Source organism: Pseudomonas sp. LBUM1651, from assembly GCF_059716135.1.
Map to the genome: position 1 here is coordinate 4,110,630 of NZ_CP166805.1, position 57,671 is coordinate 4,168,300.

Annotated in this window: 38 protein-coding genes, 4 tRNA genes and 1 pseudogene (1 of these 43 only partly in view); 20 read left to right on the top strand and 23 right to left on the bottom strand. The window is 59.8% G+C overall.

Going from position 1 to position 57,671, the window contains the following annotated elements; genetic code table 11:
- Positions 1 to 73 precede the first annotated feature (73 nt).
- The 5 genes from ACA066_RS19315 (at position 74) to ACA066_RS19335 (ending at position 6,512) form a co-directional block, all read left to right on the top strand.
- On the top strand, positions 74 to 1,429 hold the full coding sequence (locus ACA066_RS19315; protein ID WP_497696223.1) for an FAD/NAD(P)-dependent oxidoreductase: 1,356 nt from the start codon (positions 74 to 76) through the stop codon (positions 1,427 to 1,429).
- Entirely contained in the window at positions 1,426 to 2,541 is a 1,116-nt protein-coding gene (locus tag ACA066_RS19320) for an NAD(P)/FAD-dependent oxidoreductase (protein WP_497696224.1), read from the top strand. The genes ACA066_RS19315 and ACA066_RS19320 overlap by 4 nt, the downstream gene beginning before the upstream one ends.
- Before the next feature lie 18 nt (positions 2,542 to 2,559).
- Positions 2,560 to 3,612 carry an ABC transporter substrate-binding protein gene (locus tag ACA066_RS19325; RefSeq protein ID WP_497696225.1) on the top strand — a complete coding sequence of 351 codons (1,053 nt, stop codon included), beginning with the start codon at positions 2,560 to 2,562 and terminating at the stop codon, positions 3,610 to 3,612.
- Between the two features lie 271 nt (positions 3,613 to 3,883).
- Positions 3,884 to 5,014, top strand: coding sequence for a cell division protein ZapE (gene zapE / locus ACA066_RS19330; RefSeq protein ID WP_497696226.1), 1,131 nt, complete (start codon positions 3,884 to 3,886; stop codon positions 5,012 to 5,014).
- A 193-nt stretch (positions 5,015 to 5,207) separates the two neighbouring features.
- The gene (locus tag ACA066_RS19335) at positions 5,208 to 6,512 is read left to right on the top strand and encodes a protein kinase (RefSeq protein WP_497696227.1); all 1,305 of its coding nucleotides are present in this window, start codon (positions 5,208 to 5,210) and stop codon (positions 6,510 to 6,512) included.
- Positions 6,513 to 6,663: 151 nt separating this feature from the next.
- Here ACA066_RS19335 and ACA066_RS19340 read toward each other — a convergent pair whose 3' ends face one another.
- Entirely contained in the window at positions 6,664 to 7,368 is a 705-nt protein-coding gene (locus tag ACA066_RS19340; protein WP_008029612.1) for a YebC/PmpR family DNA-binding transcriptional regulator, read from the bottom strand.
- 220 nt (positions 7,369 to 7,588) lie between these two features.
- Here ACA066_RS19340 and ACA066_RS19345 point away from each other — a divergent pair, with 220 nt between their 5' ends.
- Both ACA066_RS19345 and ACA066_RS19350 read left to right on the top strand, forming a co-directional pair.
- Positions 7,589 to 8,917, top strand: coding sequence for a type VI secretion system Vgr family protein (locus tag ACA066_RS19345; RefSeq protein ID WP_497696228.1), 1,329 nt, complete (start codon positions 7,589 to 7,591; stop codon positions 8,915 to 8,917).
- Positions 8,918 to 8,931: 14 nt separating this feature from the next.
- Positions 8,932 to 9,123: pseudogene (locus tag ACA066_RS19350) on the top strand (LysR family transcriptional regulator); the annotation flags it as partial.
- A gap of 111 nt (positions 9,124 to 9,234) precedes the next feature.
- Here the strand turns inward: ACA066_RS19350 and ACA066_RS19355 are convergent.
- The gene (locus ACA066_RS19355) at positions 9,235 to 10,098 is read right to left on the bottom strand and encodes a LysR substrate-binding domain-containing protein (protein WP_497696229.1); all 864 of its coding nucleotides are present in this window, start codon (positions 10,096 to 10,098) and stop codon (positions 9,235 to 9,237) included.
- 109 nt (positions 10,099 to 10,207) lie between these two features.
- On the opposite strand from ACA066_RS19355, the gene ACA066_RS19360 reads away from it, so the two are divergent.
- The 3 genes from ACA066_RS19360 to ACA066_RS19370 all read left to right on the top strand — a co-directional run bounded on the left by ACA066_RS19360 (position 10,208) and on the right by ACA066_RS19370 (position 13,084).
- Positions 10,208 to 11,317, top strand: a complete 1,110-nt coding sequence (locus ACA066_RS19360; RefSeq protein ID WP_497696230.1) for a 2-aminoethylphosphonate--pyruvate transaminase — start codon at positions 10,208 to 10,210, stop codon at positions 11,315 to 11,317.
- A gap of 158 nt (positions 11,318 to 11,475) precedes the next feature.
- Positions 11,476 to 12,303, top strand: coding sequence for a phosphonoacetaldehyde hydrolase (gene phnX / locus ACA066_RS19365; protein WP_497696231.1), 828 nt, complete (start codon positions 11,476 to 11,478; stop codon positions 12,301 to 12,303).
- A gap of 232 nt (positions 12,304 to 12,535) precedes the next feature.
- The gene (locus tag ACA066_RS19370; protein WP_497696232.1) at positions 12,536 to 13,084 is read left to right on the top strand and encodes a cytochrome b; all 549 of its coding nucleotides are present in this window, start codon (positions 12,536 to 12,538) and stop codon (positions 13,082 to 13,084) included.
- A gap of 7 nt (positions 13,085 to 13,091) precedes the next feature.
- Here the strand turns inward: ACA066_RS19370 and ACA066_RS19375 are convergent, their stop codons facing one another.
- A complete protein-coding gene (locus ACA066_RS19375) occupies positions 13,092 to 14,009 on the bottom strand; it encodes a 1-aminocyclopropane-1-carboxylate deaminase/D-cysteine desulfhydrase (protein WP_497696233.1) in 918 nt (305 codons plus the stop codon).
- Positions 14,010 to 14,198: 189 nt separating this feature from the next.
- Positions 14,199 to 16,238: an oxidoreductase gene (locus ACA066_RS19380; RefSeq protein WP_497696234.1), complete on the bottom strand. Its 2,040-nt coding sequence runs from the start codon at positions 16,236 to 16,238 to the stop codon at positions 14,199 to 14,201.
- A 209-nt stretch (positions 16,239 to 16,447) separates the two neighbouring features.
- Between ACA066_RS19380 and ACA066_RS19385 the strand changes: the two genes are divergently transcribed.
- Complete coding sequence (locus ACA066_RS19385) at positions 16,448 to 17,578, top strand: carbon-nitrogen hydrolase family protein (protein ID WP_497696235.1); 1,131 nt, start codon at positions 16,448 to 16,450, stop codon at positions 17,576 to 17,578.
- Between the two features lie 3 nt (positions 17,579 to 17,581).
- Positions 17,582 to 18,622, top strand: a complete 1,041-nt coding sequence (locus ACA066_RS19390) for an AraC family transcriptional regulator (protein WP_497696236.1) — start codon at positions 17,582 to 17,584, stop codon at positions 18,620 to 18,622.
- A gap of 3 nt (positions 18,623 to 18,625) precedes the next feature.
- On the opposite strand, the gene ACA066_RS19395 is transcribed toward ACA066_RS19390, so the two are convergent.
- Both ACA066_RS19395 and ACA066_RS19400 read right to left on the bottom strand, forming a co-directional pair.
- Entirely contained in the window at positions 18,626 to 18,772 is a 147-nt protein-coding gene (locus ACA066_RS19395; protein ID WP_191623712.1) for a hypothetical protein, read from the bottom strand.
- A 198-nt stretch (positions 18,773 to 18,970) separates the two neighbouring features.
- The gene (locus ACA066_RS19400; protein WP_497696237.1) at positions 18,971 to 19,825 is read right to left on the bottom strand and encodes a DUF2242 domain-containing protein; all 855 of its coding nucleotides are present in this window, start codon (positions 19,823 to 19,825) and stop codon (positions 18,971 to 18,973) included.
- Between the two features lie 442 nt (positions 19,826 to 20,267).
- Here ACA066_RS19400 and ACA066_RS19405 point away from each other — a divergent pair, with 442 nt between their 5' ends.
- Positions 20,268 to 21,401, top strand: coding sequence for an aminotransferase class V-fold PLP-dependent enzyme (locus ACA066_RS19405; protein WP_497696238.1), 1,134 nt, complete (start codon positions 20,268 to 20,270; stop codon positions 21,399 to 21,401).
- Between the two features lie 615 nt (positions 21,402 to 22,016).
- Positions 22,017 to 23,186 carry a helix-turn-helix transcriptional regulator gene (locus tag ACA066_RS19410; RefSeq protein ID WP_497696239.1) on the top strand — a complete coding sequence of 390 codons (1,170 nt, stop codon included), beginning with the start codon at positions 22,017 to 22,019 and terminating at the stop codon, positions 23,184 to 23,186.
- Positions 23,187 to 23,248: 62 nt separating this feature from the next.
- Here the strand turns inward: ACA066_RS19410 and ACA066_RS19415 are convergent, their stop codons facing one another.
- A complete protein-coding gene (locus ACA066_RS19415; protein ID WP_497696240.1) occupies positions 23,249 to 37,912 on the bottom strand; it encodes a cadherin-like domain-containing protein in 14,664 nt (4,887 codons plus the stop codon).
- Between the two features lie 646 nt (positions 37,913 to 38,558).
- Between ACA066_RS19415 and ACA066_RS19420 the strand changes: the two genes are divergently transcribed.
- Both ACA066_RS19420 and gmtX read left to right on the top strand, forming a co-directional pair.
- The gene (locus ACA066_RS19420) at positions 38,559 to 39,713 is read left to right on the top strand and encodes a hypothetical protein (protein WP_497696241.1); all 1,155 of its coding nucleotides are present in this window, start codon (positions 38,559 to 38,561) and stop codon (positions 39,711 to 39,713) included.
- Positions 39,710 to 40,372, top strand: coding sequence for a gamma-mobile-trio protein GmtX (gene gmtX, locus ACA066_RS19425; protein WP_497696242.1), 663 nt, complete (start codon positions 39,710 to 39,712; stop codon positions 40,370 to 40,372). The genes ACA066_RS19420 and gmtX overlap by 4 nt, the downstream gene beginning before the upstream one ends.
- Before the next feature lie 204 nt (positions 40,373 to 40,576).
- Here the strand turns inward: gmtX and ACA066_RS19430 are convergent, their stop codons facing one another.
- From ACA066_RS19430 to ACA066_RS19475, 10 genes are all read right to left on the bottom strand, one after another.
- Positions 40,577 to 42,448, bottom strand: a complete 1,872-nt coding sequence (locus ACA066_RS19430) for a SurA N-terminal domain-containing protein (protein ID WP_497696243.1) — start codon at positions 42,446 to 42,448, stop codon at positions 40,577 to 40,579.
- Between the two features lie 233 nt (positions 42,449 to 42,681).
- Positions 42,682 to 42,954, bottom strand: a complete 273-nt coding sequence (locus tag ACA066_RS19435) for an HU family DNA-binding protein (RefSeq protein WP_002552737.1) — start codon at positions 42,952 to 42,954, stop codon at positions 42,682 to 42,684.
- 147 nt (positions 42,955 to 43,101) lie between these two features.
- Positions 43,102 to 45,498, bottom strand: coding sequence for an endopeptidase La (gene lon, locus ACA066_RS19440; RefSeq protein WP_052909694.1), 2,397 nt, complete (start codon positions 45,496 to 45,498; stop codon positions 43,102 to 43,104).
- Positions 45,499 to 45,723: 225 nt separating this feature from the next.
- Positions 45,724 to 47,007 carry an ATP-dependent Clp protease ATP-binding subunit ClpX gene (gene clpX / locus ACA066_RS19445; RefSeq protein ID WP_145318649.1) on the bottom strand — a complete coding sequence of 428 codons (1,284 nt, stop codon included), beginning with the start codon at positions 47,005 to 47,007 and terminating at the stop codon, positions 45,724 to 45,726.
- Positions 47,008 to 47,119: 112 nt separating this feature from the next.
- Complete coding sequence (gene clpP / locus ACA066_RS19450; protein WP_008034105.1) at positions 47,120 to 47,755, bottom strand: ATP-dependent Clp endopeptidase proteolytic subunit ClpP; 636 nt, start codon at positions 47,753 to 47,755, stop codon at positions 47,120 to 47,122.
- Between the two features lie 93 nt (positions 47,756 to 47,848).
- The gene (gene tig / locus ACA066_RS19455; protein WP_084319767.1) at positions 47,849 to 49,159 is read right to left on the bottom strand and encodes a trigger factor; all 1,311 of its coding nucleotides are present in this window, start codon (positions 49,157 to 49,159) and stop codon (positions 47,849 to 47,851) included.
- Positions 49,160 to 49,560: 401 nt separating this feature from the next.
- Positions 49,561 to 49,636, bottom strand: a tRNA-His gene (locus ACA066_RS19460).
- A 78-nt stretch (positions 49,637 to 49,714) separates the two neighbouring features.
- Positions 49,715 to 49,799, bottom strand: a tRNA-Leu gene (locus ACA066_RS19465).
- 54 nt (positions 49,800 to 49,853) lie between these two features.
- Positions 49,854 to 49,929: transfer RNA gene (locus ACA066_RS19470), tRNA-His, on the bottom strand.
- Positions 49,930 to 49,961: 32 nt separating this feature from the next.
- Positions 49,962 to 50,038 (bottom strand) — tRNA-Arg (locus tag ACA066_RS19475).
- Between the two features lie 275 nt (positions 50,039 to 50,313).
- Between ACA066_RS19475 and folD the strand changes: the two genes are divergently transcribed.
- Together folD and pbpG are read left to right on the top strand one after the other, a co-directional pair.
- Positions 50,314 to 51,168 (top strand): bifunctional methylenetetrahydrofolate dehydrogenase/methenyltetrahydrofolate cyclohydrolase FolD, encoded by an 855-nt coding sequence (folD, locus tag ACA066_RS19480; RefSeq protein ID WP_497696244.1) that lies wholly within the window; start codon positions 50,314 to 50,316, stop codon positions 51,166 to 51,168.
- Between the two features lie 239 nt (positions 51,169 to 51,407).
- Complete coding sequence (gene pbpG, locus ACA066_RS19485) at positions 51,408 to 52,346, top strand: D-alanyl-D-alanine endopeptidase (protein ID WP_497696245.1); 939 nt, start codon at positions 51,408 to 51,410, stop codon at positions 52,344 to 52,346.
- A 49-nt stretch (positions 52,347 to 52,395) separates the two neighbouring features.
- Here the strand turns inward: pbpG and ACA066_RS19490 are convergent, their stop codons facing one another.
- The 5 genes from ACA066_RS19490 to ACA066_RS19510 form a co-directional block, all read right to left on the bottom strand.
- Entirely contained in the window at positions 52,396 to 52,611 is a 216-nt protein-coding gene (locus ACA066_RS19490; protein WP_497696246.1) for a hypothetical protein, read from the bottom strand.
- Between the two features lie 19 nt (positions 52,612 to 52,630).
- On the bottom strand, positions 52,631 to 52,837 hold the full coding sequence (locus ACA066_RS19495) for a DUF6021 family protein (RefSeq protein ID WP_017337580.1): 207 nt from the start codon (positions 52,835 to 52,837) through the stop codon (positions 52,631 to 52,633).
- A 94-nt stretch (positions 52,838 to 52,931) separates the two neighbouring features.
- Positions 52,932 to 53,591, bottom strand: coding sequence for a C39 family peptidase (locus ACA066_RS19500; protein ID WP_497696247.1), 660 nt, complete (start codon positions 53,589 to 53,591; stop codon positions 52,932 to 52,934).
- A gap of 495 nt (positions 53,592 to 54,086) precedes the next feature.
- Positions 54,087 to 54,836, bottom strand: coding sequence for a TerC family protein (locus ACA066_RS19505; RefSeq protein ID WP_497696248.1), 750 nt, complete (start codon positions 54,834 to 54,836; stop codon positions 54,087 to 54,089).
- Between the two features lie 28 nt (positions 54,837 to 54,864).
- Entirely contained in the window at positions 54,865 to 55,107 is a 243-nt protein-coding gene (locus ACA066_RS19510; protein WP_497696249.1) for a hypothetical protein, read from the bottom strand.
- Positions 55,108 to 55,242: 135 nt separating this feature from the next.
- Here ACA066_RS19510 and nhaR point away from each other — a divergent pair, with 135 nt between their 5' ends.
- Positions 55,243 to 56,142, top strand: a complete 900-nt coding sequence (nhaR, locus tag ACA066_RS19515) for a transcriptional activator NhaR (protein WP_497696250.1) — start codon at positions 55,243 to 55,245, stop codon at positions 56,140 to 56,142.
- A gap of 4 nt (positions 56,143 to 56,146) precedes the next feature.
- On the opposite strand, the gene ACA066_RS19520 is transcribed toward nhaR, so the two are convergent.
- On the bottom strand, positions 56,147 to 57,301 hold the full coding sequence (locus ACA066_RS19520; protein ID WP_017337574.1) for an MFS transporter: 1,155 nt from the start codon (positions 57,299 to 57,301) through the stop codon (positions 56,147 to 56,149).
- A gap of 280 nt (positions 57,302 to 57,581) precedes the next feature.
- Here ACA066_RS19520 and sstT point away from each other — a divergent pair, with 280 nt between their 5' ends.
- Positions 57,582 to 57,671, top strand: partial view of a serine/threonine transporter SstT gene (sstT, locus tag ACA066_RS19525; RefSeq protein WP_497696251.1) — the start only. Its footprint extends 1,143 nt past the window's final position; 90 of the gene's 1,233 nt are visible here — the first part of the coding sequence; it begins with the start codon at positions 57,582 to 57,584; the stop codon falls past the right edge of the window.

Below are 57,671 nucleotides of genomic sequence, written 5' to 3' on the forward strand. Positions count from 1 at the left end.
ACTGTGCCACCGTCATCGCCAGCAGGCTGGCTCCCACAGGGATTCAGCGGCGGTCGGCTAAAGGGTGGTGGGTATGAAGTCTGTCGTGATCATCGGTGCCGGCCCAGCCGGGATTCGTGCTGCGCAAACGCTGGTGGCGCATGGTGTGCGCCCGGTTTTGCTGGACGAAGCCGCTCGCGGCGGCGGGCAGATTTATCGGCGTCAGCCGGCGAATTTCAAACGCTCGGCGCTCAAGCTGTATGGCTTTGAAGCGCGCAAGGCGAAGGCGTTGCATCAAACGATTGATGAGTTGCGCGAGCAGCTCGATTACCGTTCCGACACCCTGGTGTGGAACGCCGAAGACGGTGCACTCGACACCTTGCACGAGAGCCGCGCCGCACGATTGGAATTCTCTCGGGTGATCGTCGCCACCGGCGCCACCGACCGGATTTTGCCGGTGCCGGGCTGGACGTTGCCGGGTGTCTATAGCCTCGGCGCCGCGCAGATCGCCCTGAAATTCCAGGGCTGCGCCATCGGTGAACGGGTGGTGTTCGCCGGCAGCGGACCGTTGCTGTATCTGGTGGCGTATCAATACGCCAAGGCCGGCGCGAAGGTGGTTGCGGTACTCGACAGTTCGCCGTTCAGCGCTCAGGCCCGCGCCCTGCCCGGCCTGCTGTGGCAACCGGCCACATTGGCCAAAGGCATTTATTACCGCAGCTGGCTGACCGCTCACGGCATCCCGGTGCATCAGGGCGCAACCTTGAAACGCATCAACGGCGAACAACGGGTGCAGTCGCTGAGCTGGTCCAACTCAAGCGGCGAGCATCCGCTGGACTGTGATGCGGTGGCATTCGCCCACGGTCTGCGCAGCGAAACCCAACTCGCCGATCTGCTCGGCTGCGCATTCGCCTGGAACCCGCTCAACCGCGCCTGGCTGCCACAACGCGACGGCGCCGGTCGCAGCAGTGTCGCCGAGGTTTATCTGGCCGGTGACGGTGCCGGCATCATGGGCGCCGACGCGGCGGAAATGGCCGGCGAACGGGCTGCCCTCGCCTTGCTCGAAGACAACGGTTACCCGATCGCGCCGCAGCGTTGCGTGCAATTGGAGCAGGCACTTGGACGGATCGATACCTTTCGCCATGGCCTGGAACGCGCTTTCGTATTCCCGCAAAACTGGGCGGCCGACACCGCTGACGACGTGATGATCTGCCGCTGCGAAGAAGTGCGCGCCGGTGACATCCGCGAAGTGGTGCGTGAAGGCCATTGGGAAATCAATCGGGTCAAGGCCCATTGCCGGGTCGGCATGGGCCGTTGCCAGGGTCGGATGTGTGGTGCCGCGGCCGCGGAAATCATCGCCTGCGAAAGTCAGCGGGCGGTGTCCGACATCGGTCGACTGCGGGCGCAGGCACCGATCAAACCGTTGCCGTTTGGTCTGGAGATCGAGCCATGATCGAGGTCGATGCAGTGATCATTGGCGGCGGCATTGTCGGTGCTTCCGCCGCGCTTTTCCTGAGCCAGGCGGGTCGTCGCGTGGCGCTGCTGGAGCGGGATTTTTGCGGCTCGCATTCCAGCGGCGTGAACTACGGCGGCGTGCGCCGTCAGGGTCGACCGCTGTCGCAATTGCCGCTGTCGCAACGGGCCCACGAGATCTGGGGCCGGTTGCCGCAGTTGATCGGCATCGACGGCGAATATCAACGCAGCGGCCACTTGAAACTGGCGCGCAGCCTCGATGACCTGCGCGCGTTGCAGGACTATGCCGCCAGCAGTCAGGGCTTTGGCCTCAATTTGCAGGTACTTGATCGCAGTGAGTTACGCACGCGTTTTCCGTGGGTCGGCGAGGTGGCGGTCGGCGCCTCGTTTTGTCCGGATGACGGTCACGCCAACCCGCGCCTGGTATCGCCAGCGTTTGCCCGTGCAGCACGGCGCCACGGCGCGCAGGTGCATGAACAATGCGCGGTGGGCGCGGTGGAGCACGACGGCCAGCGTTTTCACGTCAGCACTCAAAACGGTCTCGAACTGCGGGCACCCTGGGTGTTGAACTGCGCGGGCGCGTGGGCGGGAAAACTGGCCGGGCAATTCGGTGACCCCGTGCCGATGCACGCCGGGCACCCGGCGATGCTGGTCACCGAGCCCTTGCCGTGGGTGATGAACGCCAGCACCGGTGTCGAAGGCGGTGGCATCTATGCGCGCCAGGTCGCGCGCGGCAATTGTGTATTGGGCGGCGGTCAGGGGTTTGCCCTCGACGACGCCCGCGCCCGCCCCGGTCAACACGCGGTGATCGAGATCCTGCGCCAGGCCGTCGAGCTCTACCCGTTTCTTGAAGGCGCCCAGGCGATTCGTACCTGGAGCGGCACCGAAGGTTACTTGCCCGATCACCAGCCGGTGATCGGGCACAGTGGCACTCAACCCGGTCTGTTGCATGCGTTCGGCTTTGCCGGCGCAGGTTTCCAGATCGGTCCTGCGGTGGGCCAGGCGCTCACCGAGATCATCTGCAGCGGCGCCTCAACCACGTCGCTGGATGCGTTTTCCATCACCCGGTTTCACTCCATCTCCGTTGCTTGATAGAGGAAGGTCGCGCCAATGAATAACGTCAAACGCACTGCACTGCTCGGTATGTCCTGCTTGGGCGCCCTGCTCACGGTCACCCAGGCCCAGGCCCAGGCCGAGCCGACGCTTTACCTCGGCATGAACGGCGGGACCATGGAGCGGCTCTACGCCGACAAGGTGCTGCCGGTTTTCGAGAAAGCCAACAACGTCAAAGTGGTGATTGTGCCGGGCACCTCTGCCGATATCCTGGCCAAGGTCCAGGCCAGCAAAGGCAACCCGCAGATGCACGTGATGTTCCTCGACGACGGCATCATGTACCGCGCCATCGCCATGGGCCTGTGCGACAAACTTGAGGACAGCCCGCCCCTGGCGCAGATTCCGGCCAAGGGCCGCATCAAGGACCAGGCCGTGGCCGTCAGCCTCGGCGTCACGGGACTGGCGTACAACACGCGTCTGTTCAAGGAAAAAGGCTGGGCCGCGCCGACCTCGTGGATGGACATGGCCGACCCGCGTTTCAAGGACAAACTGGTGTTCCAGTCGATGGCCTCTTCGACCTTCGGCCTGCACGGTTTCCTGATGTTCAACCGGATTCAGGGCGGCAGCGAAACCGACGTCGAGCCGGGTTTCAAGGCCTGGCCGAACACCATCGGGCGCAACGTGCTGGAATACATTCCGAGCTCGGCGAAGATTTCCGAAATGCTCCAGACCGACGAAGCGGCGCTGTTCCCGCTGACACCGACTCAAGTGACGGCCCTGAAACTCAAAGGCATGCCGGTCGAGTACGCACAACCGAAAGAAGGCGCGGTGGTACTCAACGTCGCCGAATGCGCCATCGCCAACAACACCCAACCGGAACTGGCGCAGAAACTCGCCGCGTTTCTCCTGACACCCGACGCACAAGCCGCCGCGCTTGAAGACGGCGATCAGATCCCGTCCAACCCGAACACCCCGACTACCGACAAGACTCGCGGCCAGGTCGAGGCGATGAAGCAGTACCTGCAAACGGCGATTGCGATCGACTGGGATCAGGTCAACGAACAGCGCCCGGCGTGGAATGCGCGGTGGAATCGCAGTATCGAGCGGTAGTTCTCCGATAGAGCAAACGCAACAAAACCCTGTGGGAGCGAGCCGGCTCCGGGCGGCGTTCCGACGATAGGGCAGTGTCAGTCAGTAATGTTGTGGCTGACCCACCGCCATCGCGAGCAGGCTCCCACAGGTTTCGCGTCAAACCCCACATCCTGCAACGCCCGTTTTGCGTCCCGCACTTGTCTACACAACTGGAAGCAAAATTCCGGTATTGGTTACACTACGCCGCCGCAGCTCGGGGAGCCTGCCTGACGATAACGGGGTGATATCAGTGGCCGTTCGACCGCCTGACCGTTCGCGGTTCACACCACGCTGGCCCGCGCTGCGCCGCCTCTTCGGCAAGGTATCGACCGCCTCCGCCAGTCATTCCGCGACGGGGCGTGCCGTCCACGACTACTTTCGCCACAAGGCCCATTCCCAGGGTTACACACTCAGCCACAGCCAACAGCGCGTGATCGACTGCATGGCGCAACACGCCACGGCGCTGCTTGGCCCGTCGGCGAAACCACTGCCGGGTCTTTACTTGCATGGCGCCGTCGGTCGCGGCAAGAGCTGGTTGCTCGACGGTTTTTTCCAGGGGCTGCCCATCGCGGAAAAACAGCGTCTGCACTTTCATGAGTTTTTTGCCCGACTGCACCAGGGCATGTTCAGTCATCGCGACCACCCTGATGCACTGGCGACAACGCTGGACGAGCTGCTGAGCGATTGCCGGGTGCTGTGTTTCGACGAGTTTCATGTCCATGACATCGGCGACGCAATGCTCATTACGCGGCTGTTCAAGGCGCTGTTCCGCCGCGGCATCCTGCTGCTGGTCACGTCGAATTACCCGCCCGAAGGCTTACTGCCCAACCCGCTCTACCATGCGCGTTTCAAACCGGTGATCGATCTGATCAACGCCCGCATGCAAGTGATGGAAGTCGGCGGCCCTCACGATTACCGCAGCCAGGCGAGAACCCACGCCCAGCAGCTGTTTACCCAGGGCCACTACGTATGGCCGGCCACTGTGGCGCAGCGTCAGGCATTGAACCTGCCCGAGCCCGACGCGCCAACCATCGCGTTACCCGTCGGCACCCGGCATCTTCCAGCCCGCTACTGCGAAGGACGAACCATCGGTTTCACCTTCGCCGACCTGTGCGACCACCCCACCGCTGTCATGGATTACCTGGAACTGTGCCGGCGATTCGATCACTGGATCATCGACAAACTGCCCAACCTCGCCGACTGCTCGATCGGCGCGCAGCAGCGCTTCATCAATCTGGTGGACGTTTTGTACGACCAGGACAAGCATCTGATCCTGCTGGGCCACCGGTCGTTGCACGAAAACCTGGGCGGCGATGCCATTGATCTGGCGCGCACCCGCAGCCGGCTGGGGCAGTTGGTGGAAGTCAGGGAACCGGTTTAAACACAGCATTGGCGGTGCAGCGCCTACCGTCATCGCGAGCAGGCTCGCTCCCACACTGGATTTGTGAACACAGGTCAATTGTGGAGCGAGCCTGCTCGCGATGAGGCCCTGACAGTCGCCGCATCTTTACCGCTATCATGTCGCCCTTTTTCAGGCCCCCGCGCCCTACCCTCGATCTATAGCGAATCTGTTCATGGATACCCTTGCGCAACTGCGCGCCGGCCTGCTGGCTGGCACCACTCGCCTGGACCTGGCCGCCGGTCTGACGGAATTCCCCCGGGAAATCCTCGACCTCGCGGACTCGCTCGAGGTGCTCAACCTCAGTGGCAACGCCTTGAGTAGCCTGCCGGACGACTTTCACCGCCTGACCCGTTTGCGCGTGTTGTTCTGCGACCGCAACCACTTCAGCAAACTGCCCGCCTGCCTTGGCCAGTGCGCCGCGCTGACCATGCTCGGGTTCAAGTCCAACCGCATCGAAACCGTACCGGGCGCTGCGCTGCCACCGCTGTTGCGCTGGCTGATCCTCACCGACAACCGCATCAGTGAACTGCCCACCGAACTGGGTGAGCGCCCGTTCCTGCAAAAGTTGATGCTGGCCGGCAATCAACTGCAGCGCTTGCCCGAGAGCCTGAGCAATTGCCATCGCCTCGAGCTGACCCGCATCGCCGCCAACCAGTTGACCGAACTGCCGGAATGGCTGCTGACCCTGCCGAGCCTGACCTGGCTGGCTTACGCCGGTAATCCGCTGGAAACAGAGGCGGATGCGGCCGCGCTCGATGCCACGCCGACGATTCCCTGGTCGCAGCTCAGTCTGGAACAACAATTGGGCGAAGGCGCTTCCGGGGTCATTTACCAAGCATTGTGGAAGCAGACAACGCCGGTCGCGGTCAAACTCTACAAGGGCGAAATGACCAGCGATGGCTCGCCGCTGCACGAAATGAACGCCTGCATGACCGCCGGCCTACACCCTAACCTGATCCGGGTTGAAGGACGGATCATCGAGCACCCGCAGGCGCAAGCCGGGTTGGTCATGGAGCTGATCGAACCGAGTTATCGCAACCTCGCCGGGTTGCCGAGCCTGGCGTCCTGCAGTCGCGATGTCTACGCCAGCGAGACCCGGTTCAGTGCCGGCGTGGCCTTGCGAATCGCCTGTGGCATCGCGTCGGTGGCCGAGCATCTGCACCGTCAGGGCATCACCCACGGCGACCTCTATGGCCACAACATTCTGTGGAACGAGCACGGTGATTGCCTGTTGGGGGACTTTGGCGCAGCGTCTTTCCATTCGACGGCGGACAGCCTTGAAAGCCGCGCATTGCAACGGATCGAGGTGCGTGCGTTTGGCGTTCTATTGGGGGAACTGCTGGAGCGGATCGACTCGGGGTTGAGCGATGAGGTGCTTGAGCGACTAGAGGATTTGCAGCAACGCTGCTGTCAGCCGGATGTGCTGGCGCGGCCGGGGTTCAGCGAAATTGTGCGGGAGTTGGCCAGGTTCGACTGAAGGCAAATACAAAACCTGTGGCGAGGGGGCTTGCTCCCGTTCGGTTGCGCAGCAGCCGCCGCTTTGGGGACGGCTTCGCCGTCCAGCGGGAGCAAGCTCCCTCGCCACAAGCAAGCTCCCTCGCCACAAATCAGATCTCAAGCGATTCGGCTTAACCCGCCAACCCGACAAACATGTCCTGCACATCATCGTGGTTATCGAGGCCTTCGAGGAAGGCTTCAACTTCGGCCATCTGCTCGTCGCTCAAGCCACTGACCGGGTTCTTCGGCTTGTAACCCAGCTTCGCCGACAACACGGTGAAACCCTGCTCAGGCAAGGCTTTCTGTACCGAATCCAGGTCAGTCGCTTCGGTGATGAACAAGGTCGCGCCGTCGTCGGCAGGTTCGAAATCCTGTGCACCGGCTTCAATGGCAGCCATTTCCGGATCGGCATCCGGGCTGTCCGGGGACGCCTCGATCATGCCCACATGGTCGAAATCCCAGGCCACGGAACCGGAAGCGCCGAGCTGGCCCTTGCGGAATGCAACGCGGATTTCCGCGACGGTGCGGTTGATGTTGTCGGTCACGCATTCAACGATCAGCGGCACCTGGTGCGGCGCGAACCCTTCGTAGGTCACGCGATGGTATTGCACGGTTTCGCCGAGCTGGCCGGAGCCTTTCTTGATCGCACGTTCCAGGGTTTCGCGGGGCATCGAAGCCTTTTTCGCCTGTTCGACCACCAGACGCAGATGTGCGTTGGTGGCGGTATCGGCACCGTTGCGCGCAGCGATGGTGATTTCTTTCACCAGTTTGCCGAAGATCTTGCCCTTGGCATTGGCTGCCGCTTCTTTGTGTTTAACCTTCCACTGTGCGCCCATTACTCACTCTCTTATCTGTGGCGCCGAGACATCTATTGGCCGACGCTTTGTGCAAGTTTATACGGCCTAAAGTTGGCAATCGACCAAAAAATCGATGCCGTCGAATCGACATCTTCACCGCGAGTTGTAGGGCGATTCTGAAACATCGCTTTGCGGTGACCATAAGGAGCCACGGTTTCGTACCCTTTGCACCCGTACTCCCTGGCAGAAGCGCGTTCGAATGCACAACGACAAGGAAAGTCCTTTCACCCTGACCCTGCTGAACGGTAATTTGAATTTGCAGGTGCTGCAGTTCAATGGCCTTGAAGCCCTCAACCAGACTTACCGATTCGACATCGAAGTGATCAGCCTGGCGCCGGCCATGAGCCTGGATCGCCTGCTGCAACAACCGGTGTTCTTCAGCCTGGCGGAGGGCCGGGGCATTCACGGCATCATCCACTGCGCCACCCGCGAACATCGCGACCTGCACCGGGTCGGCTACAGGCTGGCGCTGGTGCCCTGGCTGCAAAACCTCGACCGACAGCGTTGCCGACGGGTGTTTCATCAGGTCGATGTGCCCGCCATCCTACGCCGGTTGCTCGAAGAAAACGGGCTGCCTGAAGACAGCTACCGCTTTGAACTGCCGAACGGGCGCTATCCCGCCAGGCCGTTGTGCATTCAGTTTGATGAGACGGACCTGGCCTTCCTGAAACGACTCTGCGAAGAAGAAGGCATTCACTATCACTTCGAACATCAGCGCGACGGCCATGTGCTGGTGCTGGCGGACGACAGCCTGAGTTTCCCTCAAGAACCGCTGCTCCTGCCGTTTCACGGCGACGCGTCTCCTGCCGTAAACGTGCCGGTGATCAGTGAACTGTTCCAGCGCCACACCTCGCCCCCACTCACCGCGCGCCCTGCCCCACAACCGCTCGAGCGCGACCAGCTCAGCCGTCGAACACTGGAACGCCTGCGCTGCCGGCATGGGCAGATGCAGGGTCAAAGCAACCAGAGCGCATTGCGCAGCGGACGAATCGTACAAGTGTCGGAACATCCGCTGCCGAACTTCAACGATCAATGGCTGCTGACCGAAATCCGGCATCAGGGCCGGCAGCCGTCGATTCTTGAGCGCAACGCAACCGACGGGGTCCGGCGTTACAGCAATCAGTTCACCGCCATTCCATGGTCAACGGTATTCCGGCCCGCGCTCACACAGGCCAGACCCAACATTCCGGGTTTCCAGACGGCCCGGGTGCTGGGCCCTGTCGGCCAGACTGCGGAACTGGATGATCAAGGCCGGATAAAAGTCAGGTTATGGCCAACCCCGCAGACCGGGGAGGACGAATCCAGCGGATTCTGGCTGCCCATGGTCGTCGTTGCGCCCGATGGCCGGATCGATCCCGCCAGGCTGCCGGTCGCCGGAACTGACGTGCTCATCAGTTTTCTCGACAGCGATCCGGACCGCCCCGTGTTGTACGCCACCGCGAGCAGCCCGCCAGCGCCTGGCCCCGTCCCGCAACCCAGGGGCGATGACCGCCTGCTGTTTGACTGGCTGGTGAACCGCAAAACCTGATCAGCCCTTGTCTGGAGGCGGTGGTCGTGGGAATTGGGGTAGGCGTGGTCTCAGCCGCCGAATTTGGCGCGGATTCGCGGGTGTGTGCGTTGCCGATTACCGATTGCACACGGCGGCTGACGGAGACGCTGGTGTGCTTGCGCGAGCAGAGTTCTCGGCGGGTGGTGGCGACGTTTCTGGAGATGGTTCGCGAGAGTCTGGTGTAAGCAGGTCCGGCCTCATCGCGAGCAGGCTCGCTCCCACAAGGGATCTCCAGTGTTCACAAAAACCCTGTGGGAGATGATGCGCGAGCCTGCTCGCGAAGGCCGCGCCGCGGTCTAACTGACTGGCGCCAACCCGAAAAACGCCTGTATCAAACGCAAATCCCGCCGCCGCTCCATGCACCCGATCATGTGCCGATTCACCAACCCCTCTCCAATAATCGGCACCGCCGCCACCCGTGGGTCATGGCTGACTTCCACCGATGACACCACCCCCACCCCCAACTTCGCCGCGACGGCCTCGGTCACCGCTTCGCGACTGTCCAGCTCCAGCAACACCCGCGGGCTCACCTTTGCCTGAACACACGCCTCATCAAACGTGCGCCGGGTAATCGAACTCGGTTCGCGCAACACCATGATCACCTGATCAAGCTCCTTGAGCGGCACGCCCTTCGAACGGTGCGCCCAAGGATGACTATCCGGCACCAGCGCACAAATCCGCGACTCGCTCAGGGCCTGCAAATGCAAACCCTTGCGCGGCTCGACCTCGGTCAGCACTGCCACGTCGGCATGCTCCGACAACAGCGCCGCGAGGGTTTCCTGAGCATTGCCCAGGCGCAGGTTCACGGTGATCCCCGGATAACGCGCGCGCAAACTGGCCAGCATCGGCATGACCATGTGCGGCCCGTCCGCCGCCACTTCCAGACGGCCGGTGAGCAACTGCCGATTGGCCTCGAGCATCACCTGCGCTTCTTCCGCCAGACCAAACATCGCCCGTGTGATCGCTGCGAGTTTGGTGCCCTCCTCCGTCAGCTCCACCCGTCGCGCAGTTCGCCGCAGCAAGGTGATTTGGTAGTGCTCCTCCAACGCCTTGATGTGCCCGGTGACCGCCGGCTGGCTGATGAACAGCCGCGCGGCGGCGCGAGTGAAGCTGCCCTCGCGGGCCACCGCATCGAACGCGCGGAGCTGGAACAGGTTCATGAATAACCCTCACTGATGGCTGGCATAACAACAAACAATTTGATTGATAGCACGGCAAATTGCAATTTAAGCCCCGTAGCTTCATCCCATCGATTGCGAGGACACGAGAATGAGTACTGCCGAACCCATCCTGCTCACCCCCGGCCCGTTGACCACGTCGCACCGCACCCGCCAGGCGATGATGGTCGACTGGGGTTCATGGGATGACCGCTTCAATCAACTGACCGCCAGCCTCTGCGAGCAATTGCTGGCGATCATCAACGGCGGCGACAGTCACCACTGCGTGCCTCTGCAAGGCAGCGGCACCTTCGCGGTCGAAGCGGCAATCGGCACGCTGGTGCCTCGCGACGGCAAAGTCCTGGTGCTGATCAACGGCGCCTATGGCAAACGCCTGGCGAAAATCTGCGAAGTGCTCGGCCGTTCCTTCAGCACGTTTGAAACGGCGGAAGACGAACCGACCACCGCCGCCGACGTCGACCGTCTGCTGCGGGCCGACGCCAGCATCACCCACGTCGCGCTGATTCACTGCGAAACCAGCACAGGTATCCTCAACCCGCTGCTGGAAATCGCCCAGGTCATTGCGCAACACGGCAAACGCCTGATCATCGACGCCATGAGTTCTTTCGGCGCGCTGCCGGTGGATGCGCAACAGGTGCCGTTCGACGCGCTGATTGCCGCCTCGGGCAAATGCCTCGAGGGCGTACCGGGGATGGGTTTCGTCTTCGCTCGCAAAGAATCGCTGGCGAATGCCGCGGGCAACTCGCACTCGCTGGCGATGGACCTTTTCGACCAGCACACCTACATGGCCAAGACCGGCCAGTGGCGCTTCACCCCGCCGACCCACGTGGTCGCGGCACTGCACGAAGCCCTGCTGCAATACAACGAAGAAGGTGGCTTGCCGGCCCGGCATCAGCGCTACGCCGACAACTGCAAAGTGTTACTCGATGACATGGCCAAACTGGGTTTGCGCAGCTTCCTGCCCGCCGCCATTCAGGCGCCGATCATCGTCACCTTCCACGCGCCGAAAGACCCGCGCTACCAGTTCAAGGAATTCTACGAACGGGTCAAGGCCAAGGGTTTCATTCTCTATCCCGGCAAATTGACCCAGGTCGAAACCTTCCGCGTCGGCTGCATCGGCCACGTCAACCAGGCCGAGATGCACGCCGCCGTGGAGGCGGTGGCTGAAGTACTGCGCGAGATGGAAGTGTTAGAGATCTAAACCACACCGCATTCCCTGTGGGAGCGAGCCTGCTCGCGATGAAGCCCGACCAGTCGACATCGATATTGAATGACAGTCCGCTATCGCCGGCAAGCCGGTCTCGCTCCCCCAAAGAGCTGATTTTCTAAATTGCCAGTTATCACAGGACTCTGATCACCATGAACTACACCAACCCAACCAAACTCCAGGCCGCCATCCTCGACTGGGCCGGCACCGTGGTCGATTTCGGTTCGTTCGCCCCCACGCAGATTTTTGTCGAGGCCTTCGCCGAATTCGACGTCCAGGTGTCCATCGAAGAAGCCCGTGGCCCCATGGGCATGGGCAAGTGGGACCACATCCGCACCCTGTGCGATCAGCCGGCAGTCGCCGAACGCTATCGCAAGGCATTCGGCCGCACGCCGACCGACGATGACGTCACCGCCATCTACCAACGCTTCATGCCGCTGCAGATCGAGAAAATCGCCGAGCACTCGGCACTGATTCCGGGGGCGCTGGACACCATTGCCAACCTGCGAGCCCAAGGCATCAAGATCGGCTCGTGCTCCGGCTATCCGAAACAGGTCATGGACAAAGTGGTCGAACTGGCCGCCACCAACGGTTACGTCGCCGATCACGTGGTCGCCACCGACGAAGTGCCTAACGGCCGTCCATGGCCAGCTCAGGCGTTGGCCAACGTCATCGCCCTGGGCATCGACGATGTCGCCGCGTGTGTGAAGATCGACGACACCGTGCCGGGCATTCTCGAAGGCCGTCGCGCCGGTATGTGGACCGTCGCGCTGATCTGCTCGGGCAACGCGCTGGGCCTGGACTACGAAGGTTATCGCGCCCTCGGCAGCGATCAACTGGCCAGCGAGCGCAAGCGCATCCACGCACTGTTCGAAGGATCGCGCCCGCACTACATGATCGACACCATTACCGATCTGCCGGAAGTGATCGCCGACATCAACAAGCGTCTGGCCAAGGGTGAAATGCCGCAAACCAACTGATTCAATGCATTTCTGTAGGAGCCGAGCTTGCTCGCGATCGCGGTGTGTCAGATACATTAGTGTCCACTGACAGACCGCCATCGCGAGCAAGCTCGGCTCCTACAGGACGGCGGCGCTTTTTTGGGTAATCGAACCTCCACCGGCTCCAGACAAACCCGGCGAAACAGGATTACAGTTAAGGCACACCGTCGACCAAGAACGGTGGCCTGACCCGACCTGTGAGGAACGCCGAATGCCCTGGAAAAACTCCGATTCACGCTACAGCACCGTGTCGATCACCCTGCACTGGTTGATGCTGGTCCTGCTGGCGCTGGTGTACGCCTGCATCGAATTTCGCGGGATTTTTCCCAAAGGCAGTGGCGGCCGCACGCTGATCACCGAGTCGCACTTCATGCTGGGGCTGACTGTATTCGTGCTGGTCTGGTTCCGGTTGTTCGCCCGCAGCCTCGGCCCGGCACCGCAGATCTTCCCCGCCTCCCCGCACTGGCAAACCACCCTCGCCAGGTTGATGCACTGGGCGCTGTACATTTTCATGATCGCGATGCCGATCCTCGGTTGGCTGGTCACCAGTGCCAAGGGTCATCAAGTGATGTTCTATGGCTTTGATTTGCCGCTGCTGGTCTCGGAAGATAAGGCGCTGGCCAGGCAGATCGAAGGCTGGCATGTGCTCGGCGGCACCATCGGTTACTGGCTGATCGGGCTGCACGCCGTGGCGGGGATCTATCATCATTATGTGGTGGGCGATAACACCTTGTTGCGGATGATGCCCAAGCGCAGCTGAACGCCTTTTATTGAAACCCGCGGCGGCCCTGCAAGCCGCCGGTGTGGATGAAGATCAGGCGCGCGCCCTTTGCAAATCTGCCAGCGTCGACATGTTGCTTGAGCGCCAGCAATGCTTTGCCGGTGTATAGCGGTTCGAGGGGAATGCCGCAGGCCTGTTCGGTCTGCGCGATGAAGTCCAGTAACAGCGGATCGACTTTGGCGAAGCCGCCGCGACTGGCGTCAAACAGTTCATAGACCGGATCGTGCAAGCCTGCTTCTTGCACAATCGATTCGACCTGCTGCGCCACACCATGGTCGTCGGGCACCGCAAGCGCGCCGGAAACCGGATGCTCCCCCGCTTCGGCCAGCACCAGGCCGGCCAGCGTGGTGCCGGTTCCGCAGGCCAGCCACCAGCCGTCGTAGCCGCTCCAGCCCAGACCGTTCAGTTGCTCGCTGACCATTGTTTTCAACTGCATGCAGCCTTTTGCGCCCGGTAATCCGCCACCACCTTCGGGCACCGGGAGCAGATCGGGATATTGCGCCCGCCAGGGTTCCCAGAAACCCGCCTCGTGCCGCGCGCGATAGCCGCCATAACCCAGCCAGTGCAGCTGCATGCCGAATGCTTGCAAGTCTTTCACTGTGGGCGTTTCTTGCGGATGACCGCGCAGCAAACCAACGGTTTTGAACCCGAAGCGTTTGCCAGCAGACGCCAATGCATGCAGATGATTGGAGTGAGCACCGCCCAGGCTGATGATGCCTTCGGCACCGGCGAGGTCGGCGGCTTTGAGGTGTTCGATGAGTTTGAACCACTTGTTGCCGCTGATCAGCGGGTCGATCTGGTCGAGGCGCAGGATGGCGACTTCGATGCCGGCGCTTTTGAGCCAGTCGAGATGAAGGAGGTCGAGGGGGGCTTTGGGGAGCCAGTCGTTGGGGGGGAGAAACATTGGTGCCGGCTCTAGGTAAAGAGCCAGCATCTTAGCAGCCAATTTGTGGCGAGGGAGCTTGCTCCCGCTCGGCTGCGAAGCAGCCGAAAATCAGCAATGGTGATTAACCTGACACAACACCATCGCTGATAGAAGGAGTCCTTCGGCCTCCAGCGGGAGCAAGCTCCCTCGCCACAGAGATTGCGGTGATTACAACTCCGCAGCCAACCGCGAACCCTGATTGATCGCCCGCTTCGCATCCAGCTCCGCCGCCACGTCCGCGCCGCCAATCAAATGCACGTTCTGCCCGGCCGCGACCAACCCGTCCTGCAACTCACGCAACGGATCCTGCCCGGCGCAGATCACGATGTTGTCCACCGCCAGCACTTGCGGCTCGCCGGTTTCACCGATGCGGATGTGCAAGCCTTCGTCATCGATCTTCAGGTATTCGACGCTGTTGAGCATCTGCACCTGCTTGTTCTTCAGACCGGTGCGGTGAATCCAGCCGGTGGTCTTGCCCAGGCCGTCGCCGACCTTGGTTTTCTTGCGTTGCAGCAGGAACACTTCACGGGCCGGTGCATGCAGTTCGGCCTTGACGCCGGCCACGCCGCCGCGCGCCTCCAGATGCGTGTCGATGCCCCATTCTTTCCAGAAGGCTTCGCGGTCCAGGCTGGTGGCCACGCCCTGGTGCACCAGGAACTCCGACACGTCAAAACCGATACCGCCCGCGCCGATCACTGCAACACGTTTGCCCACCGGTTTGCGCTCAAGGATGACGTCCAGGTAGCTCAGCACCTTGGCGTTCTCGACGCCCGGGATCGCTGGCGTGCGAGGCGCGATGCCTGTAGCGAGGATGATTTCGTCGTAACCGCCTTCCACCAGTTTCGCCACGTCGACGCGGGTGTTCAGGCACAGCTCGACGTTGGTGGTTTGCAGTTTGCGGTTGAAGTAACGCAGGGTTTCGAAGAACTCTTCCTTGCCCGGCACGCGCTTGGCGACGTTGAACTGGCCACCGATTTCGCTGGCAGAATCGAACAGCGTCACTTGATGGCCACGTTCGGCGGCCACTGTGGCGGCCGACAGACCCGCAGGGCCGGCACCGACCACAGCGATCTTCTTGAGCTGCTGCACCGGCAGGTAATTGAGTTCGGTTTCATGACAGGCCCGCGGGTTCACCAGGCAAGTGGTCAACTTGCCGCCGAACGTGTGATCGAGGCACGCCTGGTTGCAACCGATGCAGGTGTTGATTTCATCGGCACGGCCAGCGGCGGCCTTGTTGACGAAGTCAGGGTCGGCGAGGAACGGCCGCGCCATGGAGACCATGTCGGCATCGCCTTCCGCCAATATCTGTTCGGCGACTTCCGGGGTGTTGATGCGGTTGGTGGTGATCAGCGGAATGCTCACCGAACCGCGCAACTTGGCGGTGACTTTGCTGAACGCCCCGCGCGGCACTTTGGTGGCGATGGTCGGAATCCGCGCTTCGTGCCAGCCGATACCGGTGTTGATGATCGTCGCTCCGGCCTGCTCGATGGCCTTGGCCAGCGTCACGATTTCTTCCCAGGTGCTGCCGCCCTCCACCAGGTCGAGCATCGACAGGCGGAAGATAATGATGAAATTCGGGCCAACGGCTTCACGCACACGGCGGACGATTTCCACCGGCAGGCGCATGCGGTTTTCGTAGCTGCCGCCCCAACGGTCGGTGCGGTGGTTGGTGTGGGCCGCGAGGAACTGGTTAATGAAATAACCTTCGGAACCCATGATCTCTACACCGTCGTACTCGGCTTTTTGCGCCAGGGTCGAGCAAGTGACGAAATCGTTGATCTGCTTCTCGATGCCTTCCTCGTCCAGCTCCTTGGGCTTGAACGGGTTGATCGGCGCCTGAATGGCGCTCGGGGCAACCTGTTTCGGGCTGTACGCATAACGGCCGGCGTGAAGAATCTGCATGCAGATCTTGCCGCCCGCCTCGTGCACCGCGCGGGTCACGATCTGGTGTTTGAGCGCTTCTTCTTCAGTGGTCAGCTTGGCCGCGCCGGAATACACACCCCCTTCGTCGTTCGGGCCGATACCGCCAGTGACCATCAGGCCAACGCCGCCACGGGCACGCTCGGCGAAGTAGGCAGCCATGCGTTCGAAACCGCCGGGTTTCTCCTCGAGACCGGTGTGCATCGACCCCATCAGGGTGCGGTTGCGCAGCGTGGTAAAACCCAGGTCCAGCGGGGCCAACAGGTGCGGGTAATGAGCGGCGGTCATCGGTAACTCCACAACGAGCGATCACGGAAAAGTGTGGGCGCTCTTTGGCGCCCCTCTGTCTTGTGTAACAGACTATGAGCAGTCCTTCGGTCGCTCAATGACCGTAACTGACAACTTATTGATCCAAATGCGCAGCAACCCTTGGCAAGCGCCGGCATGGGCCCTACCCTAGTCAACGAACCCTGCACACGGCCGTTGACTGTTTTCCCATGCGCAAACTTCTGTACCTGACCTTCTCCATGGCATTGATTGCCGCCCTGACGACCTACGCCATGTGGGCCGCGGACCGTCCGGTGGGTCATTACCTGTCGGACCTGCGTATCGATCTCGCCATCGATCAGGGCACGCCTGCCGATCGCGGCAACCTGCTGGGCATCCAGCCAGAACTGTTTCCCACCGACTATCAAAGCTCCGAGCGCCTGCACCGAAAACTCGCGGCCTATCTGCAGAAAGCCCAGGAGCAGGGCTTGTTGAATGAAAAAACCATCGTCGTGCTGCCCGAACATGTCGGCACCTGGTTGATGGTCAGTGGCGAAAAGGACGAGCTGTACCAGGCCAACACCATCAAGGAAGCCATGAACTGGCTGGCGGTGAGCAATCCCTTGAAGTTCGTCCGCGCCCTGATCAGCGCCAAGGGCGACAACCGCCTGGACGATGCGCACCTGCGTATGAAAGCCAAAGGCATGGCCAAGGATTACCAGGCGCTGTTCGGTGGTCTGGCGAAAGAATTTCACGTGACACTGGTGGCGGGCTCCATCGTGCTACCCGAACCGAGCATCATCGACGGCACCCTGAAAATCGGCCGTGGTGCGTTGTACAACAGCAGCGTGGTGTTCGGTCGCGATGGTCTGCCGATTGGCCAACCACAGCGCCAGATGCATCCGATTTTCGCCGAGCACGATGTGATCAAGGCCAATGGCGAACACACGCTCAACGTCGTCGATACCCCGGCGGGTCGCCTTGGCGTGCTGATCGGCAGCGACAGTTGGTACCCGGACAACTACCGCAAACTCGACGATCAGGGTGCGCAGCTGGTCGCGGTCCCGGCGTTCGTCAGCGGTCGCGGTACCTGGGACAAGCCATGGCGTGGTTACAAAGGTTTGTCGACGCCCGGCTCCGTCAGTCTCAAGGCTGGCGAGCTCAGCGAAGGCCAGGCCTGGCATCGCCTGACACTGACCGCTCAACCGCCCAGCAGCCAGGCCATCGCCGGCATGAGTGTATTCCTGCGCGGGCAGTTCTGGGACCAGGGCAGCGCCGGGCAAAGTTTTCTCAGCAGCAACGGGCAGCATTTTGCCGGCGGCAATGTCCGTGGTGCACGCCTGCTGAACCTCTGGTTGTAAGCCATGAAACCGTTGCCGGTGCGTCTGGGTGATCTGTCGGTGGGCTTTGTTCACAGCCTGGCCGATGCGGTACGCAGCCACGGCCTGGACCCTCAGCCCCTGCTGGATCAATACGGCCTCGACCCGGCTCGCCTGAGCGAAGCCTGCGCCCGCCTCTCGATCCCGCGTTACATGCGCCTGGGCCACGGCGCGATTCAACTGACCGATAACCCGGCGCTGGGTTTGCGCATGGGCCAGCTCAGCCGTCTGAGCCAGGCCGGTCTGGCCGGGGTCACCGCCGCGCAGGCGCCAACGGTACGGGAAGCGGCACGCTGCCTGATTCGCTTCGAAGCCTTGTACGGCTCCAACTATCGTGGCCAATCGAGCTTTCACGAAGACGCCCGGGGTGCCTGGCTGCGGTTCTATTCCATCAGCCCTTACAACGCCTATAACCGCTTCGTGGTGGATTCGATCATTGCCGGATGGTTACAGCAATTGTCCAGCGTCAGTCCTGTTCCCTTGTACGCCGAGCGCATCGAAATCGAGTTCGACGAACCGGATTACCGCGACGCTTATGCGGTGCTGGGCGATTGCCCGATCCAGTTCGGCGCCGAACAGAACCAGCTGCGCCTGAGCCTGGACAGCCTCGCCCAGCGCAACCCGCTGCACTGCCCGAGCACGTGGCGGCACTTGTTGCAACTGTGTGAACGGGAACTGGAACAGCTGACACGCACCCGCAGCCTGCGTGAACGCATCACTCAGTTACTGGGGCCGTTGCTCAATGGTGGCCGGGAACCCGACCTGGAAGAAGTGGCGGCACGCCTGAAGCTGCCTACCTGGACCTTGCGCCGCAAACTCGCCGAGGAAGGCACGCAGTTTCGTGCAATTCTCAACGACACTCGTCGCGACCTGGCCATGACCTACATTCGCGATACCGAACTGGCGTTCGGTGAAATCGCCTACCTGCTGGGCTTTGCCTCAGCCGAAGCGTTTCAACGCGCTTTCAAACGCTGGAGCGGTCAGACACCCGGCGAATTTCGCCGCAGTCACCGCCAATCCGCCTGACGCTTACAGCTCGGTAGCGTCTTCAGCCGGTTCCAGTGGGTCCAGTTCAAACGCCTGAAACTCGAGCAGCTCTTCTTGGTAATCGTCCATCGTGAATCTCCCACAGCTCATTGAAAAAACGCTTGAATAAATGACCAGCGCCTTGAGCATAAAGTGCCCGCGTGAAAGAAAAATGACGCAGGCACGACGCTTCGCCGCTACTGAATAAAACGTAGCAGGCGGTCAGGAATTTATCACAGAATTTTTTCGATAAAGGCTGTAGGAATACGCCTGGCTTGACGCGGATCAATCTTGAACGCTGTTCCGGGATCGATGAGCTGTGAGCTGATCCCCGAACGTCAGGAGCGATTACTGGCTGGTGACCGGCATGGCGGGAATCGGTTCGCTCGGAGGAGGCAAATCCGACTGCGGCGGTGGCGTGACGTTTTCCGTCGACGGAGCCGATTCGGCGTTTTCGGCCGGGGCAACCGGTGCGGGTTCAGGTGGTGGTGCAACCGGTTCCGCGGCAGGTGCCGGTGCGGGCTCAGGTGGCGGTGCAACCGGTTCCGAGGCCGGTGCCGGTGCAGGCTCAGCGGCGGGCGCAGATTCCGGCGCGAATGCAGCCGGTGTGGCCTTGGTTTCAGGCACGCCCAGGTCGGTTTTCGGTTTCTCGACGATGTGTGCTGCTTTTTTCGCTTCCGGCGGCAGGAACAATTCCACCAGGGTGAAGAAGCGCTCGTAGAACTTCGCCGAAGAAACGGTTTCGCTGGCAACCTTGACCATCGAATCATCGGACGAGCCGATCGGCATCGATACCGAACCCAGCACGCCCACGCCAAGGCTGGCGGAGTTATTGGTCTTCTTCAGCGCATAACGATCCTGCAATGCGTTGGCAAACATGGTGGCGTGGTGCCCTTCGCTGCCATCATCGGCACAGACCACACTGAAACTGATCTCCATGTGGGTATCGCCAGTCTGCTGGAAGCTTTTGTGACCACTGATCAGTTTCGGATCGCTGCTGGTAATGATGTAGCCCTGACTGAGCAGCGCCCGACGGGCGGCTTCGCAGGTTTGCGCATCGGTCACCGGATAGTTGCGCGAAAACGTTCCGGAGTCGTCGAAGTTCTCATGCTCATAGATGGGGGCTTTTTTCGACGAGCAACCGGCCGCGGCCGCCAGCACCAACGCCAGCCCGACAACCCGCACGGGAAATGATTTAAACATTGAACATCCTGAAGAAAACGGTCCGGGGCGTATTGTGCAACAGATCGATGCTTAGCGTCGCACCGATTAGTGTCTGGAAACAGTTACAAGTGTAATGACTGCCATTTACAGGGAAAAGTCGTTCGGCAAGAAACTCAGGCGACGGATAGCGCCTGCCAGCTTTTCCTGCGCCCACAAAAAACCCCGGCTTTTCATTATTCCCCCCTCTTGGGAATACATAGTTAGGGTCTTTCGAGATCGACCGAACGTAAGGAGGTAGGAACCTTTAAGGCCCACCCTCCCACAACTCAGCAGCCACCTGCGAGCATTGCTACGTCCAGTAATCGACCTGATGATGCCGGCCGCTCGACAGAAGTTGCAATTCAATCCCGAGCAAATTTGTCATTTGCAAAGGCTTAGGGCAGGGTCGATACCACTGAGATCTCTGCCAAAGGAGTCACCCATGTCAAAGCTATATCTCAGTATCGATCCCGAGGGGCTGGTCGAGTACTCAGTGGTCTACACCGACCGCTCGCTCAACCACATGTCGCAGTCATTTCAAGGCGTGATGAAGAACATTTCCAGGCCCCTGAAACAGGTCTACAACGCCCAGGCTGTTGCGGTGGTCCCGGGCAGCGGCACATTCGGCATGGAAGCGGTGGCGCGACAGTTTGCCACCGACCAGCAATGCCTGGTGATACGCAACGGCTGGTTCAGTTATCGCTGGAGCCAGATCCTTGAGATGGGCAACATCCCGGCGGCCACCACGGTGCTGAAAGCCCGACCGGTCGACACGGGTCGCCAGGCTGCCTACGCCCCACCCCCTCTGGACGAAGTGCTGGCAGCCATTCAGGCGCAGAAGCCGCAGATTGTTTTCGCCCCCCACGTTGAAACCTCATCAGGGATTATCCTGCCCGACGAGTACCTGCGGGCCGTCGGCGACGCCGTGCATGCGGTGGGTGGCCTGTTCGTGCTGGACTGCATCGCCTCAGGCACGCTTTGGGTTGATATGCAGAAATGCGCAGTCGACCTGCTGATCAGCGCACCGCAGAAAGGCTGGAGCGCCTCCCCTTGCTGCGCCCTGGTCATGCTCAGTTCTTTGGCTCTCGAGCGCATCGAACAGACGCAGAGCAGCAGCTTCGCCTGCGATCTGAAAAAGTGGCTTCAGATCATGCAGGCCTACGAACAGGGCGGACATGCCTACCATGCGACCATGCCCAGCGATTCCCTCGCGCGATTTAACGAAGTGATGAAAGAGACGCAAGCCTACGGTTTCGACAAGGTCCGCGACGAACAGCAGGCTCTGGGCGATCGGGTGCGCGCAATGTTGACCGGCAAAGGCATCAAAAGCGTGGCCGCAGCCGGCTTTCAGGCCCCTGGCGTAGTGGTGAGCTACACCGATGACGCCGACATCAAGAGCGGTAAGAAATTTGCCAACCACGGCCTACAGATCGCCGCCGGAGTGCCGTTGCAATGCGACGAGCCGGCCGATTTCCAGACCTTCCGCATCGGTCTGTTCGGACTCGAAAAGCTGCACAATATCGAGCGCACGGTCAGCACCCTCGAGCAGGCACTGGACGAGGTAATGGTTAACTAAGCCCTCATCTTGCCCGCAGCACATACCGAACTTGTGAATTCCAGGAAGGCATCCTGCCCTGGGCACTGCCGGCCCATGGCGCTGATCTTCGACGAATATGACGCTGGTCGTCCGGACGTCATGTTAGAACCACAAGGGAAAGCCCGTGCACGCGTCTTACTGACACGTGCGCCCTTCAGCGCTACAAAAAAGGGTTCCAACGAAGCCTTTCACGGGGCGTGATGATTGGCGGCTGTATGCCTTGGGTCGACCCAAAGCTGACTGTGGCGACAGGCAGAAATCGGACAATAGCGGACAAGTGCGCTAACACCGGGATCACCCGCCATTGGCTCCTTAACGGCTCAGTGGGTTACCACTGCGCCACAGCTACTATGAAAACCGCTTTACCGGATCACCTCCCGTTTACTGATGATCCGGCACCCTTGGATGCCGCAAGCAGGACCGAAGATGATGAAGTCACCCGATATCACATTATTCATACGGATGAACCCTGCGGTTCGATGTTGTGCCTGAATGAAATGTTCGGGTTCATGAGCAGGCAGACACCTCTGGTGCAGACCTATACTGCCAAAGCATGTTTGATCAATGACAGCTTTGATCTCGAGGATAGGCGACATGGACCTTGATCAATTCGAAATGCTCCTTGGAGACATCTATGAATCAGCCTGGTCAACGGCGCAATGGAGCACTGTACTGAGCCGTCTGGCGCAAATGACAAACTGCACAATTGCTCACCTTTACATTTCCGACCATCGTACCCGCAAGGTCATCGAGTCCTACTGTGGAGGGGATGAGCGTCGGATATCCGCTGCCCACCAAGCCTACATAGACCACTATGGCGCCATCGATCCGCGCGGCGCCAAGAGTTCAAGCCTTCCTTCAGGCAACTGGATACTTTGCCAGGAACACTTTGACGAGCGCTATGTTTCAAGAAGTGAGTTCTATCAGGACTATCTGATTCCGAATGGCTTCAGGTATGGAACAGGTACAAGCCTTCTGGTATCGAGCAACGTGGATATTTCATTCGGGCTACTCGATGAGGCCCAGGCATTCAGCCGGGAAAAACACCTGCCACTGTTGAATAGAATCACGCCTCATTTGCAACGCAGCTTGAAGCTTGGCCAACGCCTGCAGCAGCAAGCCGGTCAAATTGAACTCGGCTCGAATTTTATCGACAAACTGCCTCAGCCCGTGATTGTTTGCAGCAGCTCCGGGAAAGTGATTTATGCCAACAGTGCAGCCAATGCACTCCTCGTCGTTGAGCACTGCATCCGCATCGAGAAACAACACTTGGTGTGTGCCGACACCAGCCACCAGCAGAAATTGTCAGCACTCATTCGTGGCGCCAGCAGCGTAAGTTTCAGTGCGGCCAGGCAGTGTTCGAGGGCGTCAAAAGCAGAGCCGGGGATCATGACTACGCGCTCGCTGAGAAATGGCTGCAACCTCCACCTTTCGGTCATTCCTGTGCCGCAGTCTCATGGCGTGCATGCAGACTTTGCGATCGATCAAGGGGTGCTTATTCTCTTTGATTCCCATCAAGGAGATTTCACCGATATAGAGTATTGGCTCACTTCACTCTACAGGTGTTCGCCAGCAGAAGTTCGGATCGCAAAGCTTTTATTGGACGGGCAATCACCAGAGGAAATCGGCTTGTCGTTGGGCCTTAAGCTTCCCACCGTTCGCACCCATCTTCGCCACCTCTTCGATAAAACGGGAACCTCACGCCAGACCGCCCTGGTGCGGCTGATGGCGTCCCTGCCATCAACAAGAATCGTCGGTAGCTGAATACCCCTGATATCGCCAGGCGCACTCTTCACCCGACTGATCGGCGGGTGAAGAGCGGGTTGTCAGGCAAATACCGCCATATCACTCGCCGTCAGGGTCGTCACACCGACCAGCGTCACCACCGCGACAGCGTTGCCGTTGGCGGTGCCGTCGGCATCGTAATAGAGCGTATGGTCATCCTGATTGAACACCAGGTTAGCCCCTGCCGCCTCGTTTTGCCCCCCGTTAACATTGGTAAGCGCCTCGGCGACTGTCTGGCCCTGTAGGTTGAACACGCCTGTGTTGAGCGCCAGCAGATCGCTGCCTTGGGTGAAGTCGGTGATCAGATCGGCACGCGCGCCAGGTAACTGGGCGAACTGGAAGGTATCGGCTCCAGCGCCGCCGTTGAACCAGTCGGTTTCGACGGTACTGCGGATCAGGTTGGCCGAGGCGTCGCCAGTCCATTCGAGGTGGTCGACGACCGGGTTGCCGTTGGCGTCGAAGCGTTGGCTGTAAATGCCTGATCTGCTGCCGTCCTGGCCGTCGGACGTCCAGCTCACTAGATAACCACCGTCGCTAAGTCCGCTGATCGCCGGTTGATGCTGATTGTCGATAGTGGTGCTGTTGACCCGCACCTCGTCACCCACCGAGGCACCGCTGGCGTCGTAGCGCTGTGCGTAAATTCCCGCACCGCTGCCGTCCTGGTTGTTGGATATCCAGCTCACCACATATCCACCGTCGTTGAGAGCGGCGATCGTTGGTTGCTCCTGCTGACCTTGGGTCGTGCTGTTGACTCGCACTTCCCCCCCTTGCGCTGTCCCGCCGGCGTCGTAGCGCTGTGCGTAAATTCCAGAGCCGCTGCCGTCCTGGTTGCTGGATATCCAGCTCACCACGTATCCACCGTCGTTGAGCGCGCTAATCGCCGATTGATACTGAGAGTCGAGCGTAGTGCTGTTGACCCGCACATCGTCGCCTACCGCGATACCGCTGGCGTCGTAGCGTTGCGTGTAAATTCCAGAGCCGCTGCCGTCCTGGCCGTTGGAGGTCCAGCTCACTAAATAGCCACCGTCGTTGAGCGCGCTAATCGCCGATTGATACTGAGAGTCGAGCGTAGTGCTGTTGACCCGCACCTCGTCGCCTACCGCGATACCGCTGGCGTCGTAGCGTTGCGTGTAAATTCCAGAGCCGCTGCCGTCCTGGCCGTCGGATGTCCAGCCCACCACATACCCACCGTCGCGGAGCGCGCTGATCACAGGATTCGACTGATTGTTAAACGTGGTGCTATTGACCCGAACTTCACCATCCACCGCTACGCCACCGGCAGCGTAGCGCTGCGCGTAGATCCCATTCCCGCTGCCGTCTTGACCGAAGGATTGCCAGCTCACCACATACCCACCATCGCTGAGAGCGACAATCACCGGCCCCCGCTGTTCTTCTAGTGTGGTGCTATTGACCCGCACTTCAGCCCCCAGATTTGCACCACTGAGGTCGTAGCGCTGCATGTAGATGCCCATACCGCTACCGTCCTGATCCTGGGACATCCAGCTCACCACAAAATCACCGTTACTGAGTTCGCTGATTGCAGGCTCAGCCTGATAGTTAAACGTGGTGCTGTTGACCCTCATCTCACCGCGTAGCGCCTGCAGCTGTACACCATCGCCAAACCGCAACGTTTCGAAGTCATGCAATGCATCGAGGCCTTCGTTGCCGTCATCAGCATTCAAATCATTGATGCTGATCTGATCTCGCCCCTGCACACCAAAGGCAAAGTCGTGTTGGCTACCCAGATACAGTGCCGTGTCGTGGCCTTCTCCACCGAACAAGGTGTCGTTGCCAGCACCTGCGACAATGCGCTCGTCGCCGCTGCCCAGCTGGATCAGGTTGTCGCCAGCATCTCCCGCAAGCGTCAGCGTGTTAGCGACCGCCTGGCCGCTGGCGTCGAAGCGCTGTGCGTAGATCCCATGCCCGCTGCCGTCCTGCCCGCTGGACATCCAGCTCACCACATACCCACCGTCGCTGAGCGTGGCGATCGTCGGTTGCGCCCCGAAACCGAAGTTCGTGCTGTTAACCAGCACTTCCCCTCCCACCACGGTGTCGTTGGCATCGTAGCGCTGCGTGTAGATGCCCGCGCCACTGCCATCCTGATTGTGGGCATTCCAGCTCACCACAAAGCCACCGGCGCTGAGCGCTGCAATCGCCGGCTCATAGAGATTGAACTGCGGAGTGCTGTTGACCTGCACCTTATCCCCCACCGCTGCACCGTTGGCATCGTAGCGCTGCGTGTAGAGGTAAAAACCGCCGTCGTACTGGCTGAAGGTCACCACATAGCCACCGTCGCCGAGCCCAGCGATCGCCGGCTCGGACTGAAACGGTTGCGTATTGCTGCTGACCAGCACCTCAGCACCTACCGCGACACCGTTGACATCGTAGCGCTGCGCGAAGAGGTCATAGCCGCTGTCGACCGGGCTGTAGATCACCACAAAGCCACCGTCGCTGAGTCCAGCCGCCATCGGTTGCATTTGATTTGGACTGTTGAAAAAATCCAAGTCGATCGTACTGGTGTTGACATGAATTTCACCACCCTGTGCCATACCCGCTGCGTCATAGCGCTGCATGCTTACGTCAGCCCTTAGTAAATAAATACTTCCGCTCCGAAAGTAGGTGTAGGACTCTGAGCCCACCACATAGCCGCCGTCTGCCAGCGCCGTCACACTCGCATAGGACCCATAGTTCGCCGTGGTGACGTTGACCAGTACCTCATCACCCACCACTGCGCCGCTAGCGTCATAGCGCTGCGCGTAGAAGCCGCTGCCGCCCTGGACGCTGGACGTCCAGCTCACCACATACCCACCGTCAGTTAGCGCCGCCACACTCGGAAAAACCTGATCGTTGGCCGTGGTGGTATTGACTAGTACCTCGTCACCCACCGCTGAGCCGCTGGCGTCGTAGCGCTGCGCGTAGATGCCATGCCCGCTGCCGTCCTGGCCGCTGGACATCCAGCTCACCACATAACCACCGTCAGCCAGTGCGGCCACACTCGGATAATACTGATCGCTGGCCGTGGTGGTGTTGATCAGATGCTCCCCCCCGGGAGCACCGTTGACCATGACCGTGCCATTGGCAAAGCGCAGTTGCTCGACATCATCGACCCGATCTCGCCCCGCCTCGCCACTCCCTGCACCCGCCTCGACCACCAGATAGCCACGCGGGTCGAAGGTGACGGTGTACTGGCTCATTCCGGCGTTGTAGCGCGCGCTGTCGTTGCCCACGCCGCCGTCGAGCCGATCGTTGCCGGCACCTCCATTGAGTTCGTCGTCGCCTGCCAGGCCAAACAACGTGTCGTTGCCGTCGCGGCCGAGCAGACGGTCGGCCAACGCGGTACCGGTCAACGGATCGTCGCCGGCACCACCTTCGACCACACTGAGCACACCGCCGACTGGGGACGTGGCTGGCGCGAAGTTGTCGAGGGTCAGTGTTGCGGCGTTGGTATTCTGCAGCGTGATGACGGTCTGCCAACTGTTCGTAACGGCACCCGCACCGTCGCGGTCCCACTGCAGCAACGTGTCGGCGCCTTGCTGCACCAACCGCAGGTAGCCCAGCGCCGGGTCGAACGGGTTGCCACTGTTGTAGCCGCTGCTGTTATTCAGCAACGCGTTGATATTGAGGATGTCGCCAGTGGCACCAGATGCAAAGTCGCTGACCAGCAGTTGGCCCGTGGAGTTGGGCTGCAACTGGTAGATGTCGCGTCCACTGCCACCGGCGACCATGGTGACGGAATTGGCGTTGCTCTGGATGACCTCGATGGTGTCGTCACCGGCGCCGGCATTGAGGCTGTCGTTCGCGACCAGTCCGGAAACGTCAGAATCATACAAGGCATCGTTGCCATCACCGCCGTCGAGCGTGTCATTGCCGGCGCCACCGTACAAAACGTCAGCGCCGCTATCGCCCACTATCGTGTCGTCACCGTCGTCACCGACCAAAAGATCATCACCGCTGCCGCCATCCAGCATGTCGTTGCCAATGCCTCCCGCCACCGTGTCAGCGCCGCTGCCACCGACGAGCGTGTCGTTACCACTGCCAGCTAACAGATAGTCGTTGCCACTGCCGGCGTCCAGCGCGTCATCGCCGTTGCCAGCATCCAGATAATCGTCGCCAGTGCCAGCGTCCAGCGAATCGTTGCCATTGCCACCGATCAAATAGTCGCCGCCACTACTACCGGTCAGTGTGTCGTTGCCCTCTTCACCATAGAGTTGACTGCCGTCGGCGTCATTGCCCGCCAGCAACGTGTCGTTGCCCTGACCACCGTAGAGAATGTCATAACCACTGCCCCCATCGAGCAGGTCATTGCCGCCAAAGCCGAAGAGCTGGTCTTTGCCCGCCAGGCCATAGATCGCATCGTCAACCACGCTGCCGTTAAGCACGTCGTCGTTGGGTGTGCCATTAAGCGTCAGCCCCAACAAACTCCCATCCGGCGGTGCAGCTGGCGTAAAGTTCTCACTGGTCAGCGTGCTCGCATCGGTATTCTGCAGCGTGATGACGGTCTGCCAACTGTTCGTAACGGCACCCGCACCGTCGCGGTCCCACTGCAGCAACGTGTCGGCGCCTTGCTGCACCAACCGCAGGTAGCCCAGCGCCGGGTCGAACGGGTTGCCACTGTTGTAGCCGCTGCTGTTATTCAGCAACGCGTTGATATTGAGGATGTCGCCAGTGGCACCAGATGCAAAGTCGCTGACCAGCAGTTGGCCCGTGGAGTTGGGCTGCAACTGGTAGATGTCGCGTCCACTGCCACCGGCGACCATGGTGACGGAATTGGCGTTGCTCTGGATGACCTCGATGGTGTCGTCACCGGCGCCGGCATTGAGGCTGTCGTTCGCGACCAGTCCGGAAACATCAGAATCATACAAGGCATCGTTGCCATCACCGCCGTCGAGCGTGTCATTGCCGGCGCCACCGTACAAAACGTCAGCGCCGCTATCGCCCACTATCGTGTCGTCACCGTCGTCACCGACCAAAAGATCATCACCGCTGCCGCCATCCAGCATGTCGTTGCCAATGCCTCCCGCCACCGTGTCAGCGCCGCTGCCACCGACGAGCGTGTCGTTACCACTGCCAGCTAACAGATAGTCGTTGCCACTGCCGGCGTCCAGCGCGTCATCGCCGTTGCCAGCATCCAGATAATCGTCGCCAGTGCCAGCGTCCAGCGAATCGTTGCCATTGCCACCGATCAAATAGTCGCCGCCACTACTACCGGTCAGTGTGTCGTTGCCCTCTTCACCATAGAGTTGACTGCCGTCGGCGTCATTGCCCGCCAGCAACGTGTCGTTGCCCTGACCACCGTAGAGAATGTCATAACCACTGCCCCCATCGAGCAGGTCATTGCCGCCAAAGCCGAAGAGCTGGTCTTTGCCCGCCAGGCCATAGATCGCATCGTCAACCACGCTGCCGTTAAGCACGTCGTCGTTGGGTGTGCCATTAAGCGTCAGCCCCAACAAACTCCCATCCGGCGGTGCAGCTGGCGTAAAGTTCTCACTGGTCAGCGTGCTCGCATCGGTATTCTGCAGCGTGATGACGGTCTGCCAACTGTTCGTAACGGCACCCGCACCGTCGCGGTCCCACTGCAGCAACGTGTCGGCGCCTTGCTGCACCAACCGCAGGTAGCCCAGCGCCGGGTCGAACGGGTTGCCACTGTTGTAGCCGCTGCTGTTATTCAGCAACGCGTTGATATTGAGGATGTCGCCAGTGGCACCAGATGCAAAGTCGCTGACCAGCAGTTGGCCCGTGGAGTTGGGCTGCAACTGGTAGATGTCGCGTCCACTGCCACCGGCGACCATGGTGACGGAATTGGCGTTGCTCTGGATGACCTCGATGGTGTCGTCACCGGCGCCGGCATTGAGGCTGTCGTTCGCGACCAGTCCGGAAACATCAGAATCATACAAGGCATCGTTGCCATCACCGCCGTCGAGCGTGTCATTGCCGGCGCCACCGTACAAAACGTCAGCGCCGCTATCGCCCACTATCGTGTCGTCACCGTCGTCACCGACCAAAAGATCATCACCGCTGCCGCCATCCAGCATGTCGTTGCCAATGCCTCCCGCCACCGTGTCAGCGCCGCTGCCACCGACGAGCGTGTCGTTACCACTGCCAGCTAACAGATAGTCGTTGCCACTGCCGGCGTCCAGCGCGTCATCGCCGTTGCCAGCATCCAGATAATCGTCGCCAGTGCCAGCGTCCAGCGAATCGTTGCCATTGCCACCGATCAAATAGTCGCCGCCACTACTACCGGTCAGTGTGTCGTTGCCCTCTTCACCATAGAGTTGACTGCCGTCGGCGTCATTGCCCGCCAGCAACGTGTCGTTGCCCTGACCACCGTAGAGAATGTCATAACCACTGCCCCCATCGAGCAGGTCATTGCCGCCAAAGCCGAAGAGCTGGTCTTTGCCCGCCAGGCCATAGATCGCATCGTCAACCACGCTGCCGTTGAGCACATCATTGTTCGGCGTACCGACCAAAGCACTCAGCAGGTTCAACGTAAAATCATCACTCACCGAAAGCCCACCCGAGTCGGTCGCCGTAACGGTGATAGCAATCCCCCCGGGCTGTGTCCCTGCCGGCGGCGTGCCGCTGAAGCAGCGGCTCGAAGCATCGAAGCTCAGCCACGCCGGCAATGGATTGCCGTTCAGCAGACGGACACTGAGAACAAGGCTGTCACCGGCATCGACATCGGCAAAGGTATTCGCCGGCAAGGTGTAGGCAACCGCCTGCCCCAGCCCGTTGAGCTGGTCGAACAACGCCACCTGCAATATCGGCGCATCATTCACCGCCACCAGGTTGAAGCCCTGCGTAGCGGCAACCGAGCCACCCTGGCCATCGATCACCTGGTAGTTCAGCGTGACCGCACCGTTGTAGTTGGCATCCGGCGTGAAGGTCCAGCTGCCGTCGCCGTTATCGACCAGCGTGCCGTGGTTGGCGCTCAGATTGGTGACGGACAAGCTGTCGCCATCCGAATCGCTGGCGTTGGCCAGCAACTGCGCGGCGGTAATGTTATAGGCCGCGTCTTCCGTGCCATAGGGCAAAGCGCTCGGGGCGCTGACGATAGGCGCATCATTGGTGTTGCCGATGCTCAGGGTGAAACTACTGCTCGCCGTGGCATTGCTGCCATCGGTGGCCGTCACCCTCACACTCAGACTGCCGACATCAGCATTGCCCGGCGTACCACTGAAGCTGCGGCTCGCGGCATCAAAGGTCAGCCAACTCGGCAAGGGCGAGCCGTCTGCCAGGGTGGCGCTGTAGGTCAGCATGTCGCCCGCATCGGGGTCGGTAAAGGTACTGGCCGTTATGGTAAAGCTGAAGCCGGCATCCTCGATCGCTTCCTGGTCGGTCAGCGGACTGCTGACTACAGGGGGCGTATTCAGGTTTACCACCTCAATGCCGGTAATGCTGGTCGAAGGTGCAAAGTTGTCGAGGGTAAGGTTGCTGGCCACGGTGTTCTGCAGGGTGATGACCGTTTGCCAGCCTGTACTGCCGGCAGACGTGCCATTCTGGTCCCATTGCAGCAGGGTGTCGGCGCCTTGCTGCACCAGGCGCAGGTAACCCAGCGCCGCATCGAAGGGGTTGCCACCGCTGTAGCCACTGCTGCTGGTCAGCAGGGTGTTGATGTTGAGGATGTCCCCGCTGGCGCCGGCGGCGAAGTCGCTGACAAGCAGCTGGCCGATGGAGCTGGGCTCCAAGAGGTAGGTGTCGCGTCCGCTGCCGCCGCTGACCGTGGTGACGGAGTCGGCGTTGCTCTGGTAGACATTGATCGTGTCGTCACCAGTACCCGCATCGATGATATTGCTGCTGGCGACCTGACCATCGGATTCATACAAATAGTCATTGCCATCGCCACCGTGGAGTACATCACTGCCAATCCCACCATACAGCTGGTCGTTGCCGCTGCCACCGTCGAGCGTGTCATCACCATTGTCACCAGACAGAAAATCGCTGCCGCCGCTGCCGGTCAGCGAGTCGTCGCCGTGCTCGCCCAAGAGATAGCTGCCATCGGCGTCGCTGCCCGCCAGCAGCGTATCGTTGCCCTGACCACCGAAGAGCTGGTCGTAGCCAGTACCACCATCGAGCAGGTCGTTGCCGCCAAAGCCGTAGAGTGTGTCGTTGCCCGCCAGCCCGTAGATCGCATCGTCGACGACACTGCCATTGAGCACATCGGCGTTCGGCGTGCCGTTCAGCGTCAGACCCACCGAACTACCGTCCGGCGGGGCGGCCGGCGTGAAGTTCTCGGTCGTTAGCGCTGCGGCATCGGTGTTTTGCAGGGTGATGACGGTCTTCCAGCCGGCGCCACCGCTGGTGGTGCCGTTCTGGTCCCATTGCAGCAGCGTATCCACACCTTGCTGTACCAGGCGCAGGTAACCCAGCGCCGCATCGAAGGGGTTGCCACCGCTGTAGCCACTGCTGCTGGTCAGCAGGGTGTTGATGTTGAGGATGTCCCCGCTGGCGCCGGCGGCGAAGTCGCTGACAAGCAGCTGGCCGATGGAGCTGGGCTCCAAGAGGTAGGTGTCGCGTCCGCTGCCGCCGCTGACCGTGGTGACGGAGTCGGCGTTGCTCTGGTAGACATTGATCGTGTCGTCACCAGTACCCGCATCGATGATATTGCTGCTGGCGACCTGACCATCGGATTCATACAAATAGTCATTGCCATCGCCACCGTGGAGTACATCACTGCCAATCCCACCATACAGCTGGTCGTTGCCGCTGCCACCGTCGAGCGTGTCATCACCATTGTCACCAGACAGAAAGTCGCTGCCGCCGCTGCCGGTCAGCGAGTCGTCGCCGTGCTCGCCCAAGAGATAGCTGCCATCGGCGTCGCTGCCCGCCAGCAGCGTATCGTTGCCCTGACCACCGAAGAGCTGGTCGTAGCCAGTACCACCATCGAGCAGGTCGTTGCCGCCAAAGCCGTAGAGTGTGTCGTTGCCCGCCAGCCCGTAGATCGCATCGTCGACGACACTGCCATTGAGCACATCGGCGTTCGGCGTGCCGTTCAGCGTCAGACCCACCGAACTACCGTCCGGCGGGGCGGCCGGCGTGAAGTTCTCGGTCGTTAGCGCTGCGGCATCGGTGTTTTGCAGGGTGATGACGGTCTTCCAGCCGGCGCCACCGCTGGTGGTGCCGTTCTGGTCCCATTGCAGCAGCGTATCCACACCTTGCTGTACCAGGCGCAGGTAGCCCAACGCCGCATCGAAGGGGTTGCCACCGCTGTAGCCACTGCTGCTGGTCAGCAGGGTGTTGATGTTGAGGATGTCGCCGCTGGCGCCGGCGGCGAAGTCGCTGACAAGCAGCTGGCCGATGGAGCTGGGCTCCAAGAGGTAGGTGTCGCGTCCGCTGCCGCCGCTGACCGTGGTGACGGAGTCGGCGTTGCTCTGGTAGACATTGATCGTGTCGTCACCAGTACCCGCATCGATGATATTGCTGCTGGCGACCTGACCATCGGATTCATACAAATAGTCATTGCCATCGCCACCGTGGAGTACATCACTGCCAATCCCACCATACAGCTGGTCGTTGCCGCTGCCACCGTCAAGCGTGTCATCACCATTGTCACCAGACAGAAAGTCGCTGCCGCCGCTGCCGGTCAGCGAGTCGTCGCCGTGCTCGCCCAAGAGATAGCTGCCATCGGCGTCGCTGCCCGCCAGCAGCGTATCGTTGCCCTGACCACCGAAGAGCTGGTCGTAGCCAGTACCACCATCGAGCAGGTCATCCCCACCAAAGCCATTGAGCGTGTCATTACCTGCCAGGCCATAGATGGCATCAGCCACCACACTGCCATTGAGCACATCGGCATTCGGCGTGCCAAGAATGGTGTACAGACTCAACGTGAAGACGTCACTGCCCGAAAGCCCACCCAAGTCGGTGGCGGTCACGACGATGTCGATGCCCCCCGCCACCGTCCCCGCCGGCGGTGTGCCGCTGAAGGTGCGACTCGCCACATCGAAGCTCAGCCAGGATGGCAAGGGGGCCCCACTGGCCAGCGAGGCAGTCAGTGTCAGGCTGTCGCCTTCATCCACATCGGTAAAGGTATTGGCTGGCAGGGTGTAGGTGAAGGCGTGCCCCAATCCGCTGAGTTGGTTGGCAAGAGGAGTCAGCAGGGTCGGCGCATCATTCACCGGTGCCAGATTGAAGCCCAGGGAAGCCGCGACCGAGCCGCCATTGCCATCGACCACCCGATAACCAAGGTTGACCGGCCCGTAGTAGTTGGCAGCTGGCATGAAGGTCCAACTGCCGTCGCCATTGTCGACCAGGCTACCGTTGTCGGCGCTCAGGTTGGCGACGGACAGGACGTCGCCATCCACATCGGTGAAACCGGCCAGCAGTTCGGCGTTGGTGAATACGTAAGGCGTGTCCTCGGTGCCATCTGCCAAGAGCGTGGTCGGACTGCCAAGCGGCGCGTCGTTGAGTGCGGTGACGTTGACCGTCAGCGTGTTGCCTGCGAGCGCGAAAGTTTCGCCATCGCCCACGGTGAAGCCGATGCTTGCGTAACCCGAGCCATTGGCATCCTGCGCCGGCACGAACTGGAGCTTGCCGGCGTCCAGGTCGGCCCGGCTGATTTCCTGGCCCAGGGCGACCGCCACCCACGCGCTGCCGTTGTGATACTGCAGGCTGCCGGCCTGCGGCAGTGCGGTGATCTTCACGACAGCCAGCGGGTCGCCGTCGGTGTCGCTGTAGTTGCCGAAGTCGCTTGCCTGCAACAGCAGCGGCGTATCTTCGTTGGTGGTCACACTGTCGTCGGTCGAGCCGGGTGACGAGTTGAACATGGCGAGGACGGTCGCGGGGGACCAGACCGTGCCATTGCCAAAGCGTATCTCGTCGACCTGAGCCACCCCACCGAGAAAGTAGTCAAGGATGGTGATGCTGTCGCTGGCATTCAGGGTCAGCACCAGGTCATCGTCGACCCGGCTGACGCTCACCTGGGCGGGCAGTATGGAGGTGTCGAACAGGATGGCGTCGAGATCCCCCAGGTTTGCGCTGCGGTTGTCCACGGTGTCCACACCATGCCCGAGGGAATAGAGGTACACATCATTGCCGCTGTCGCCAGACAGGGTGTCGTTGCCGGAGCCGCCGAACAGCTGGTCATTGCCGGCACCGCCGCTGACGGTATCGTCTCCAAAACTTCCATTCACCAGATCATTGCCGTCGTTGCCGAACAGCGAGTCGTTACCATCCCAGCCGTTCAGGTAGTCATTGCCCGCGAGAGCATTGAGCTGGTCATCGCCTGCTGAACCGTACAGGTAGTCGTGGCCATCGCTACCCGTGATGCTGTCGTTCTGGCTGGTGCCGAAATACCAGCCGGCACGTTGCATGATTTCGGCGCGACTCCACATTGTGCCGTCGGCAAAGCGGAACGCCTGCACGCCGAAACCTTCCCCGGTGTCCTGCGGATAGGCCGCTCCCATGCTGCCAATGAACAGGAGATGCCCATTGGGGAACTCGATCACCAGGTTGCCGGCCTCATTGAAGCTATCCACCGGTCTCACGAAGTGGAGATCTTCCGGATTGATGCCAGCTGCGAACTGCACGATGTTGAGCTGACCCAGCGCGTTGTCATCACTGATGGTGACGTCACCGCTGCCATCGACCAGGTAGGTGTCGCTCCCGGTTCCGCCGATCAAATTTACATAGCCGCCGCTGTTGCTCAGGTTGCGTGCATCGAGCGTGTCGTGGCCGGCTTCGCCCAGAAGGAAACTGCCTGTCTGGCTGTTTCCGACTATCAGAATATCGTCGCCGGCACCGCCCCAGAGGAAGTCCACTCCGCCGCCACCCTGCAGCGAGTCGTTACCATCCTCGCCACGCAAGGTGTCGTTGCCCGCCCCTCCATCGAGGCTGTCATCGCCTGCACCGCCACTGAGCTGGTTGTTGCCGTCGTTGCCGAGGAGCTGGTTGGCACCGGAGTTGCCCGTGCCGTCCAGGTTGGCCGAGCCGGTCAGGGTCAGGTTCTCGACATTGCTGCCCAGCGTGTAACTGATCGAGGACCGGACGGTGTCGTTGCCCTCATCCGCCAGTTCATTGACCTGGTCGCCCGTGCTGTCGACCACATAGAGGTCGTCTCCCGTGCTGCCATACATGGCGTCGTCACCGGTACCGCCATCAAGTGTGTCGTTGCCGCCGAGTGCACGGATCTGGTCGTTGCCGCCCAGGGCCTGGATAAGGTCGTCGCCATTGCTGCCAAAGAGCACATCCGGCCCGTTGGTGGCACCCGCCTGCACGTTGGCGAGCAGGGTCGTCCTGTTCCACAGCGTGCCATTGGCGAACTGGACACGGTCGATCTCGTAGTCCGCCCCCAGGTAGAAGCCCTTGACTGTGAGCGTGGCGAGCGTGCTGGACACCAGCATCACAAGGTCATCACCGCTACGCAGGAAACGCACGTCGACAGGGTTGAGGCCGGACAGCTGCAGCGTATCGACGTCGGCAGCCAGCCCGCCGCTGTTGTCGATCACGTCGTGGCCGAAGTTCAGGCCGTAGACATAGGTGTCGTTACCCTGGCCCCCCGCGAGCCAGTCATTGCCGAGACCACCGATGAGGGTGTTGCGGCCACTGTTGCCGGTAAGGCGGTTGTCGAGATCGTTGCCGGTGCCAGCCAGGTTGGCAGTGCCGGTGAGTTCGAGGTTTTCCAGGCTCGCACCGAGGCTGTAGGTGATGGACGTACGAACCGTGTCGGTCCCCTCACCCGACGCCTCGCTGACGCTATCCCCGGCCTGGGCGATCAGATAGAGATCATCGCCGGCACCACCGGCCATGCTGTCATTGCCTGCACCGCCATCGAGCACATCGTTGCCGTCGCCGCCGGACAGGCTGTCGTTACCGGCGCCGCCCAACAGCGTGTCGTTACCGGCACCACCTTGCAGGTTGTCAATGCCATCACCGCCGTCCAGCAGGTTGTTTCCGCTATTGCCAATCAAGGTGTTGGCCAGGGTGTTTCCGATACCATTGAGATGGGCGCCGCCCAGCAGGGTCAGGCGTTCGACATTGCCGCCCAGGGTGTAGTCGATGCTCGCTTGTACGGTGTCATCGCCACTGTTGGCAGCCTCCACGACGACATCGCCGAGGTCGTCGACCAGGTAGGTGTCATTGCCCAGACCACCTTCCAGGCGGTCCGCACCGCTACCGCCATCGAGCAGGTCGTTGCCGCCATTGCCGAACAGCGTGTCATTGCCGCCCAGGCCTTGCAGCACATCGTCGTCGGGGTTGCCGTTGATGACGTCGGCACCTGCGGTCGGGGTGGCTGGCGGGTAATAGAGGTTGCTGAGGATGGCGCTGCTATCCCAGCGGCTGCCGTCGGCGAACTGAATACGGTCAATGGCATAGTCGGCATCGAGGAAATGCTGGCTGACGATGAGGGTCTCGCCACTGGCGAGGACCGTCAGCACCAGGTCGTTGCCCACACGGGTCAAGCGGATCTGGCTGGCGTTGAGATTTACCAGTCGGATGCTGTCGAGGTCAGCGGCCAGGCCGCCGCTGTTGTCGATGACGTCGTTGCCGAAGTTCAGGTCGTAGACATAGGTGTCGTTACCCTGGCGCCCCGCCAGCCAGTCGTTGCCAGATCCACCGTTGAGGGTGTTGCCGCCACTGTTGCCGGTCAGGCGGTTGTCGAGATCGTTGCCGGTGCCAGCCAGGCTGGCAGTGCCGGTGAGTTCGAGGTTTTCCAGGTTCGCACCAAGGCTGTAGGCGATGGACGCACGGACCGTATCGGTCCCCTCACCCGATGCCTCGCTGACACTATCCCCAGCCTGGGCGATCAGATAGAGGTCATCGCCGGCACCACCGGCCATGCTGTCATTGCCTGCACCGCCATCGAGCACATCGTTGCCGTCGCCGCCGGACAGGCTGTCGTTACCGGCGCCGCCCAACAGCGTGTCGTTACCGGCACCACCTTGCAGGTTGTCAATGCCATCACCGCCGTCCAGCAGGTTGTTTCCGCTATTGCCAATCAAGGTGTTGGCCAGGGTGTTTCCGATACCATTGAGATGGGCGCCGCCCAGCAGGGTCAGGCGTTCGACATTGCCGCCCAGGGTGTAGTCGATGCTCGCTTGTACGGTGTCATCGCCACTGTTGGCAGCCTCCACGACGACATCGCCGAGGTCGTCGACCAGGTAGGTGTCATTGCCCAGACCACCTTCCAGGCGGTCCGCACCGCTACCGCCATCGAGCAGGTCGTTGCCGCCATTGCCGAACAGCGTGTCATTGCCGCCCAGGCCTTGCAGCACATCGTCGTCGGGGTTGCCGTTGATGACGTCGGCACCTGCGGTCGGGGTGGCTGGCGGGTAATAGAGGTTGCTGAGGATGGCGCTGCTATCCCAGCGGCTGCCGTCGGCGAACTGAATACGGTCAATGGCATGGTCGGCATCGAGGAAATGCTGGCTGACGGTGAGGGTCTCGCCACTGGCGAGGACCGTCAGCACCAGGTCGTTGCCCACACGGGTCAAGCGGATCTGGCTGGCGTTGAGATTTCCGAGCCGGATGCTGTCGAGGTCAGCGGCCAGGCCGCCGCTATTGTCGATCACATCGTTGCCGTAGCCGTTGCCATAACGGTAACTATCGTCGCCACGCCCACCAGCCAGCAAGTCGTTACCGGTTCCGCCGTCCAGTGTGTCGTTGCCGTTGTTACCATTCAGCGTATCGTTGCCGCCCAAGCCGTTGAGACTGTCACTGAGCGAGGTTCCGGTCAAAACATTGGCGCCGTCATTGCCATTTATAGTAGCCATGTCCGATAACCTTTATTTTCGGTGGGAGTTTGACGGTTAATACTAGTGGGTCGCCTATTCTTGGCCTCATCCATATGAATGAACGGATGGCCCTTTGATCGGAATTTGCCACTACAACTTGAATTCCATGCGAGTCCACTCATACGCGACCGCCACCGGGCCCACGTCGGAATGCCTTCGGTAGTGGCTCACCAGCCGAGATGACGGGTCTGAACAGAAACCGCCATGTGCCTGGGACTGAATCGGCGGCCTAATGCCCGCAGGGCGAATGCCAAGGACAACACGAAAAAAATGGCTGCCCCGAGGCCGCCCGGATACGCCAAGAGATCCTCAGTAGCGGCTCATCCTCTAGTTGAAAAAAACTGATGGATTTTGACTGCGTGTGATGTGGTCGGGGCCCGGCATCCGGGCCGTGATGTTCGGGCCTGCCTCAAGGCGCCATCGAACGCTGGCGTCAATCCCGATAATTCCAGCTTGCGGACAAAGTCACCCGACCTCCCCGATTGCGCAGGAGACTCTCCAATTGCGCAGCTGAATGCGGGCAGTCTGAGCGCTGTCGCCGCTGAGCAACCAGCGCGTCGTCGAGGTAAAAACCAACTACAGCCTGCGCGTTTCCCTCATCACTGCACTGGCTTTGGAGGGAATGGTGCCATTCCCCATCCTGCAAAAGCTGGTAGGCCACAGCCGGCTGTTGATGACTCTGTATTACACGAAGCCTGGCGCAACCTACATCCGCGACGTGCTATCCGAGGCAGCTGAGGGACTAGAAGCGAACAAAGAAGTGAGCATCCAGAACTTTCTCCTGGACACCGAGCATAGCGAACTCCTAGAAAAGGCGATCTGTAACAGCATGTCCAGTCTTGCCGCCGCCATCCCCCAACATCCGGCCGCACGCAACCCAGCCGGCTGGATGCCGATGCACCACGGACTTTGCTTGGTCGGCGGCAACACCAGCGAAGGCCAAGACAATAATTCGGTGGGCGGCTGCTACAACGGCGGGGCTAAAGTTGGATCAAAATATAGCCCTGTGCCCGGTGGTAGCCGAAATTGCGTGCGCTGTCGTTGGTTTGTGACCGAGCCGCACCACCTGCCGGCGCTGGCCGCCCACTTCAACACGCTCGCTTACCACTTCGACGAGGCACGCAATGCCTGTCTCGCTCGTGAGAACGAACTTCAGGACCTGAAGAAGCAGAAAGCCGACGCGGAAGACACCGGCCAGCCGTTCACCTTGTTGAACGGCTACCGGCGGGCAGAGCGGGTATGGGAGAGCACCATGAAACGCTTCAGCGACCTTGCCGAGGACTTGGTAGCCTGCTGGCGTCTAATCGAGCGCTGCAAGGCCACACTCGACTCGCCTCAGGACGAAGTCGTGCAACTCGTTGCCGCCGGTACGGTGGGTGATGTGAATATCGCTTTCGAAGAGATTGAATCTGAGTTGCTTCAACTCACAGGCGTCTGCGAAAACGCCGAGGTTTATCCCGACCTGGAGCCAGGTAAGGCAGTGTTCCGCCGAAGTCAGCTGCTCGATGCCGTGCTCTATCGCGATGCCCAGCCCCCTATCTTCATGCTGCTGAGCGAACAGGAGCAACTGCTTGCTGGCAACGCCTTCATGCGCCGCCTTGCCCAGCAGATAAACCCAGGGAATCCGGCGCTTGGCCAGCGGGAAGTGATTCGCTTGATGGACGCAGGCTTGAGCCTCAGCCAGCACTTTGACATGGAGCTCACCGCGCTGCAGCCGAGGACCAATCCCGTCCAAGCAGTTCCCGCCAAGCTCAAAGCGCTCTTCGGAGATGAAGCATGAATGGCGCGACAAACATCCATCCGGACGCTGTACTGGAATCGCTGCTCGCCAAGGGAGGCCGCTCCAACAAGCGCGCGAATCTAGCGAAGATGCACGAACTCTGCCGTATGCAACATGATGCCGGCTCTCGCGATTTCTCGCTTCCAGCTATCGGCCGTCTGGCCGAAGCCGAAGGTATCATGAAGGGCCGAGCGCTCTACAACGCTCAGTCCGCCGACTACCGGGAGCTCATCGGGGTCTGGGCCGCCTACGCCGGTCCACCCGCACCCAAGCCGGCGAAAGCGCTGGCGAGCCACGAATATCTGATGCGCATAGAGGATCCGGCTATCCGCTCCATTATGCAGGCCATCATCTCCGAGCGCGACAGGCTCAAGGCGCAATTGAACGTGTTGAAAGCCAAAACGCAGGTAACCGTAGACCGGCGCCCGCTCGGCGCGACAGTCGCACTTGGGCCTGGCTCGCAGTCAGTAACCGTGCTTGCTATGAGTGCGCAGCTCACGCCTTCGGAGCGCCAGGCCTTGAAAAAAGCAGTGTCAGCTGAATATCTTGAAGAGCGAGGCCTACGAGAAGACAGCCACGGCGAAATAGTAAATGAGCGCGGCCGGCTAGTGTTCGAAGTCGGGTTCGCCCGTGCAATACGCAAGGTACTTGGCGACTGACCATCGTAAGGAAAAAGCGCCGACGTTGCCGTGGGCGCTTAGGAATTACGATGTCGTAGGATGTATTTTTACATCGTAAGGCCAGGAGACTCGAAAGCCGACACCTGTGGGATTCTCAGTCCCTGCTCAATTGAACTATGTACCGTTAGGGTATAAGTCCAATCGGCCGGGGTCTTTGTGTTGCGCGGGAAACTCAGTCAGGCATCAGAAACGCTTGATGTCCGCTTCGGCTTCCAGCTGCTTGCGGTACGCCGCAAAGTCTTGCTGGCCGATGCGCGAGGCGAGGAAGCGACGGTATTGAGCCTTCTCTTCTTCAGTCGGTGCAGCGGCTTCGTTGACGCCGTTCAGACGCACGATCACCAGGCTACCATCCGCCAGGGTCACGCTGCTGAAGGTCGGCTTGTCTTTGGCTGCTGGTTTCGGCATGCGGAACAGCGCTTGCAGCACGGTAGGATCAATCCCTTCCTGAGCGCGTGTCGCTGCTGCGGTGACTTTCCAGTTCTGGCCATCAATCGCCTTGTCCAGTGGCGTCTTGCCTTCGCGCAGGTTGGCGACCAGCTGGTCAGCCTTGGTCTTGGCGGCAGCACTGGCGTGCTCCTTGGCCAATTGACCGCTGATGGCGGCAGACACGCTTTCCAGCGGCAGTTGCGCAGGCTTCAGGTGCTCCTTGGCGCGCAGCACGATCACGGTTTCCGGATCGAGCTCGATGGCGGTGCTGTTGGCACCCTCATCCAACACTTCAGGACTGAACGCGGCGGTGATCACGGCACGGTTGGCTGCAACGCCGTCGCCACCTTCACGGCCGAACGGCTTGGAGGTGTGAACGGTCAGTTTCAGGTCCTGCGCCGGCTGCGCCAGATCGGAAGCTTCGAACGACGAGTCTTCCAGTTGCTTGGTCGCCTCGACGAAACGCTGCTCGACCTGTTGGGCTTTCAGCTCTTTGGTCAGCTTGTCTTTCAGGCTTGCCAAGGTCGGAACTTCCGGCGCCTCGACACCCAACAGCTTGATCAGGTGGAAACCGAAATCGGTGCGAACCGGTGCCGAAACCTGATCCTTGGCCAACGCATACAGTGCTGTTTCGAATGCTGGATCGTAGACACCAGCACCTGCGTAGCCTAGGTCACCGCCGTTGTTCGCCGAACCCGGGTCCTGGGAGAATTCCTTGGCCAGGGCCTCGAACTTCTCACCTTTGGCCAGACGGGCCTGAACTTCTTCGATCTTGGCCTTGGCTTGCGCCTCGGTCACCTTGTCGTTCACTTCGATCAGAATGTGCGCCGCCCGGCGTTGCTCGGACAGGTTCGCGATCTCTTTCTGATACGCCGCTTGCAGGTCTTCGTCCTTGACGGCGACCTGATCAAAGAAGGAAGACTTCTTCAACTCGAGGTAATCGATGATCACCTGATCCGGCGTCATGAATTCCTTGGCGTGTTCGTCGTAATAGGCCTTGACCTCATCGTCGGTCAGCTTCACAGCCGCCGGGTCAGCCTTGACGTTCAGGGTAGCGAAATCGCGGGTCTGTTTTTCCAGACGGGCGAAGGCCAGAACCTGTGCGTCGGTGACGAAACCGCTACCTGCCAGACCCGCGCGCAGCTGACCGATCAGCATTTCCTGAGCCAGCATCTGGCGGAATTGCATGCGGCTGTAGCCGAGTTGACGAATGACCTGATCGAAACGCTCGGCGCTGAACTTGCCGTCCACCTGGAATTCAGGGGTTTGCAGGATCACCTGATCCAATGCCGCTTCGGAAAAAGCGAATTTCGAGTTTTCTGCACCTTGCAGCAGCAGTTTGCGATCGATCAAGCCTTTGAGGGCCGATTCGCGCAGCATTTTTTCGTCGAGCAAGGAAGCATCGAAATCCTTGCCCAGCTGTTGCATGAGCTGGCGGCGTTGCATATCAACCGCCTGGCTCAGCTCGTTCTGACTGATTTTTTCACCGTTGACCTTGGCCGCTTCCTGGCTATTGGTCGTCGCCTGAAATATGGCCTCGATACCGGTGAACGCCATCAATACAACGATGATCCCGATAATGGTCTTGGCAATCCAGCCTTGTGAATTGTCCCTGATATTCTGCAGCATGCGTCCCCCAGAAACGGTTGAACTTCAAAATTAGGCAACCGTGGAGCGTGGGTAGAATCCGGATAGAAGAAAGGCGCATCCGAGGATGCGCCTTCTCGTAACTGGCGGAGCGGACCAAGGGTTCGAACTTGCGACCCTCGGCGTCTCGGACCGGCGACTTGCCGACTGGACTACCGCTCCGCTGCCAGGTCAGGCATGACCCCGACCCGGATAGGCAAAAACCTGAATCGAACTTAGTTGACAGCTTCTTTCAGTGCTTTACCGGCTTTGAAACCTGGTTTTTTGGCTGCTGCGATTTCCAGAGTCTTACCGGTCTGTGGGTTACGACCAATGCGAGCTGGACGATCAGTTACGGAGAAAGTACCGAAACCAACCAGAACAACAGAGTCGCCAGCCTTGAGAGCGCCAGTGACGGATTCGATTACAGCGTCCAGCGCACGGCCAGCAGCAGCTTTCGGGATATCAGCGGATGCAGCGATAGCATCAATCAGTTCCGACTTGTTCACTCTAAGTCCCCTTATATCTATTTGAGTATGATTCTAAGTTTTTTGGTGAAAGCAAAAACGAGTGCTGAATGGCCTACAGACACTTAAGAGCCGCTTTATAACAAGGGCTCTAAAAAGCTGTCAACAAGCCACCCAGGCAAATGCGTACTAATGCGTGCTAATTCTTTCCTTAGAGTCAGACTCGCGTTTTTCATCCTTTGCAACTATCTCCGGAGCTACATCGGGTAAGGGCTCCGGCGCGTATTGCAGCGCAATTTGCAGGACCTCGTCAATCCATTTAACCGGTTTAATCTGCAGATCCTGCTTGATATTGTCCGGAATTTCCTTCAGATCGCGTACGTTCTCTTCAGGAATGATCACAGTCTTGATTCCGCCGCGGTGAGCCGCGAGGAGTTTTTCTTTCAGACCACCAATCGCCAGTACCTGACCACGCAGGGTGATTTCGCCGGTCATGGCGACATCCGCGCGCACCGGGATCCCGGTCAATGCCGACACCAGAGCCGTGCACATGCCTACACCGGCGCTAGGGCCATCCTTCGGGGTCGCCCCTTCCGGCATATGGATGTGCGTGTCGCGCTTCTCGTGGAAGTCCAGGGGAATCCCCAGGCTCTTCGCACGGCTGCGGACCACGGTCAAGGCGGCGGTAATGGATTCGACCATCACGTCACCCAGCGAACCGGTCTTGATCAATTGGCCTTTACCCGGCACGACAGCAGCTTCGATAGTCAGCAATTCGCCGCCGACCTGAGTCCATGCCAGACCGGTCACCTGGCCAATCTGATCCTGCGATTCAGCCAGGCCGTAGCGGAATTTGCGCACGCCCAGGAAGTGCTCCAGCATGTCGGCAGTGACCTTCACCGAGAAGCGTTTTTCCAGCGCATGCTCTTTGACCGCCTTGCGGCAAACCTTGGCAATCTGGCGCTCCAGCCCACGTACACCGGCTTCGCGGGTGTAGTAGCGAATGATGTCGCGGATCGCTTCAGCGTCGAATTCCAGCTCGCCTTTCTTCAAGCCGTTAGCCGTAATCTGCTTCGGCGAAAGGTATTTGACGGCGATGTTGATCTTCTCGTCTTCGGTGTAGCCCGGCAGACGAATCACTTCCATCCGGTCAAGCAGCGCCGGCGGAATGTTCATGGAGTTCGAGGTGCACAGGAACATCACATCGGACAGGTCGTAGTCGACTTCCAGATAGTGATCGTTGAAGTTGTGGTTCTGCTCCGGATCGAGCACTTCCAGCAACGCCGACGCCGGATCGCCACGCATGTCGCTGCCCATTTTGTCGATTTCATCGAGCAGGAACAGCGGGTTGCGGACACCTACTTTTGTCATCTTTTGAATCAATCTTCCTGGCATCGAACCGATGTAAGTCCGACGATGACCACGAATTTCCGCTTCATCACGCACACCACCGAGGGCCATGCGTACGAATTTGCGGTTGGTGGCGTGAGCAATCGACTCCGCCAGCGAGGTTTTACCCACACCAGGAGGACCGACCAGGCACAACACCGGACCACGAATCTTCTTCACACGCTTTTGCACGGCGAGGTATTCGAGGATCCGCTCTTTGACTTCTTCCAGACCGTAGTGGTCTGCGTCGAGGATGTCTTCTGCACGCGCCAGGTCCAGGCGCACTTTGCTCTGGGCCTTCCACGGCACCTGAACCAGCCAGTCGATGTACGAACGCACCACGGTCGCTTCCGCGGACATTGGCGACATTTGTTTCAGCTTGTTCAGTTCGCCCTGAGCCTTGGCCAAGGCATCTTTCGGCAGGCCTGCGGCATCGATGCGCTTTTTCAGCTCTTCGATTTCGTTGTGGCCTTCGTCGCTGTCGCCGAGCTCTTTCTGAATGGCCTTCATCTGCTCATTCAGGTAGTACTCGCGCTGGCTGCGCTCCATTTGTTTTTTAACGCGGCCGCGAATGCGTTTTTCGACTTGCAGCAGATCGATTTCGGCATCCAGCAACGCCAGGACGTGTTCGACCCGGGCCGACAAATCGATGATTTCGAGGATTTCCTGCTTCTGCTCGATTTTCAGGGCCATGTGCGCGGCCATGGTGTCGACCAGGCGACCGGGCTCGTCGATGCTGTTGAGCGACGACAGGACCTCAGCGGGGACTTTCTTGCCCAGCTGCACATATTGTTCAAATTGAGCCAGCAGGCTGCGGACAAACACTTCCGACTCGCGCTCAGGCGCGTCGACTTCGTCGATCAATGAGACTTCGGCACGGCAGTGGCCGTCCACTTCGCTGAAGCGCTCCACAGCGCCGCGCTGCTCACCTTCGACCAAAACCTTGACCGTGCCATCCGGCAGCTTTAGCAGTTGAAGAACGGTAGCGATCGTACCTACGCGATAGAGTGCATCTTCACCGGGATCGTCGTCAGCAGGGTTTCTCTGAGCCAGCAGAAGGATCTGCTTGTCGCCCGTCATCGCGGCCTCGAGGGCTTCGATGGATTTCTCGCGCCCCACGAACAGCGGGATAACCATGTGCGGATAAACCACAACATCACGCAATGGCAGGAGAGGCAATTCGATGGTTGTCTTCATGATTTCGCCTCTACGGCGGCCATAAGGCCGTAAACAGATGGAAGTAAGCTTGAAACCAAGATGGGGGCTTGTTTAGAAAAAAACAAGCGGATAAAAGCAGTAAAAGGTCGCAGCCTGAAGAAGCTTGAGAAAATGGTCAGCTGTCAGGCCGCCATCGCTGGCAGGCCAGCTCCCACAAAAGCAAAGGGGCCCGAAGGCCCCTTCTTTATTCCAGCTGCGTGACGCTTAAGCGTCTGGCGCGGCCTTGGCAGCCGGCTCACTGTTTTCGTAGATATACAGTGGCTTGGACTTGCCTTCTATAACGCTTTCATCGATCACTACTTTACTCACCTCGGATTGCGAGGGGATTTCATACATAGTGTCGAGCAACACACCTTCGAGAATCGAGCGCAGTCCACGGGCACCGGTCTTGCGTTCCAGGGCACGTTTGGCGACCGATTTCAGCGCGTCGGCCCGGAATTCCAGGTCCACGCCTTCCATCTCGAACAACTTGGCGTACTGCTTGGTGAGAGCATTTTTCGGCTCGGTGAGGATCTGCATCAATGCAGCTTCATCAAGCTCGTCCAGCGTGGCAAGGACCGGCAGACGACCGACGAATTCCGGGATCAGACCGAACTTGACCAGATCGTCAGGTTCGACTTCACGCAGGGATTCACCAACTTTCTTGCCTTCTTCCTTGCTGCGAACTTCCGCACCGAAACCGATGCCGCCCTTGGTGGAACGGTTTTGAATAACCTTTTCCAGACCGGAGAACGCACCGCCACAGATGAACAGGATGTTACGGGTGTCGACCTGAAGGAATTCCTGCTGCGGATGCTTGCGACCACCTTGAGGCGGAACGGAAGCGACCGTACCTTCGATCAATTTGAGCAGGGCCTGCTGCACGCCTTCACCGGAAACGTCCCGGGTTATCGACGGGTTGTCAGACTTGCGCGAGATCTTGTCGATCTCATCGATGTAGACAATGCCCATCTGGGCTTTTTCCACGTCGTAATCGCACTTCTGCAGCAGCTTCTGAATGATGTTCTCGACATCTTCACCCACGTAACCCGCCTCGGTGAGGGTGGTTGCGTCGGCGATGGTGAACGGAACGTTCAGCAAGCGGGCCAGTGTTTCGGCAAGCAGGGTTTTACCCGAGCCTGTCGGGCCGATCAGCAAGATGTTGCTTTTGCCGAGTTCGACGTCGTCATTCTTTTTGTCACGCTGGTTCAGGCGTTTGTAGTGGTTGTACACCGCTACGGCCAGAACCTTTTTCGCACGCTCCTGACCAATCACGTACTGATCAAGGATGCCGCTGATTTCTTTAGGCGAAGGCAATTTATGCGCGCTGCTTTCGGCCTGGGCTTCCTGCACCTCCTCTCGGATGATGTCATTGCACAGGTCGACGCACTCGTCGCAGATAAAGACCGAGGGGCCGGCAATCAATTTGCGTACTTCATGCTGGCTTTTGCCACAGAAGGAGCAATAGAGCAGCTTGCCGTTGTCCTCGCCGTTGCGGGTGTCAGTCATTCGTTCGATCCAAATCCGATAGGCTTGCAACACAAGATGAAGGCTATTGCGGGCTTTTTCAAGCCCGCTGGTGATCGGACCAGCCGACCCACCTTATTTTGAGCTGCTTATTTTAAGCAGGGCGCTGGGTGATCACTTCATCGATCAACCCGTACTCACGCGCGGCTTCTGCACTCATGAAGTTATCGCGGTTGGTATCGCGCTCGATTTCTTCAAGAGTGCGGCCGCTATGCTTGGCCATCAGCGTGTTGAGACGCTCACGGATGAAGAGGATTTCCTTGGCATGGATTTCGATATCCGACGCCTGCCCCTGGAAACCGCCCAGTGGCTGGTGAATCATCACGCGTGAGTTCGGCAGGCAGTAACGCTTGCCAGGGGCACCGGCGGTCAGCAGGAATGCACCCATGCTGCAGGCCTGACCGATACAGGTGGTCGACACGTTTGGCTTGATGAACTGCATGGTGTCGTAGATCGACATGCCCGCCGTCACCGAACCGCCCGGGGAGTTGATATAGAGATGGATGTCCTTGTCCGGGTTTTCCGCTTCAAGGAACAGCAGTTGCGCACAAATCAGGTTGGCCATGTAGTCCTCTACCGGGCCAACCAGAAAGATCACTCGCTCCTTGAGAAGACGCGAATAAATATCGTAGGCGCGCTCGCCACGAGCGGACTGCTCGACAACCATCGGGACCAGGCCGCCTGCGGCCTGGATATCAGAGTTCTGCTGAATATACGAATTACGGAACATGCTCTGCAGTCACTCCCAAATAGTTATGTCTTGAATACGCATAAGCCAGCACGAAGGCTGGCTTATGGTGTGTACTTCTTACCGCAAAAACGATCAGTCGGCTTGTGGAGCTTCTACCGGCTTGACTGCTTCTTCGTAAGAGACCGATTTGTCGGTCACGCTAGCTTTCTGCAGAACAGTATCCACAACTTGTTCTTCCAGCACAACCGAACGGACTTCGTTCAGTTGCTGGTCGTTCTTGTAGTACCAGGACACAACCTGCTCAGGCTCTTGGTAGGCCGAAGCCATTTCCTGAATCATTTCGCGAACGCGGGCTTCGTCAGGCTTGAGGTCGAATTGCTTGACCACTTCAGCCACGATCAGACCCAGCACAACGCGGCGCTTGGCTTGTTCTTCGAACAGCTCGGCCGGCAGTTGGTCAGGCTTGATGTTGCCGCCGAACTGCTGAACAGCCTGCACGCGCAGACGGTCAACTTCGTTGGACAGCAGAGCCTTTGGCACTTCGATCGGGTTGGTGGCCAGCAGACCGTCCATTACCTGATTCTTGACCTTGGATTTGATCGCCTGACGCAGTTCACGCTCCATGTTCTTGCGAACTTCGGCGCGGAAGCCTTCCAGACCGGTTTCCTTGATGCCGAATTGAGCGAAGAACTCTTCGTTCAGCTCTGGCAGTTTTGGCTCGGAAACAGTGTTCACGGTCACGGTGAACTCAGCGGTTTTGCCCGCCAGGTCGAGGTTCTGATAGTCCGCAGGGAAAGTCAGGTTCAGAACGCGCTCTTCGCCGGCTTTAGCGCCAACCAGACCGTCTTCGAAACCAGGAATCATGCGGCCGGAACCCAGAACCAGCTGAGTACCTTTGGCGGAACCGCCAGCGAACACTTCACCATCGACCTTGCCGACGAAATCGATGTTCAGTTGGTCGTCGTTCTGGGCAGCGCGATCGGCCACTTCGAAACGAGTGTTCTGCTTGCGCAGGACGTCCAGCATTTTGTCCAGGTCAGCGTCAGCCACGTCAGCGCTCAGGCGCTCTACGGTGATGCCTTCGAAACCGGCAACGGTGAACTCAGGGAACACTTCGAAAATCGCGACGTATTCCAGGTCTTTGCCAGCTTCCAGGGATTTCGGCTCGATGGAAGGAGCGCCAGCCGGGTTCAGCTTCTGCTCGACAACAGCTTCGTAGAACGAGGACTGGATGACGTCGCCGACAGCTTCCTGACGTGCATCGGCACCAAAACGGCGCTTGATTTCGCTCATTGGCACTTTGCCTGGACGGAAACCAGCGATCTTGGCCTTTTGGGCGGTCTGCTGCAGACGCTTGTTGACCTGAGTCTCGATGCGCTCAGCCGGCACGGTGATGCTCATGCGGCGCTCAAGAGCAGAAGTATTTTCAACAGAAACTTGCATGGATATTCCTCGTTGCACAGACGTTGGCCGGCCGTTTCCGACCCCAGAATCAAGGGCATGCATTCTAGTAGGTCAAACTCAAGAAGTCACCCTACTGAAAACGGGTAAAAACGCAGCAGGCAATTTAGAGGGGCGAATGCACGAATGCATCTCGTCCCGGTGGCAAATACAACCAATCACGCCAAGGCTCTGCGCCAACCCTTCTATATATAGAAGTGGTTGCCAATCATCTCCCTGACAAGCCGTCCTTGCAAGCAAGGCCGGCGGGCGGCGCGGCATCATCGAGAAACATAAATACGACGAAACGCCCTGCCCTTGCGACCCGGAACCGCAGCCGCCGACACTCAAAACACTGAAACAAAAAAGGCGCCAGACTGTTAAATCTGGCGCCTTTCGAAATATGGGGTGGACGATGGGGATCGAACCCACGACAACGGGAGTCACAATCCCGTGCTCTACCAACTGAGCTACGCCCACCATATTGCGTAACAAAGAAGCCAAACAACTTCTTTGTCGAGCCCCAACCAGGCCAACCGGCATGAGTGAAGCTTTATTTGGTGCGGATGAAGAGACTCGAACTCTTACGCCTCGCGGCGCTGGAACCTAAATCCAGTGTGTCTACCAATTCCACCACATCCGCGTGTAGCCGTTAAAGCAAAGGCGCCAGACTGTTAATCTGGCGCCTTTCGAAATATGGGGTGGACGATGGGGATCGAACCCACGACAACGGGAGTCACAATCCCGTGCTCTACCAACTGAGCTACGCCCACCAAATCGCGCTACTTGTGCCAATGCTGCCTAATGGCGCACCCGGCAGGACTCGAACCTGCGACCATCCGCTTAGAAGGCGGATGCTCTATCCAGCTGAGCTACGGGCGCCTTATTAATCTGTACTCTTGGAGGACTACAAACTAAGTGCTTTTCAGCCTTGCAGAACCGTAATTCCGCGCAGCCTTCTTAACCAGTGCTAGGCTGTGCCCGACAAGTGCGACGAATAGTATAGAGCCCCCCGGGGGGCGTCAAATCCTTTTTATAAAAAATTCATTTAATTAAAGGGGTTAGGGGAATTTGCAGACCAAGCGCCTTTGCCCTCACCTCATGACATGCGAGAATGCGTTCTCTTTTTTTCCCCTCTCGATGGTTAATCACGCGCAATGACTGCACAACTAATCGACGGCAAATCGATCGCCGCCAGCCTGCGCCAGCAGATCGCCAAACGAGTGACCGAGCGTCGCGAGCAAGGCCTGCGCACGCCGGGCCTCGCGGTGATCCTGGTCGGCAGCGATCCTGCCTCTCAGGTTTATGTCTCGCACAAGCGTAAAGACTGTGAAGAGGTCGGCTTCATTTCCCAAGCCTACGACCTGCCTTCCGAAACCACTCAAGAAGCGCTGACCGATCTGATCGATCGCCTGAACGACGACCCGGCAATCGACGGCGTTCTGCTTCAGCTGCCTTTGCCTGAACACCTGGACGCGTCCAAATTGCTGGAGCGCATCCGTCCGGACAAAGACGTCGACGGTTTCCATCCTTATAACGTCGGCCGCCTCGCCCAGCGTATTCCGCTGCTGCGCCCGTGCACGCCCAAAGGGATCATGACGCTGCTGGAAAGCACCGGCGCCGATCTTTACGGGATGGACGCAGTGGTCGTCGGCGCCTCCAACATTGTGGGCCGTCCGATGGCAATGGAATTGCTGCTGGCCGGTTGCACCGTGACCGTCGCCCACCGTTTCACCAAGGATCTGGCAGGCCACGTCGGTCGCGCCGACCTGGTGGTTGTTGCCGCCGGCAAGCCGGGCCTGGTCAAGGGTGAGTGGATCAAGGAAGGCGCGATCGTGATCGACGTCGGCATCAACCGTCAGGAAGACGGCAAACTGGTCGGCGACGTGATCTACGAAACCGCCCTGCCCCGCGCCGGCTGGATCACGCCGGTGCCGGGTGGCGTGGGCCCGATGACCCGCGCCTGCCTGCTGGAAAACACGCTGTACGCGGCGGAAACGCTGCACAGCTGAGTTCACGCTTGAGCATCAGCGACGAACAAAATAACCCCGCCAATGGCGGGGTTCTTTTTGCCCGTTGAACGGCCCCTACCATTCGCCGGAAACCTGCTGTTTTGTAGGGGTTTTCAAGGACTTTCACCTGTTCATTGAACAACCATCGACAGTTCTTCAGCCATACTCCTAAAATGCGTCGGTTTTCAAGAAACAACCCGTTACAGAACGGCTAATCCACACCTTATGAGTCTGCCAGCGTGAAAATCCGTCTTTCCATCCTGAGCCTATTTTTTGCATTTACAGGGACGTTCATCACGCCAACGGTCAGTGCCGCTGATACCACCGCGGCACCTCGAGATACGAAACAACTCAAGCTGGCTTCCGGCAGCTCTTTGCTGCTGGATATGCAGACCAACAAAGTCATCTATGCCAGCAATCCCGATGTGGTTGTCCCTATCGCCTCCGTCAGCAAATTGATGACCGGTCTTGTCGTGGTCGAAGCCAGGCAGAACATGGACGAGTACATCAATATCAACATCAGCGATACGCCAGAAATGAAAGGCGTATTTTCCAGGGTGAAACTCAAAAGCGAATTGCCGCGCAGGGAAATGCTGCTGATCGCCCTGATGTCCTCGGAAAACCGCGCAGCCGCGAGCCTGGCCCACCACTATCCGGGCGGCTATGTCGCATTCATTGCCGCGATGAACGCCAAGGCCAAGGCGTTGGGCATGACCAGCACCCACTTCGTCGAACCGACCGGCCTCTCCCCTCGTAACGTCTCTACCGCCCGCGACCTGAGCAAACTGCTGATCGCCGCGCACAAGTACCCGTTATTGACCGAGTTGAGCACCACCAAGGAAAAAACCGTCTCGTTCCGCAAACCCAACTACAGCCTGGGGTTCCGCAATACCGACCATTTGGTCGGCAAGCCGAACTGGGACATCAAGCTGACGAAAACCGGATTCACCAATGAAGCAGGTCACTGCCTGGTGCTGGTAACCAGCATGGGCAATCGCCCGGTGGCGCTGGTGATTCTCGACGCCTTCGGCAAGTACACGCACTTTGCTGATGCCAGTCGCATTCGCAACTGGGTCGAAACCGGCAAGGGCACCAACGTTCCATCCGAGGCCTTGCAATACAAATCGGAAAAGAACCTCAAGCACCGTCAGAGCGGTGTGGTTGAAGCCTCCAAATAACGACGCAGAAAGCAAAAGCCCCGATCAGTCGGGGCTTTTTTTCGTCCAGTTAATCATTCGGCAGCGGCATCTGGTCGTCATCCGGGATGCCATCGCCGGCACTCGGATCCTTCGTGCCCTGCGGATGCGGGGTCGGAGTAACCAACGGCCTGGCCAACGGGTCGCGCATCGGGCTGTCCGGATCCATCACCGGATCAATGTCGTCTTCGGGGGTGGTGGGAACACTGTCCGGACGTTTGTCGTCAAAACTCGAATCGGTAGACATATACACCTCGCACTGAACGTCAGGGTTTCAGATTTGCCAGCGGGTCGTAAGGCTTCGCAGGGGCCTTGGTATCCTCGCCCGGCTTTACGTCCTTGGGTGCCTTGGCAGGGCCGACGGGATCGACCTGCGGATCGGCGAGGTCCGGCGAATCGGGGTCAAAACCCAACTCGTCGCCTGATGAATGCTCAGACGAGTGCGGACCGGTGGGTGCAGTGGGATTTGTCATGAATGCCTCCTTGGAACTGACCCGGAAAAATCCGGGCCCTTATCCTTCAGAGGCTGACCGCGCGCGGCAGTGCAATGCAGATGACGAACGGAAACTATTGAGCGCCCAGCGCCTTCTTCGCTCGGGTTGCCGCTTGTTCCTGACCGGCCTGAGCCAGGTCACTCGCGGCTTTCAACCAGCGTTGCTGATCGACATTGGCCGGAATCTGGTTCGGCTTCTGAATCAGCACCGCCCAACCGCCGGCGTCCTTGAAAGCCGACTCGAACGAACCGAAGCTCATCAACTCCCGACGATTCATCCCGGCGCGCAGCAGCACGGTCTGCTTCTGACGGTTATACCCGGCGAGAATGGCGTAACGCGGTTCCGCCCAGAACGCCGAGCCTTCGGTGAAGCGCACCATCACCGGATAACCCGCCGCGACCTGGGTCAGCAGCGCAGGCAGATTGCTGTCGAGGGGATAAACGACCATGCCGTATTCGCGGGCGAGGTTCTGCATGTTCTGCTGCAACTGAGCTTCGGCGCCCGGTACGTGCAGGGGCTTTTCGAGCAAACCCGGTGTAATCACCACGCCCTGCTGCGACAGCATGCTCGCCAGGACCTGCGGCCCGCTTTGATAGTCTTGCCCACGATAGAACGTGCCGCTGAGCTCCACCCGTTCCGGCAGCCGCTTGACCTCCGGTGCAACGCTTCCCGCGCAGCCGGCCAGACCCGCAACACAACCGGCAATCAGTGCTGCCATTCGAATTCGCGACATTACCCGCACCCTCATCACTCTTTTGTTCAGACGCCGTCATCGTGCTCCCGGCTTGGCCGTCGATCATAGGGCGCCACGCGGCAGCGGTATAGCCTTAACCGGCAGTTGAGTGCATTCGATAGAGCGAACTGGTTGGTGACAGGCGACCTTTGGTCAATGGCCTGAAACACGGCAGCGACTAGACTGTCACTTGCACAGAGTGTGTGCCCGCAGCAGGGCAAAGAGGAGGCACCGATGAGCCTGACAATGACCATAGTAATGTTGATTTCCGGCTGGCTGGCCGTTGCCGCCGCCATGTTGTGGGGAGTGCTGCGAGTTACACGCCGGCACCATCACCCTGCCCGACCCGTTCGGGTAGCGAAGACCGATAAATCGGTTTCACGCCACGCGACGGCACATTGACCGACGCATTCAGCTACCCCGAACAAAAAAGGCCGAACAAAAAAAGGCCGCCTGGGCTCTTTCGAGCGCAGGCGGCCTTTTGTTTAACGCAGGTTACGCTTCAGCGGCGATGCGCTTCTGCTTCGCCCGCCGGGACATCATGTTCAAACCCTCGATCGTGGCCGAGAACGCCATGGCCGCGTAGACGTAGCCTTTCGGTACGTGGGCGCCAAAGCCTTCGGCGATCAGCGTCATGCCGATCATGATCAGGAAGCCCAGCGCCAGCATCACCACCGTCGGGTTGTCGTTGATGAACCTGGCCAACGGGTCAGCCGCGAGCAACATCACCAGCACCGACACCACCACCGCGATGATCATGATGGGCAAATGCTCGGTCATGCCGACAGCGGTAATGATGCTGTCGATGGAGAACACCATGTCCAGCATCAGGATCTGGCCGATCGCTGCGGCAAAGCCCAGGGTCACGGTCGAGGTCGCCGACTTCGGATCTTCCGGCGCCGGGTCCATGCTGTGATGGATCTCGGTGGTCGCCTTCCACAACAGGAACAGGCCGCCGGCGATCAGGATCATGTCCTTCCAGGAGAACGCGTGGCCGAGGATCTCGATCACAGGCTCAGTCAGCTGGACGATGAACGCGATGGTGCTCAGCAGTGCCAGTCGCAGGATCAGCGCCATGCCGATACCAATGCGCCGCGCTTTCTGCCGATGCTGCTCCGGCAGTTTATTGGTCAGGATCGAGATGAAGATCAGGTTGTCGATGCCGAGCACGATTTCCATCACCACCAGCGTAGCCAGGGCGACCCAGGCGGTGGGGCTTGCAGCAAGTTCTAAAAGGTATTCCATGGGTCAGTCCTGACTCGTTTGAGACGGTTTAGATTTCCTGGGACGAAGATTCGGATTTCTCTTTGTCGTCGGCCGATGGTTCTTTCTTGCTGATCAGCCCGCCGGTGGCATCGCTGATCGCTTGCTCGGCAGCTTTGTGAGTATCGTCGATCGCCTGTTTGGCGGATTCGGCAGCCTTGCCCATCAGTTGCTGAGCGCTTTTTTCGGCCTGGTCGCAACCGGCCAATACCAGTAAAGACGCGATCAGCAGTGCCGTGGTTTTAAGCTTCATGATGCTTTCCTCGATAGAACAGAACGGGCCGAAACAATGGCCCGTTGATAGCGAGGCATTCTAGGGAGGCGAACACTTCAGGAAAATTCGTATTTTCAGCGGTTATACTTCGGTTTTAACGAACTGTAGATTGCCATGCTCAACTATCGACAACTGCATTACTTCTGGGTGGTGGCCAAGACCGGCAGCATCGTGCGCGCCTGCGAGCAACTGAACCTGACGCCGCAGACCATCAGCGGGCAGATATCCCTGCTCGAACACACCTACGGTATCGAGTTGTTTCGCCGGGTTGGCCGACAGCTGGAACTCACCGAAGCCGGGCGTCAGGCCCTGCCTTACGCCGAGCAGATGTTTCAGCTCGGTGGTGAACTGGAGTTGATGTTGCGGGCGCAGCCCAATGAGCAGCAGATTCTGTTTCGGGTCGGCGTGGCCGACGTTGTGCCCAAATCCATTGTCTATCGCCTGATTGCGCCGACCATGGAGTTGAGCGAGCCGCTGCGTATCACTTGTCGCGAGGACAAACTCGAACGTTTGCTTGCCGACCTGGCGATCCAGCGCCTCGACCTGGTGATCTCCGACAGCCCGATGCCGTCGCACTTGGACATCAAGGGCTACAGCCAGAAACTCGGGGAATGCGGGATCAGCTTCTTCGCCACAGCTGAACTCGCGGCGCAGTACGGTCAGGATTTCCCGCGCAGCCTGCACGGCGCACCGTTGCTGATTCCGGGGCCGGAAACCGTGGTGCGCAGTCGCTTGCAGCGCTGGTTTGCCGAGCAACAGATCCAGCCGCGTATCGTCGGTGAATTCGACGACAGCGCGTTGATGCAGGCGTTTGGTCAATCCGGCAGCGGGATTTTCATCGGCCCGAGCGTGATTGCCGATGAAGTGAAACGCCAATACGGCGTGGAGCTGATTGGCCAGACCGACGCGGTGACCGAGTCGTTCTACGCCATTTCGGTGGAACGCAAGGTCAAGCACCCCGGAATCGTTGCGATTACCGAAGGTGCCCGACGCGAACTGTTCACTGCGATGTGAAGCGTCAGGCGCAGATTTCGCGGGGCTTGAAGGTCATCAGCGCCATGGCCAGCAGAATCGAAGCCAGGATAAAAGCCGCCGCCGCAAAGCCAAGCCCGCCGAGGCCAACGCTGTCGATCACGCGCCCGCCGACCATAGCCCCCAGGCCGATCCCGAGGTTGGCCCCGGCAATGTTCAGCGACGCGGCAAAGGCCGGCGCTTCAGGCGCGGCCTTCATCAAACGCACATGACTGACCAGGAACAACGCCGCCTGCGTCACGCCCCAGATCCCCATCGCCGCCGCCAGACCCAGCGGCGAATGAATGTTCGGCACCAGCGCCACCATGCCGGCAATCATGAAGGCGCAGAACGTCACGGAAGCGATCAGCGGATGACGATCCACTGCGCGACCGCCCAACGAGTTGCCGATCAAGCCGACCGCGCCGAAGCCCATCAGGCACCAGCCGACCACCGTGCCATTGAAACCGGCCAGCCGTTCAAGGATGTCGGCCAGATAGGTGTAAGCGGTGAACATGCCGCTGAACACCAGGATCGACAGCAACACGTGCCCAATCATCAGCGGACTGCGCAGGATTTTGAACTGTGAACGAAAACTCACCTGATGCTGATGCAGGCTGGTTTTCGGCAGATAGATAAACAGCAGCAACGCCTTGGCAAACGCAATCACCGCCAGAATGCCAAAGGCACTGCGCCAACCGAATGCATCAGAAATCAGCGTGCCGACCGGAATGCCAAACACCGTGGCACAGACGATTCCGAAACCGATCTTGGCGATGGCGCGTCCGGCGTAGTCCGGCCCGACGATGTCCACCGCCGTTTCACTCGCCAGCGCCCAGAACACCGGCAGCCCGAGCGCGGGAATCAACCGCGCAACGGCCATCACCCAAATGTTCGGCGCAAACGCCGCGAGGGTGTTGGCCAGACCGAACATGATCAACACCGAGATGAACAGCTTGCGCCGTTCGAACCGAGCGAAGTACGCGGTCAGGAACGGCCCGAACGCGGCGACGGTGAAGGCGAACAAGGTCACCAGCAAACCCGCTTGCGGGATGGTGACTTCAAGGTCTCGGGCAATCGCCGGCAACAGGCCGACGATGACGAATTCCGTGGTCAGCACCGTAAAACCGGCGGCGGACAACAGAAGGATGGGCAACAGCATGCAGAACTCCAGAAAACGACGACACCAGCGATAGCCCGAAGGCCCACTGGCAGAGATGAAAATGAGGATGCGCAATCTTAACAGAGTGTTTCCAAATGGGGTTGCACGAACCTGCCAATCGCGTTTAACAGGCGGGTGGCAGATCGTCACAGGTCTGAAGGATGAAGACGACGCTGTGATAAAGTCCGCGCCCTGCGATTCGTACACCCTGTTCATCCGCCCTTTAATGGCCGCGATGTCGCGACACCCCCGCACCTAAAAAAATCAGAGATGCCGCTTTATGACCGCTTCATCCCCTTCGCTATTACAACCCTTGAAACGCTTGAGCCTGGTTACGCAAATCGTCATCGGCCTGCTCGCCGGGATAGCC

What these genes read in the sequence shown, in the direction of transcription:
- ACA066_RS19405 (WP_497696238.1), top strand. Translation starts at nt 20,268, where the DNA reads ATGTCAAAGCTATATCTCAGTATCGATCCCGAGGGGCTGGTCGAGTAC.
- ACA066_RS19360 (WP_497696230.1), top strand. Translation starts at nt 10,208, where the DNA reads ATGAGTACTGCCGAACCCATCCTGCTCACCCCCGGCCCGTTGACCACG.
- ACA066_RS19410 (WP_497696239.1), top strand. Translation starts at nt 22,017, where the DNA reads ATGGACCTTGATCAATTCGAAATGCTCCTTGGAGACATCTATGAATCA.
- ACA066_RS19500 (WP_497696247.1), bottom strand. Translation starts at nt 53,591, where the DNA reads ATGTCGCGAATTCGAATGGCAGCACTGATTGCCGGTTGTGTTGCGGGT.
- gmtX (WP_497696242.1), top strand. Translation starts at nt 39,710, where the DNA reads ATGAATGGCGCGACAAACATCCATCCGGACGCTGTACTGGAATCGCTG.
- clpX (WP_145318649.1), bottom strand. Translation starts at nt 47,007, where the DNA reads ATGACTGACACCCGCAACGGCGAGGACAACGGCAAGCTGCTCTATTGC.
- clpP (WP_008034105.1), bottom strand. Translation starts at nt 47,755, where the DNA reads ATGTTCCGTAATTCGTATATTCAGCAGAACTCTGATATCCAGGCCGCA.
- ACA066_RS19335 (WP_497696227.1), top strand. Translation starts at nt 5,208, where the DNA reads ATGGATACCCTTGCGCAACTGCGCGCCGGCCTGCTGGCTGGCACCACT.
- ACA066_RS19320 (WP_497696224.1), top strand. Translation starts at nt 1,426, where the DNA reads ATGATCGAGGTCGATGCAGTGATCATTGGCGGCGGCATTGTCGGTGCT.
- ACA066_RS19345 (WP_497696228.1), top strand. Translation starts at nt 7,589, where the DNA reads ATGCACAACGACAAGGAAAGTCCTTTCACCCTGACCCTGCTGAACGGT.
- ACA066_RS19520 (WP_017337574.1), bottom strand. Translation starts at nt 57,301, where the DNA reads ATGCTGTTGCCCATCCTTCTGTTGTCCGCCGCCGGTTTTACGGTGCTG.
- tig (WP_084319767.1), bottom strand. Translation starts at nt 49,159, where the DNA reads ATGCAAGTTTCTGTTGAAAATACTTCTGCTCTTGAGCGCCGCATGAGC.
- ACA066_RS19400 (WP_497696237.1), bottom strand. Translation starts at nt 19,825, where the DNA reads ATGTTTAAATCATTTCCCGTGCGGGTTGTCGGGCTGGCGTTGGTGCTG.
- ACA066_RS19315 (WP_497696223.1), top strand. Translation starts at nt 74, where the DNA reads ATGAAGTCTGTCGTGATCATCGGTGCCGGCCCAGCCGGGATTCGTGCT.
- ACA066_RS19325 (WP_497696225.1), top strand. Translation starts at nt 2,560, where the DNA reads ATGAATAACGTCAAACGCACTGCACTGCTCGGTATGTCCTGCTTGGGC.
- ACA066_RS19380 (WP_497696234.1), bottom strand. Translation starts at nt 16,238, where the DNA reads ATGACCGCCGCTCATTACCCGCACCTGTTGGCCCCGCTGGACCTGGGT.
- ACA066_RS19385 (WP_497696235.1), top strand. Translation starts at nt 16,448, where the DNA reads ATGCGCAAACTTCTGTACCTGACCTTCTCCATGGCATTGATTGCCGCC.
- ACA066_RS19390 (WP_497696236.1), top strand. Translation starts at nt 17,582, where the DNA reads ATGAAACCGTTGCCGGTGCGTCTGGGTGATCTGTCGGTGGGCTTTGTT.
- ACA066_RS19370 (WP_497696232.1), top strand. Translation starts at nt 12,536, where the DNA reads ATGCCCTGGAAAAACTCCGATTCACGCTACAGCACCGTGTCGATCACC.
- ACA066_RS19510 (WP_497696249.1), bottom strand. Translation starts at nt 55,107, where the DNA reads ATGAAGCTTAAAACCACGGCACTGCTGATCGCGTCTTTACTGGTATTG.
- ACA066_RS19355 (WP_497696229.1), bottom strand. Translation starts at nt 10,098, where the DNA reads ATGAACCTGTTCCAGCTCCGCGCGTTCGATGCGGTGGCCCGCGAGGGC.
- ACA066_RS19505 (WP_497696248.1), bottom strand. Translation starts at nt 54,836, where the DNA reads ATGGAATACCTTTTAGAACTTGCTGCAAGCCCCACCGCCTGGGTCGCC.
- folD (WP_497696244.1), top strand. Translation starts at nt 50,314, where the DNA reads ATGACTGCACAACTAATCGACGGCAAATCGATCGCCGCCAGCCTGCGC.
- ACA066_RS19490 (WP_497696246.1), bottom strand. Translation starts at nt 52,611, where the DNA reads ATGTCTACCGATTCGAGTTTTGACGACAAACGTCCGGACAGTGTTCCC.
- ACA066_RS19430 (WP_497696243.1), bottom strand. Translation starts at nt 42,448, where the DNA reads ATGCTGCAGAATATCAGGGACAATTCACAAGGCTGGATTGCCAAGACC.
- ACA066_RS19495 (WP_017337580.1), bottom strand. Translation starts at nt 52,837, where the DNA reads ATGACAAATCCCACTGCACCCACCGGTCCGCACTCGTCTGAGCATTCA.
- ACA066_RS19395 (WP_191623712.1), bottom strand. Translation starts at nt 18,772, where the DNA reads ATGCTCAAGGCGCTGGTCATTTATTCAAGCGTTTTTTCAATGAGCTGT.
- ACA066_RS19340 (WP_008029612.1), bottom strand. Translation starts at nt 7,368, where the DNA reads ATGGGCGCACAGTGGAAGGTTAAACACAAAGAAGCGGCAGCCAATGCC.
- nhaR (WP_497696250.1), top strand. Translation starts at nt 55,243, where the DNA reads ATGCTCAACTATCGACAACTGCATTACTTCTGGGTGGTGGCCAAGACC.
- ACA066_RS19415 (WP_497696240.1), bottom strand. Translation starts at nt 37,912, where the DNA reads ATGGCTACTATAAATGGCAATGACGGCGCCAATGTTTTGACCGGAACC.
- lon (WP_052909694.1), bottom strand. Translation starts at nt 45,498, where the DNA reads ATGAAGACAACCATCGAATTGCCTCTCCTGCCATTGCGTGATGTTGTG.
- phnX (WP_497696231.1), top strand. Translation starts at nt 11,476, where the DNA reads ATGAACTACACCAACCCAACCAAACTCCAGGCCGCCATCCTCGACTGG.
- ACA066_RS19375 (WP_497696233.1), bottom strand. Translation starts at nt 14,009, where the DNA reads ATGTTTCTCCCCCCCAACGACTGGCTCCCCAAAGCCCCCCTCGACCTC.